Below are 56,738 nucleotides of genomic sequence, written 5' to 3'. Positions count from 1 at the left end.
ATGAGCGATCCTGCCGCAGCGCCAAACGAGGGACGAGCGCCCAAATCGGTCCTCTTCATGTGCGGCATGAACTCCATCCGTTCCCCCATGGCGGAAGTCATCGCCAAACGGCTGGTAGCGCCCGGCATTTACATCCAGTCGGCTGGCGTGCGGGCCGGAGAGCGCGACCCCTTCGTGGATGCAGTGCTGGAAGAGCAGGGATTTTCGCTCGGCAAACACAAACCGCGCACGCTGGACGAGATCGAGGATGATTTTTTCGATCTGATCATTACATTAACGCCGGAAGCCCATCACGCCGCACTTGAATTGACGCGCTCGAATTCGCTCGATGTGGTCTATTGGCCGACAATGGATCCGACGGTCATCACAGGCACACGCGAACAGATTCTCAACGCCTATCGCGAAGTGCGGGACCATCTGTCGAAACTTATTTCGGAACGCCTGCCGGGGCGGCAGCAGCCGGTGGCGGATACGCTTTCAAAAGAGTGAAAATGGCCGCTGCCTCATGAAAATCATTACTGATTTTCAAGCCGATGCTTTAGAGGTTCACAAATGTGCCGGGATTGTGTAGTTTCCGCGCAATTTTCCCGGACAGGACATGTCCGGCACTATCAACAGGAAGAAAACCCTTACATGACAAAAGAAGAAGTCCTTGAATTCCCGGGCATCGTAACCGAATTGCTGCCGAACGCAACATTCCGCGTGAAGCTTGAGAACGAACACGAAATCATCGCCCACACCGCGGGCCGCATGCGCAAGAACCGTATCCGCGTTCTGGCCGGCGACAAGGTACTGGTTGAAATGACGCCTTACGACCTGACCAAGGGCCGCATCACCTATCGCTTCAAGTAATCCGTTTTCGGCATCGGACGCCCGGGCAGCGCAATGACAAACTCAAAACAAAAGCTCGTTCTGGCATCCGGCTCACCGCGGCGTCTGGAACTGTTGCATCAGATCGGCATCGAGCCGGCACGCCTGATGCCGATGGATATCGACGAGACGCCTGCGAAGCTTGAGCATCCGCGCACGCTGTGTCGTCGTCTGTCGCTGCAGAAGGCCGAAGCGGCGCATGCCGCGCTCAAGAGCGAGCAGACGTGGAAAGACGCCTATGTTCTCGGCTCCGACACCGTCGTGGCCGTGGGCCGTCGCATCGTCGGCAAGGCGGAATATACCGAAGACGCCTCGGCAGCGCTGCATCTTCTCTCGGGACGCAGCCATTGGGTCTATACCGGCATCTGCCTTGTGATACCCGGCGGCAAAATCCGTCAGAAGGTGGTGGAAACCAAGGTGCGCTTCAAGCGCCTCTCGACGCGCGAAATCGACGCCTACATCGCCTCCGGGCAATGGCGCGGCAAAGCAGGTGCCTATGGCATTCAGGGCATTGCCGGCGCATTCGTGCAGAAACTGACCGGTTCCTACACCAACGTCGTCGGCCTGCCGCTTTACGAGACCATGTCGCTCTTGTCCGGTGAAGGATTTGAGGTGACATCGGGCTGGCTCGAGGGATAGACCATGGCAAAACCCTCCACTGAAGGCGCCGGTAACGTCACGCCGCTCCGTAAATCCCAGCCGTGCCCGGAATGCGGGCGGCCCTCGACACGCGACGATTATCCGTTCTGTTCGGATCGCTGCCGCTCGCTCGATCTTGCCCGCTGGCTGAATGGCTCCTACGCCATTCCGGTCGCAGACGATGAAAGCAGCGCCGGCGGGCAGAACACGGGTAAAAATACATCCGAATAACACCACACACCGCCGGAGATTCCGGCGGTGGATTGCATGATATATTTTTTGAGCTTCCACTTACATCCATATTCACAGGGCTGAAAACGGCCCGAAAATTCGTATCAAGAAAGGCTGCCGCCCTGCCTCGGTAGCCATAGGGTCCTGCGATGGACGCGAGCCTGCAAAAAAGAGTAAGCCATGGCGCGCTGCTGTTTGCGGTGCTGGCCGTTTGCCTCGCCATATTAGCGACGGTGCTGCTTGCCAACGATAAGAAGCACCTCAGGAGCCTGCTGACCTATTTCAATCTGGCGCCTGCCATCTATTCCGCCGATCCGCCGCCCAAGGTGAAGCCCGTCAAACGGCAAAAGCTAGCGGCCAGGAAGGTCTATCTGCCGCCTCATCTATTGAAATTCGAGAAAACCGGCGACAGGGCATCTTTCGCACGCGATTTCGTGCTTTCCGGCAAGGACCTCTGTGACCGTTTCGCCGCCGAGGGTTTTTCCAACCGACAAGGCTGGCACGCAAGCCCGGTGAATATCCGCAACTTCGAATGCATGGCCGACCTTGGCGAGGGGAATGCGGCAACGCCCGTCGAACGGGCATCGCTGTTCCTTGAGATCAGGGGAGAGCCGTCCGGCGAAATCAGGTCTATCCGAATGAAGGCCGTGGCGCCTGAGACGCCTGACGGTGCCGCCATTAAAGCAAAGCTTGACGATGCGCTGGCCCTGATTATCGGGCAAACCCGCTGGAGCGACCTTGCCGCCATGCTTGAACCGGCACGCGGGATGCAGCCCTATCAGGCACAGCATTTCGGCATTTCGGTCTCCGTCAAGCCGGAGCCGGCCGCGCCGCATCGCATGAACGTGATTTTGCTCGCGAATGAACAGTCGCCGGGACTGAAGCTGACGCGCCGTTTTTTCGACAGGGAGCGATGGCTTCCCGCCGCCAGCGTTTCGGATCGGCCGGTCGTCTATCCTTCCGTCAAGAACAACGCTACCCGCTGATGCGGAACCTGCTCAGCCTATCGCTGCCAGCTTGCGCCGGACCGGGGGAATTCTGTCGCTTTGCTGCGCCTGGCGCTTGGCTTCCCACTGAAGAGCGGTGCGAACGATGACCGCCAGATCGTTGAAACGCGGGCGCCAACCCAGCTCCGACTGAATACGGGTGGAATCCGCTACCATGGCCGCAATATCACCCGGCCGGCGTGGACAATGGATAACCGGGAAATCCTGCTCCGATTCCTGCCGCACCGCGTGCAGCACATCCAGCACCGAATAACCGACGCCATAACCACAATTCAAGGTTCGGGTGCCGCCACCGGCGCGCAAATGCGCCATGGCCAGCATATGCGCATCGATGAGATCGCTAACATGGATATAATCGCGAACGCCCGTGCCGTCAGCGGTCGGATAGTCCGTTCCATAGACCTCAACCCGAGCCCGACGGCCGGTTGCGGCCTCGCAGGCGACCTTGATGAGGTTTGGCACGCCCGTTGGAGAAGGACCAGCACGGCCCTGCGGGTCGGCTCCGGCGACATTGAAATAACGCAGCGCCACATAGTTGAAATCATGCGCCTGTACGACGTCGCGCAGCATGATTTCAGAGGCGAGTTTCGACAGGCCATAGGGATTTTCAGGGCTCAGGATCGCCGTTTCCGGCACCGGGCCATTAAAAGGCTGGTTCCCATAAACGGCGGCTGTCGACGAAAAGATGAAATTGCGAATGCCATGGGCGACGGCTGCAGCGACAAGGGCGCGGGTCGTACCGGTATTGTTTTCGTAATATTCGAGCGGCCGGCTGATCGATTCAGGAACGCTGAGGGAGCCGGCAAAGTGGAAAATAGTCTCGATCTGGTTTTCTTCGAAAATCTGGTCGAGCAAGGTGCGATCGGCCGCATCCCCCAGATAGAAACGCGCGGCCGGCGCGACAGCCCAGCGAGACCCCGTGGAAAGCCGGTCGACAACAACAACCTCTTCCCCGGCATCGAGCAGAGCCCACACCATGTGGCTTCCTATGTAACCTGCTCCACCCGTGACCAGAACAGCCATGACTTTACTTCCCTGTTTGCTTTTCTTGAGCCCATCAAAGCCAATAATTCTTCATCATTGATTACTTGCACAGCAAATACGCGATCCAGCCCTCAGCCCTCTGAAAAGGTGGCTTACGATTGGTTAGCGCAATGAAGTGCTTTTTATTTATTAGATGAAAATGTTCTCATAAAAGGAACAGAAAGCGCATAACACAGAAAAGCCCGCACGTCGATGGTTACGCCGTGGGGTTGTAGTTTTGGAGCTTCACTGTGATTTTTTGAGCAAATGCACCTGTCGCGGGGATGTACCAACGCGACAGGCAAACATTGCAGGGAAGACCGAGACCTACCTGCCGAGGATGTAAGACGCCAGCCGATCGGCTGCATCTTCTATCTGCCTGGGGTTGCGCAGGAAACAGGCGCGCAGAAACAGCTCTCCACCCGGGCCGAATGCCGTGCCGGGTGCAAGGCCTACGCCGGTTTTATCAACGATATCCAGCGCCGTGGCGCGGCTGTCCGTGACACCGTCTATCTTGAGGAAGGCGTAAAGAGCGCCATCCGGCTTCAGCGTTTCAACCCGGTTCGTTGCAATCAGCGCATCGCAGAGAATATCGCGGGACGCCAGGGCACGTTCGTAGTTTTCGCGGATGAAGCCGTCACCCTGATCGAGGGCTGCGACTGCGCCACGCTGCATGAACTGCGCGACGCCCGATGTGGAATATTGAATGAGGTTTTCGATGACCTGGCCGATGGCCGGCGGCGCTGCAAGCCAGCCGACACGCCAGCCGGTCATCGACCAGTTCTTCGAGAAGGAATTGGCGAAGACGATCTTGTCGTCCGGCTCCATGATGTCGAGGAACGAAGGCGCGCGGGTGCCGGCATAGTGATAGAGCGCGTAAATCTCGTCCGCGACGATCCAGAGATCGTGTTTGCGGGCAAGCGCCAGAACATCGCGAAGATTGTCGCGCGTCGCGGTCCAACCGGTCGGGTTGGAAGGCGTGTTGATGAAAAGCGCCCTGGTCTTGCCGGTGATGGCGCTTTCCAGCTTGCCGATATCGAGGTCCCAGCGACCGTCACGGAAATCGATACCGACCGGAACCGCCTTTGCGCCCGCCACGCCGATGGCGGCGACGATATTGGGCCAGGTGGGTGAAAGATACACCATCTCGTCGCCCGGCGAAGTCAGCGCCTGCACGGCAAGCACAATCGCCTGCATGCCGGAACCGGTGACGTAAAAATGCTCCGGCGGCAGCGATGCCGCAAAATGCCGTTCGTAATAGCGGCTGAGAGCCTGGCGCAGTTCGGGAATGCCGCGCTGCCAGGTGTAGAAGGTTTCGCCATTGTTCAGCCCATCAATCGCAGCCTGATTGATGAAGTCCGGGCTCGGCAGATCGCCTTCGCCGACCCAGAGCGGCAGGAGATTATCCCGTCCCCGGGCATAATTCACAACCTCGACGATGCCGCTCTCGGGAGCCGCCAGAGAGCGTGCACTCAGACTGTTCAAAATGGACATTAAAGACACTCCGTTTGGTGCCTTCTTATCGCATCGAACCGGCCATATGCATGATATTCCGTGAGGCGAACATGGATTTTCTTTATGGATCGATCCCCGGCGCAAGTGAGCTGTCCGTGCAGGTCAGCAAAACCAGGCCGGGGATAATGTCGGTCTCAGCGCGTCTTGAGCAGATCGCGGATTTCGGTGAGAAGTTTGACATCTTCCGGCGGCGGCGCCGCTTCCGTCTTTTCTTCGGCCTTCTTGGTTTCCACCGAGGCACGAAGCCTGTTGACGCCCTTGACCATCAGGAAAATGATCCAGGCGAGGATGAGGAAGTTGATGAGAACGGTCAGAAAGTTGCCATAAGCAAAGACGGCACCCTGATCACGGGCAGCGGCAAGCGAGGGGGCGGTGACGCCGGAACTCAGCGGCAGGAAGTAGTTCGAGAAATCGAAGCCGCCAAAAATTGCGCCGACGATCGGCATGATGAGATCGTTGACGACGGAATCGACGATCTTGCTGAAAGCCGCACCGATGATGACACCGACGGCCAGATCCATGACATTGCCGCGGGCAATGAAGGTTTTAAATTCGTTTAGCATCCAGATTGTCCCTCTCTCCTGCTTCGAAAGCTGAAGCTATGTGACTGTCCCTACACGCTCAACCATATAGGTTCCCCTTCGCATTTGGAATTCGTCAAGATTGCATTTGTTAGCTTTTTTGCACGCTCGTCTTGAACTTTATGATCAGACCGCGCTCATTCTCAACGGCATGGAATTCGCCTATGCTCATATCAGGGAATTCTTGCATGGGGAGGATGCGTGCTTCCTGGGTGGATCATATTCGGTTCGGCCTTCGCTTATGTCCTGCTGCTGTTTGCGGTTGCAAGCTTCGGGGATAGAAACAGCCGGGAAAGAAACGCCCCGAAGAAGGGGCGGCCGTTCGTTTATGCGCTGAGCCTGGCGATCTATTGCACTTCCTGGACCTATTTCGGCGGCGTCGGGCTTGCCGCGGACAAGGGGCTGGAGTTTCTCGGCATCTATACCGGGCCGATCCTTGCCTTCACCATCGGCATGCCGATCATTCGCCGAATCGTCGAGCTGGCCAAAACGGAAAAGCTGACATCGGTTGCGGATTTCATCGCCGCCCGTTACGGTAAGAACTCCACCGTGGCGATGATCGTCGCCGTCATCGCGCTTGTCGGCGCCATTCCCTATATTGCCCTGCAGTTGAAAGCCGTTTCCAATTCGGTGGCGACGATGGTCGATCCCGGTGACTACGGCATTGGCAGCGGCAATCTCTATTTCCTGGATCTGCCGCTGGTCGTCACCATCGTCATGGCCGGTTTCGCCGTCATGTTCGGCACCCGCCACACCGATGCGACAGAACATCAGGACGGGCTCATCCTGGCGATTTCGATGGAGTCGCTGGTCAAGCTGGTCGCCATGTGTACCGTCGGCTTTTACGTGCTGTTCGTCCTTTTCGACGGGCCTGTGCATCTGTGGCGGCTCGCCACGGAGAATGAACAGGCCATGCGGGCCATATCCTATCACACGCCCGTCAGCCGCTGGATCGTCATGACCCTGCTGTCCGGCTTCGCCATCATCCTTCTGCCGCGCCAGTTCCACGTCACGGTGGTGGAAAACCGCACGCCGGAAGAATTGCGCATGGCGGGTTTCCTGCTGCCGCTCTATCTCATCGCCATCAACATCTTCGTGCTGCCGATCGCGCTCGCCGGTATTCTGACGCTCGGCGCAAACGGCAGCGCCGATCTCTACGTCCTGCAACTGCCGCTTACGCATCAGATGCCGGTCGTATCCCTCATCACCTTCATCGGCGGGTTTTCGGCGGCGACCGCAATGGTTATCGTCGCCTCGGTGGCGCTGTCGATCATGATTTCCAACGACATCGTCATGCCGATCTTTCTGCGGCAGAAGCTGTTGAATCGCTCGCCGCACCGGGACAATTTCGCCAAAACACTGCTCAACATCCGCAGAACGGCGATCTTCGCGGTGATGCTGCTGGGTTACTTCTATTATCGCGCCGCCGACAGCGCGACAGGGCTTGCCTCCATCGGCTTCCTGGCATTCGCCGCCATCGCCCAGATGGCCCCTGCCCTTTTCGGCGGCCTGTTCTGGCGGCGGGCCAATGCGCGCGGCGCAATTGCCGGCCTCAGTTCAGGTTTTTTCGTCTGGGCCTATCTGCTGTTTCTGCCGAGCTTCGGCGGGCCTGACAATTCCGAAGTCGCCGCGAATATTCTCGGCTTCCTGTTTTCCGGCAGCACCGTCTTCAACGGACCGGAAGCCGATCCGTTCGTGAATGCCGTCATCCTCAGCCTGCTCGTCAACAGCATGGCCTTCGTGCTCGGCTCGTTGTCGCGCAACCCGCGGCCGGTGGAGCGCATCCAGTCCGGCATTTTCGTCAAGCGCCACTCGAAATCGCAATTCGCCACACGCGGCTGGAAAACCCGGGTCAGTGTCGGCGACCTCAAAAGCGCGATTGCCCGTTATCTCGGCGAAGAGCGCATGCTGCGTTCACTCGCGACCTATGAGAAGACGGCGGGCCGGAAGCTCAATGACGACCAGCCAGCGGATATGGCGCTGATCCATTTTTCCGAACAATTGCTGGGCAGCGCCATCGGCTCCTCCTCAGCCCGCCTTGTGCTTTCCATCATTCTCCAGAAGGCGGAAGATACCAGCGCAGACACGGCCTGGCTGCTCGATCAGGCGAGTGAAGCCCTGCAATATAATCAGGACATGCTGCAAACGGCGCTGGCGCAGATGGACCAGGGCATCGCTGTTTTCGACAGCTCGCAGCAGCTGACCATCTGGAACCGGCGCTTCCGCACCCTGCTGGATCTGCCGGAACAATTCGGCCAGGTGGGCGTGCCGCTGACGGATATCGTCTCGATGTTGCAGGAGCGTGGCGACATGCCGGCAGGCGATACGGACGAGCTGATCACCAGTTTTCTGACCATGGACCTGCCCTTCTCGCTGGTGCTGGCCGGCGGCGAGCGCATCATCGAAGTGCGCTCCAACACCATGCCGGACAAAGGCATCGTCGCCACCTTCACGGACATTACGCAGCGAGTGGCGAGCGATCAGGCGCTGAAACAGGCCAACGAGACGCTGGAGCAGCGGGTGGCGGAACGAACCGTCGAACTTACCCGCGTCAACCGCGAACTGGCGGAGGCACGGGCATCGGCCGACGAGGCGAATATCGGCAAGACGCGGTTCTTCGCCGCCGCCGGTCACGACATTCTCCAGCCGCTCAATGCCGCGCGCCTCTATTCCTCCTCGCTTGTCGAACGGCTTGGCGCATCAGGGGAAAGCGACCTCGTCCACAATATCGATTCAGCGCTGGAATCGGTCGAAACCATTCTCGGCGCTGTTCTCGACATTTCCCGTCTAGACACCGGCTCGATGAAAGCGCGCATGACATCCGTGCCGCTGAATGAACTGCTGAAACGCATCGAAACCGATTTCGCACCCATGGCGCAGGAAAAGAACCTCGACCTCGTAGTCATGCCCACTTCGCTCACGGTCCGTTCCGACCCCAATCTCCTGCGGCGGCTCGTGCAGAATCTGGTCTCGAACGCCATCAAATATACGCTGAAAGGCAAGGTCGTTGTCGGTGCCCGCCGCCGGGGCGGCGAAGTCGTCATTCAGGTGACGGATTCCGGCATCGGTATTCCCGCATCCAAATTCCGCACCGTCTTCAAGGAATTCGCCCGGCTGGACGAAGGCGCAAAAACGGCATCCGGGCTCGGGCTCGGGCTTTCCATTGTCGACCGGCTGTCGCGCATGCTGCACCATCCCGTGCAGCTGATATCGACGCCCGGCAAGGGTACGACCTTCCGCATTCATCTGCCGCGTGAATCAGACCGCGTTGCGCCGTCCAAATCGGGTGGCGCGGTCAGCAATGCGGCGGCGAGCGACCGCCTTCAGGGGGTGCGGGTCCTTTGCATCGACAATGAGCCGAAAATCCTCGAGGGCATGACACTGTTGCTGACGGGATGGGGCTGTGAGGTTCTGCCGGCAGGTTCGGTGGCGACGCTGGAGGAACCCTTCCTGAAACTGACGGCAGCGCCTGATGTCATCATCGCCGATTACCATCTCGATGATGGTGACGGCATCAGCGCCATCCGCCTCATCCGGACTTTCTACGGCAAGACGATCCCTGCCCTGCTGGTGACGGCGGATCGCAGCCCGGAGGTGCGCAGCGATGCCGAAAAATACGGGATTTCCGTTCAGCACAAGCCGGTCAAACCGGCGGCGCTACGCGCCTATATCAACCAGATATCCAGCACGGCACGGGCGGCGGCGGAATAAAAAAAACTCCCGGACCTTGCGATCCGGGAGTCTTTGATTTTGCAAATTGGGGATATCAGGCAGCCCGGTTCAATCGATCCCTGCCCGCCGCCGAACCCTGCTCCATCTGGAAACGCTGGACGAGATCGAGCAAGGCCTCCACCTCACCGGAGAGCACCCGGCTCGCCGCACTCGACTGTTCGGCAAGGGCTGCATTCTGCTGCGTCATCTGGTCCATCTGGTTGACGGAACCGTTGACGTTGTGAAGCGCGGAAGACTGGTCCTGCGTTGCCGTTGCGATGGTTTCGACGTGCTGGCTGACGGTGACGATCTGCTGGCTGATGGCGGAAAGAACCGTGCCCGCCTCTTGCACCAGCTTCGATCCGGTGCTGACTTCGTGCGTCGACTGGTTGATGAGCTGCTTGATTTCGCGGGCTGCATCGGCGGAACGTTGCGCCAGTTCACGCACTTCCTGCGCCACCACGGCAAAACCCTTGCCCGCCTCACCTGCACGCGCTGCCTCAATGCCGGCATTGAGCGCGAGAAGATTGGTCTGGAAGGCGATATCGTCGATGACCTCGATGATCTGCTCGATCTTGCGGGAAGCGCCTTCGATGCGGCCCATGGCATCAACGGCATTGCTGACGACCGAGCCGGAACTATCGGCGCTCTGCTTGGTAATGCGAACGGCCTCATTGGCCTCCCGTGCCCGCTCGGCCGACGATCTGACTGTCGCGGTAATTTCCTCAACGGCGGCGGCGGTCTCTTCCAGCGAGGCTGCCTGATTTTCGGTGCGCTTCGACAGGTCAACCGACGACTGCTCGATTTCAAAGCCGCTATGCTGGATGATCAGCGTGCGCTCACGGATCTGCCCGAGCGCATCGCGAAGGTTGAGCAGGGAACCGTTGAAATCCGTGCGCAGCCGGTCCAGACGGCCGGTGAAAGGTGTCTCGATCGTACGGCTGAGATCGCCACGCGAAAGCCTGCCGAGACCGGACGCGATCTCACTCACCGCAAATTCGATCTGGCTATCCAGCTCCTGCTTTTCAGCGTCGTTGCGATGGCGTTCGGATTCCGCCACGGAGCGTTCATCGGCGCTTCGTCCTTCGATGGCCAGTTTCTCAAGCGCATTCTCGCGGAAGATCACCAGCGCACGGGCGATGTTGCCGAATTCGTTAGTATTGGTGGCATAGGGGATTGGCGTGTCGAGATTACCGTCAGAAAGAGACTTCACCGCATCGGTCAGCTTGCCCAGCGGCTTCAGGGTGCGCCTGATGACGAAATAGGCGAGCAGCCCGACGCCAACCATGGCCAGCGCGCCGCAGATCAGCATCAGGTCGCGCAGGCCGAATATCTGGGCTTCGTAGACGGCCATGGGAACGCCGACAAAGAGAATACCGACGGTGGCGCCGGTCTTGTTGGTAACCGGCATGTAACCGGTCATGTAGTTGACACCAAAAAGCGTGGCAGGGCCGAAATAGGCTTCACCCTTGCTGACTTTTTCGAAAGCAGGATGATCGGTGGCAAGCTTCGTGCCCGCCGCGCGCTCGCCCTTTTCATTTTTCAGATTGGTGGTCATACGGACATATTCACCAGCCTTGGTTTCAAAAACCGTGGCGATGCCGCCGTTGCCGGCTGCCGTGCGGTCGACGAGGTCGTTGTCGCGCAATGTCCCGATGCTGGCGCGGCCGACACTCTTCAGCTCTCCATCCCCCATGTCGAGGGTGACGCCACCGACCTTCATCTCGTAAAGGATCGCCATGCTACGCATCGCGCTGTTGGTATCGCGCAGCGCTGTGGTGATGATATTGTCTTTCAGGCGCATGAAGGTGGAAAAACCAACTGCGGCCACACTGAGCATGATCAAGCCGATTGTCAGCGCGACGACCTTGCTCGCAACGGTCTTAAAGAGCCGGTTGTGCATGAAACAGTTCCCCAAAGCCAAACTTATAAAAGTTCTAGTTGGCAACTGTTAAAAAAGCGCGAAGTGCCGATGGCACCTTTTAGGGGTGCAATTGCAAGGGCTGAGCCAGCGTGGCTTGACGGGACGGGAAAGCCCCGTCCGCAATTAGTGGATATAGCCGAGCCGGATGGCCTTGGCGATCGCCTGAATACGGTTGACGGAATCAAGCTTGATCGTCGCAGAACCGAGATAGGCATTGACCGTGTGCACGGAAAGCCCGAGCTTGACAGCGATCTCTTCACTGATCCGACCGTCACCCGCCAGTTGCAGGCAGGCGATTTCCCTCTCGCTCAGTGCTTCCGAGGGAGCCGCCTTGCGCTCGTCGAGCGCCAGCATGTCCACCATGATCTCGCAGCATTTGATGTGCTGTTCGATGACGACCTCGTTGTCGAGAACAAGATTGGTGCCGCAGAAAACGATGTAGCCATTACCGATGGTGCCGAGCCGCACCGGCATGGCCAGCCCGGCATAGGGCAATGTGTCGTTTTCGATCCGGCGCAGCAACGCCGGAACATCGGGAAGATCGGCAAAGCCGCCAGCATTCTTGTTGCGCCAGATGACCGGCAACAGCGACGTCTCGATATGGTCGAGAAGAATATCGCCAACGGCACGGATGAACTGCGTGCTCTGTTCTGCGGCATTCATGCCCCAGTTTTCCAGCTCGCAGGTCAGTTTCTTCTTGTTGGGAAAACCGGAAGCAGCAGCCTTCGTCACCACGAAATTTCGTGCGCCGACCAGCTTCTGCATGGCGACGAGCTTCGGAAACAGATCCGACCGGCTCGTTGCGACAGGGCTGCGGTAAAACATGCCCGTCTGACCTGTACCCTCATTGTCTTTCGTCTGTACCATCCGTCCGACCATTATACGAGGTTGTTGCGCACGGCGTAGGCAATTGCCTCCGAGCGGGTTTTCGTCGCGGTTTTACGCATCACGCTTGTAATGTAATTATTGATCGTATTGCGCGAAATGCCAAGGATCATCGCAATTTCGTCGCTTGTCTTGCCCTCTGCAATCCAGAACAGGCATTCGAGCTCGCGCTCGGTAAGATCGATATCACGCACGGCCTTTGCTTCGCTGGCGATGCCGAAGCTGACGCAATAACCCGTCAACAGCGCGATTTCGCGCAGACGTTCCGGTGAAGGAACAGCATGTTCGGGAAACAGCAGAAGAAGGGAAAGGCGGATGCGGCCCACGCAGAAAGACAGTGCGGAATATTGCCGGTCGATACCGTAGGGAACAGAAACATCGTCGGGAAGAAACAATAATCGCGGCCGCAGAAGCGAAAGGCATTTCTCCATTTCGCTCGATCTGTTCTGGCTGTTCGTCAGCTCAATGCCGAGCCTGCGTACCAGATCGAAAGGCCAGTCGGATGTGACGATGAATTTCAGACCGGTTTCTTCGAGAAGATCATCCCGCGCCAGCAGATAATGCGAGGCGCCGGCGTAGGTTACGAGCAAATCCAGTGCGCCTGCAACGTTGCCGGCAGCGGCCGTGGCTGCGACGTTCTTGGCAAGCTGATCGCGCGGCAAGGGCTTACCCATGCCCTCCATAGGCTTGGCAGACAGCCTGCGGATATCAACATCGACTTTCAATCGCCTACGCCCTCTTGCTCCCAGCGGGAGATTATACATCGGGATGGAATCATTCCATTCAAGAAGCTTACCAAAATGGAATGGCACGCCCCCGGAGACCGAATCACTTCATTTTATGGAACCGACCGGAATTTGCCATTACCTGACAACAGCCTTTCCACGTATTTCCTCATTCGTCTATTGCTAAAAAAACATACTGAAAAGCTGGCCAATTCATAAACGGCATTCTCAGCCTATTCCCAGCAAACTGTATCGTTGATGAATTTTTTGTAAACACTGTCCTGAAACGAGAATGCCACGGCCCGACGACCAAGGATAGTAAAAAGCCCGAAAATGCGAAAAAGGCCGGGGTAAAACCGGCCTTTTCAAAATCACGCTGCCTTTTCCACTGCCCATTTGCGCAGGATCTTGGCTGCTCTTTCCTCGCTGATTTCCACCATGCGGGAGAGCCTGCGTTCCGGTCCTTCGCGAACCCGGCGGTTGAAGGTGCCTTCGCTGTCGCCACCCGCCAGAAGATCGTCGGTGCTGTCGAAGCCGAAATCCGCTCCGAAACCTTCCATGAGACCACCAGCACCTGCATCCATGCCGGGAGAGAAATCCGGCAGTTCGAGACCGGCGGTCTCCTGGCTGAGCTGACCCGCGGCCGCACCATTGCCGGCCACCGTGCGGACCAGGGGACGCACACCAAGCCAGATGACGAGGAAGGCGACAGCGACGAAGGCGAGCGAGTTGATGATGCCAGCCGAATTGCGGCTCAACACTTCCATGACTCCCGGACCGCTGGCGGCCTCGTCGAGCAATTGCGTTTCAAGGAAGTCCATTGCCGTCAGCGTGACGATATCACCGCGATCGGAAGAGATGCCCGCCGCCGACGTCACGATCTTCTGCATTTCGGCAAGATAGGCGTCGATCTTGGCCTGATCGACGGGTTCGCCGACCATCTTGGCAATGCGACCCTTGTTGACGACCACGGCGACCGAAATCTTCTCGACAGTGTAGCCGTTCTTGACGGTAGCGACCGTTTTCGAGTTGATCTCGTAATTGGTCTGCTCTTCCTTCTTGGCCGACTGGTCGGAGGACTGCGGGCCACCGCCGCCACCCTGCGGGGCTGCCTGCGGCACGTTCTGTTCCACGGTCGCTGCGGTATCCGGCTGCGTTTCCTGGGACTTCTGGTCTTCCTTTACCGTGCGGACAGAGCGCTCGACGCGCGATTCCGGATCATACACGGTCTCCTGGATCTGGCGGCTGTCGGTGTTCAGCTGTGCGGTCACGCTCGAGCGGAAATTGTCCATGCCGAGGAAAGGCGCCAGCGCCTTGTCGATATTGGTGGTGATTTCCTGCTGGACATTCTGCGCCAGTGTCAGCGAGCGGTTCATTGCGGCGTTGGTGACATCGTCGCCGGAGGCCAGAAGCTGGCCGGTGGAATCGAGCAGGGTCACGTCATCGACTTCGAGGCCGGGAACGGCCGAGGCGACGAGGTGACGGATGGAGGCGGACGCCTTGCGACCTGCGGTGGCGCTGGCGCGGATCATGACCGATGCGGTGGGTTTCTGTTCGCCACGGCGGAAATTGCCGACGTCAGGCATGACGATATGGACGCGTGCGGCCGCAATCCCGTCGATCTGCTGGATGGAGCGGCTGATCTCACCCTCGAGGGCGCGAACGCGCGTCACTTCCTGCATGAAGGAGGTCAGGCCGAGAGAACCGACATTGTCGAAAAGCTCGTAGCCGGCATTGGCGCTATCAGGCAGACCGCGCTCGGCCAGAAGCAACCTTGCCTTGCTGGTCAGTCCAACGGGAACCTGAAGGCTCGAACCGTCGGTTCCGACCTGAAAGTCCAGCCCCGATTCGGCAAGCGCAATGCTGATCTTGTTGAGGTCGCTTTTTTCAAGCCCTACATAAAGGGTCTCGTAAGCGGGACGGTTCACGTAGAGCGCTGCTGCAAGGATAACGGCCATGGACAAAACGCCCACGCCGCCCAGCATCAGCAGCCGTGTCTGACCCAGCGCCGCGATATTCTTCAGGACCTGAGGGATTTGATTTAACAGATTCATTCTGTTCCGCACCGTCATTCATAGAATCCGAGACCTTTTGGCCCCGTAATGACAATAGGGTGCGAAGCTTGCGCGAGCGTTGCCTTTCTCCGCATTCAGCGAGGAAAGGAACGTCGGCTGGAATATGGTCTAGAACAGGTCGAAGTCGCCGGAAGCCTTGTCCAGCGGCTGGGAATGGCCGTGGCGGAAGGCAGCGCCCAGCGCCTTCTGCATTTCGGCAAGCTTGACGAGGCTGAGCGCCGTTGAGACATCCACGATCCATTCACCGGGAATGGAACCGGTGATGGTGTCGATGAATTCGGCAAGACCGCGGGTCTTCTGAACGGCGAGATCGATGCCCTGCAGCAGCTTGATGCCATCGCCCGACAATTGACCGCTGGTCACTTCCAGCAACTGCGGCTCGATGCGCTCTATGAGATAGGCGACATCGTGCAACTCCGACACCACGCGCATGAGAACATCCGGCAGTGCTTCTTCGAACGGAGCGGTGCCGGCGTGGTCTGCAATCTGCATTGGAAACTCCGTGACTAGAAAAATTCGATGTCGTTGGCTACGGGCTTGGGTGCCGGCACCGGACGCGTTTCCATGGCGACCGTCTTCTGGGTTTCCGCGCCGCTGAGCGGATGCTGACGCGCGCGACCCGAGACCGGCCAGAACTCGATCTTGCGGCCGTGCTCTCCGCCCGTGGAGGAGCTTATGACCGGAATGCCTTCATCCTTCAGAAACTGCATGGCGAAGATGGCATTCTGCTCACCGACATTCGAGAAGCTGGCGATTGTCTTCGCGCCGCCGAAAACCTTGGCCTCCAGCCGGTCGCGGCGGGCGCCCTTCTTCAGAAGGCCGTTGATCAGAAGTTCCATGAGATGCACGCCGTAACGCGTTGCATCTCCGCCGGTCACATTGCCCGTTCCCGGCAGCAAGAAGTGGTTCATTCCTCCAATGCCGGCAACGGGATCTCTCAGACAGGCGGCCACGCACGAACCGAGTATCGTCGTCATGACCACGTCGGGATCGTTGACAACCTTATACTCGCCCTGAATGATATGTACGCGCTTGGCCGCAGCTTCAATCATTTCAGCGATCCGAAAACCGCCTCGATGGCTGCGCGCATCTTGTCGATGGTGAAAGGCTTGGCCAGCACGTTGTTCGCGCCGAGCTGCGCCGCCTTCTGCACCAGCGCGCGGTCGCCCTGCGCCGTGAGGATGATGAAGGCCGCTTTTTTAAGGGTCGGATTGGCCCGTACGGCGTGCAGGAAACCAAGACCGTCCATCTTCGGCATGTTGAAGTCGGAGATGACGAGATGATGGGGCTGCTGCTCCATGATCTTCAATCCCTGCTCGCCATCGCCGGCGGCAGTGATCTGCTTGAAGCCCAGCTGTGTCAGCGCATCGCTGAGGAGCAACCGGCTGGTCACCTGATCGTCAACGATCAGAACTTTGATCTTTTCTGCGAGAGACATTAGTCAGCACCTTCTTTGCGGGCAGTGGTTAGTTTCAGGATTTCTTCGCCGATGGAGGCCAGCGGCAATTGCTGTTCAACGGCACCGAGCTCATAGGCCACGCGGGGCATGCCGTAGACGACACATGTTTTTTCATTCTGGCCGACGGTGCGCGCACCGGCATGGCGCATTTTCAGCAGTCCGGCCGCGCCATCGCGGCCCATGCCGGTGAGAATGACGCCGACAGCATTGCGACCGGCAAGCTCGGCCACCGAATCAAACAGCACATCGACGGAGGGACGATGGCCGTTCACCGGATCGCGCTCGATGAGCCGGCAGCAGGGTGCTGCCCGGTTGGCGATCTGCAGATGGCGTTCACCGCCCGGCGCAAGATAGATCTTGCCGGTCTGCAGGCGTGCGCCATCTGTGGCTTCTTCCACGACGGGCGCGCAAATCCGGTTCAGCCGTTCGGCGAAGCTCCGGGTGAAGGTCGGCGGCATGTGCTGGGTGATGACAGTCGGCGGGCAATTGGCCGGAAATTTCTGCAGCACGGCGATCAGCGCCTCGACACCACCCGTGGACGAACCGATGGCCACGACTTTGCGGCCCGCGCGATAATCGCTGACCGGCGTAGGCTGCACAGCCGCGGCGCTTTCCGGACGAGCCGTGCGATAGGCGGCGTGTTGGGAGCGGGCAGCGGCCTTCACCTTGTCGGCAAGATCGCCAAAGGGACGCGCATCGCCCGGAGCCGGCTTGCCGACGCAATCGAAGGCACCGATTTCGAGTGCCGCAAGCGAAGCGTCCGCGCCGCGATGGGTCAGCGACGAGACCATGATCACCGGCATGGGCCGCAGGCGCATGATCTTTTCGAGAAATTCGAGGCCGTTCATTTCCGGCATCTCGATGTCGAGCGTCACGACATCGGGGTTGAGCTGCTTGATGGCGGCGCGTGCTTCCATGGCGTTGCCGGCCTGTCCGACCACCTCGACTTCCGGATCTGCCTTGAGGACAGCCGAAATCAGGCCGCGCATCGTTGGACTATCATCGACGACGAGTACCCGTGCGAGCGCGCTCATGCCTTCCTCCCGGATGCGTGTCCAATGTAGCGATAGGTGGTGATGCCGGTATTGTCGAACAGGTTCTTGGCATCACCGGAGACGCGTTCGGAATGGCCGATATAGAGATGACCACCTTCCGGCAGCAGGCCGGCGAAACGCGACCAGATGCGCGTCTGTGTCGGCTCGTCGAAATAAATGACGACGTTACGGCAGAAGATCACGTCGAAATTGCCCTTGAAGGGCCATTGCGTCATCAGGTTCAATTCGTTGAAGGTGATGAGGCGCTTGACCTTGTCGTCGATGCGGAATTTGCGGCGACCGCCGGCATCGACCTCCGTGAACCATTGCTTGCGCATGGCGGGAGAGACGGTTTCGAGCGCGTTGTCGTCATAGACGCCGGCGCGGGCCTGCGCCAAAATCTTGGGATCGATGTCCGTCGCCAGAATCTTGAAATCGTAATCCGCCGCATTCGGGAACATGGCGAGCACGGTAAGCGCGATCGAATAGGGCTCCTGCCCGTCGGAACAGGCCGCCGACCAGATGCGGACACGCCCGCCGCTCTTGGCCCTTGCGATAAGGCCCGGCAGGACCTCGTCGCGCAGATGTTCGAAATGGTGGTTCTCGCGGAAGAAGCGCGTGAAATTCGTCGTCAGATGCGACAGCATTTCGCGCCGCGCCGGCGCGCCCTCGGTTGAGGAGACCAGCGTGCAATATTCGCGGAAACCGGAAAGGCCGAGATTGCGGATATGCTTCGACAGACGGGAATAGACCAGCGACGCCTTGGTGTCGTTGAGATAGATGCCTGCATCCGCATAGATCATCGCAGCGATCTCCGACAGATCGCGTCTTGTCAGCGGATATTCACCGCTGGCAAGTACGTCGTCCGGAGACTGGCGCTGGTCGCTGAGATTAAGTGCTGCCATGAACGATCCGCTTTCAACCTGTCGCCGCAAGCGACATTTCCTGCTTCAGGGGCTGTCCGCGCGAAGCGCTGACGATGGCATCGACATCCAGAATGAGCGCAACGCGCCCGTCACCGAGAATGGTGGCGGCGGCAATGCCCGGAACATGGGTATAGTTGGCTTCCAACGACTTGATGACGACCTGACGCTGGCCCTGGATCGCATCGACCATCAGGGCGCGCTGGCCACCGCCTTCCGATTCCACCAGAAGCGCCACGCCTTCGACCGGATCGGCCTGGGTCGGGCGGAAGTTCAGAACACGTCCGACATCGACCAGCGGGCAGAAGGAATTGCGGATGGAGATCAGCCGCTGGTTGGAACCGAAGGAGTGGATATTCTTCGCTTCCGGCTGCAGGGTTTCGACGATTGCGGTCAAGGGCACGACGAGCGTCTGACCGGCCACCGTCACCACCATGCCGTCGAGGACGGCGAGCGTCAGCGGCAGGCTCATCGTGAAGGTCGAACCATGACCGGGGCGCGAGGAGATGCTGATGCGGCCACCAAGCGCCTGAATGGAACGCTTGACCACATCCATGCCGACACCGCGGCCGGAAATGTCGGAAATCTTGTCGGCGGTCGAAAAGCCCGGCGCGAAGATCAGATTGTCGATCTCTTCGTCGGTCAGGTTCGCATCGGCGGCAATGAGATCATTATCGATCGCTTTCTGTCGAACGCGCTCGCGGTTGATGCCGGCGCCATCGTCCTGCAGTTCGATGAGGATACGGCCCGAGCGATGCTTTGCCGAAAGCTTGATGGTGCCTTCCGGGTTCTTGCCGGCCGCTTCGCGTTTTTCCGGCGTTTCGATGCCGTGGTCGACGGCATTGCGGATCATGTGGGTCAGAGGCTCGGCCAGCTTGTCGATAACCGTCTTGTCGACTTCGGTGTTTTCACCTTCGGTGACGAGACGGATCTGCTTGCCGATCATGTCTGCGACTTCGCGGACGATACGCGACATGCGCTGGAAGACCGGCTTTACCGGCTGCGCACGGATGGCCATCACGCTGTCCTGGATTTCGCGCGTCAGCTGCTGCAGCTCGTCCAGACCCATATTGACGGCAGAGGTGCCGCTCGCATCGTTCTCGATGACGCTCTGCGACAGCATCGCCTGATTGATGACGAGTTCGCCAACGAGGTTGATGAGGCGATCGACGCGATCGAGATCGACGCGGATGGTCTGGCCAGCACTCGCATTGGCGGCCGCATTGGCATTCGCCTGCGCTGCGGCGGGCGCTGCCGCCGCCTCACGCTTTTCGATGGCGGCATTGACGCTCTGGGCGATCTGCGTCGTGGCGACGGCAGCTTCAACGGCTGCGGCAACAAAAGGCTCTTCCACCATAGCTGCTTCGACGGCAGTGTCCGCTTCCGGTCCGCCATCAAGCGCCGAGAGATCGAACGGAACCGGGATCATCGGAAGTTCTTCCTCTTCCGCAGCGGCATCCGAAATAACCGGCGTGATTTCGAGATCGCAATCCCATTCGGCGAATTCGAAGACGCTGCGGATACCCTCTTCACCCTTGTCGGTGGTGATCGAAACCGTCCAGGAGAGATAAGATGCTTCAGGATCGAGCTTGTCGAGCGTGGGCAGTTCCGACAGGTCGCAATTGATGCTCATCTCGCCGATACGCGAGAGATCGCGCAGGAGAAGCGCTGCCTCATTGCCCTTTGAATAAAGCGATGCATGCGGCTTGAAGGTGATCTGGAAGGTCGGCGCTTCCATCAGCGGTGTCGTGTCGTCGGCAAAGTCCGAGAAGGAGAACAGCACCGGCTGGAAACCGCTCTCATCCGTCGGCTTGGGCGCAGCGGCTGCCGGCGCCTTGATGGCTGCTGGCGCTGCCGCCGGCGCAGAGGCCTGTACGGTTTCGCCGTTTGCCAGCGCTTCCAGTTCCTTGACGAGGCCACGAGTGCGGCTTTCATCGACGCTGCCGCCGTCTCTCGCCGCATTGGTCAGGTCCGCCAGCACGTCGGCGGAGCGCAACATGACTTTCAGAACATCCTGTGTGGGCTCCAGCTTGTTGGAGCGAACGCAGTCGAGGGTCGTTTCAAAAACGTGGGCGAAGGCCACGAGATCATCGAGACCGAAGGCACCCGCCCCGCCCTTGATGGAATGAACGGCACGGAAAACAGCGTTGACGGTTTCCGGATCACGGTCACCGTCATTCAATTTAAGAAGCCCCGATTCCAGTTCAGCGAGCTGCTCCTCGCATTCCTGGAAAAAGATTTCCTTGATTTCGTTCATATCCATCGTGAAATGTCCCGTATCAGGCGGTTACGCGTTCAATGGCATCGATGAGTTTTGCAGGGTCGAACGGCTTGACGATCCAGCCGGTCGCACCGGCCTGGCGGGCGCGGTTCTTCTTTTCTGCATCGCTTTCGGTCGTCAGAACGAGGATCGGGATAGCCCGGTATTTCTCGTTGCGGCGCACGCCCTCGATAAAGCCGAAACCATCAAGACGGGGCATGTTGATGTCAGTCACGATGACATCAGGGTTGCTCTGTTCCAGCACCTCGAGGCCTTCAACGCCATCTTCGGCCTGAATGGTCTCGAAACCGGCATTGTTGAGCGTGACCAGGAGCATGTTCCTGATCGTCCGGGAATCATCCACGGTGAGAACTTTTTTCTTCACTTTTGCATCTCCTTGGGGAGCAAATGGTCAATATCGACGCCTATCAGTTTCATGGTCTTGTCGAATGCATCGGACACCCTGGCAAAACCGAAGGGCTTGCCGTCCTCCTCCCAGGATTTCGCGCCGGCCATCAGGACCTGGACACAAAGCGCGCCAATGCGCTCCACCTCGGACGCATCGACCGACAAAGGTGCTCCTCTCAGCGTCATCAGCTTGCCGTGCAGCGCCGATGCTTCGTTGAGATCCAGCACCGGTGACAGTTTCAGCGTCGCCTCAGCTGCTTTTCTGGCTGCCATTACATGACTCCCTGGCGTCTGAATTGTTGGTAATCCTGGCCGTAATCCGTGCGGTTATCCGCACGGGCCATAAATGATGTGTCCTGGCGGTCCGCCACGGCCATTGCCGCCGCCTGGCCCTGACGGGCAATGCGGAACTCGCGAATGGTGCGACCGAGTTGCAGAATGACAGTGTGTAGCGCGTCAGCCTCGGAAGAGCCTTCGCCGATCTCGTTTGCGATCCGGCCGGCCTGCCGCTGCTGTTCGCTGATATCGGCGGCAACCGTTTTCAGGTCATCAGCCTGTGCAGACGTATGCCGGGAGACTTCGGCGATCATGTCGTTGATACCGGCCACCTGCCGGACGACGCCGCCGATTGCTTCCTGCGTGCGGTTCACCATGCGAACACCGCCCTCGACCTGCGTCTTGGTGGTGCCGACAAGGCTCTTGATTTCCCTTGCGGCGTCGGCGGAACGCTGGGCGAGCGCCCGCACTTCCTGTGCGACGACGGCGAAACCGCGGCCGCTTTCACCCGCGCGCGCCGCCTCGATGCCGGCATTGAGGGCGAGAAGGTTGGTCTGGAAAGCAATCTCGTCGATTGTACCAATGATCCTGCCGATGTGCTCGGCGGACTGCTCAATGTCAGACATGGCGTCGATCGCCTCGCCAATGGCCTTGCCGCTTTCGACAGCCGCGTCGCGGGCGCGGGAAACCGCCGTTTCCGTCGCCGATATGCGGGCGCCGTTTTCCGCCAGGTTCCCGATCATCGCCTGAAGCGCACGGGAGGTCTCGGCAAGGGCTTCGGCCTGCTGGCCGGAACGTTCTGCGATGGAGCGACCGATATCGGCGAAACGGGCGCTGAGTGTCTCGGCGTCACCGATACCCTGCTGCGCGGATGTCAGCGATGCGCCGATCGTTTCAAGTGCCGCGTTAAACGAGGCGGCAACATCGCGATAGGCTTCCGGCAGATCGCCGCCGATCCGCGCCTTAAGATCGCCGGCGGCAAAGGCCGTCAGGGCCGCACCCAGCAGTGTCGCTGCTTGCGAACGGTCATTGTCGCGCTGTTCCGCCAGTTCACGGCCGTGGCGCAGGCGCAATTCGTTGAAACGCAGCGAGACGGCAATCTCGGTATCGACCATCACCAGACGGACGATGTTCTTCACGGCCTCGGCCAGTTCACGGTTCTTCTTGCGGCTGCCGGGCAGGATGGAGCGCGGCGCGTGTTCGGCCACCAGCCCACCAAGCAGATGCTCCAGAACGATGGCATGGCTGGCGATCTGCCAGCGGGGATCGAGCCCCATGCGGCCGGCATTGTCGGAAAGAACCTTCACCCGCTCGGCATAAAGCGCATCGAAACGCGCATCCGTCAGCACACTCCAGTGCGAGGATTGCAGGTCGTGCAGGCGATCAAGCTGGTTTTCGCTTTCGAAGGACGGTGAACAGTCGGGCATCGACTGGAAACGGTTCATCACGTCGCGCAGGCCGGCCTTGACGTAAGGCTCGAGCATACCGCGATAATTGCGCAGGAAATCGGATTGCGTCTCGTCGAGGCCGGCAAAGCGAAGCCGTCCCGCCAGGCTTGCACCTGCCGATCTGCGCGCTTGATCTGATGGCAAGTCCTGCCCCAACCGACGTCCCCAACAACATGACGGCCGGTAAAACCCGGCCAATTGGCCAAGGTTCAGAACGCCAGTACCCTAAAGGGGATTTTTGAACGAACATACCCATCGCGGACGATGCGGCATCGACGCCTGCCTGACCTTCTTGAACCAAGAAACGAAATACCGGATCGGCACCGGTACGGCAGTGCGGCGTCATGCCTGGAAGGGGAGAGAACCCCATTCCGCCGTGGAAATACCATCAATCTTTATGGTTAATTCCTTGCTTGAAAGTTAAGAAACATCAGCTCGAGCGTCAAACGGTAAAATTTGTAAAAGCTTTTAGCCATTGCCGCCCTCACTTTGCCGCAAACGGGCAAAAACGAAAAGGAATCGGCCATCGCGGGCGGTTTTTCCGGCCTGTGCGCTGGACAAGCGCGTGCAGCTTCCCCTAAAACAAATCAACGGGATATTCGCTGAGCGGTGATGCTTTAAAGAGACCTTTACGATCAAGGAGATGCCAACTTGTTATGGATGGAGAAATGCCGCCGTTCAAGGCGCCATCCGCAAGTGTTGATCGGCATCATGGTCGCAAGCCTGCTCGTCATGATCGGCTTTCAGGCACCATCCGGCATCAAGACCCTTTCCAAGACCAGCCGCCTGGAGAGATTGCAGACCGTCGATCTCAGCCGTTCCCTCACTCTTCGCGACAGGGATTGCGATAGCGGCTGCAAGGCCGGGGATGCCAGCTCGGGTCTTCGCCCCGGCAACTTCCCCACTCCCGCTTTGCGGATCAGCGTTGATGCCGGGCCGGCCGTTGCATCTGTTGCCATCGCGCCACAAGCTTTCCGAGACTTTGCGAGCGTGGTTCCAAGAGCGCCCCCGCATATTATCTATTAGTCATTCCGGCGGTCCTCATCATTCGGTTCTCGTGAGCCTTGAGGGATCGGAGTCGTCGGAAACCCGCCGTAGACTCCAATTCCAGAGAAAAACCGCCGCTGCATATGACATTTGCAACCCTTCTTCCATTTATCGTCGCATTGCCCTTCGTCGGCGCCATTCTAACGGCTTTCATGCCGCGTGATGGCGCAGCCGCCGGCCCCGCCTCCGTTGCGGGCGGTGTCGCCCTTTTCGGTCTCGTCAGCAGCATCTTTCTTTATTCCACCGTCAGCGGCGGCGGTGTGCTGAAATATGATGTGGAATGGCTGCCGCAGCTCGGGCTGAATTTCACCCTGCGGCTGGACGGGTTTGCATGGATCTTCGCGATCCTCATTACCGGCATCGGCCTGCTCGTGGTGCTGTACGCCCGTTATTACATGTCGGCCAAGGATCCGATCCCGCGGTTTTTTGCCTTCTTCCTCGCCTTCATGGGCTCGATGCTCGGCGTGGTGCTGTCCGGCAACGTCATACTGCTGTCGATCTTCTGGGAAATGACCAGCATCTTCTCATTCCTGCTGATCGGCTACTGGCACCAGAACGCTGGTGCGCGTGATGGTGCGCGCATGGCGCTGACCGTGACCGGCATTGGCGGCTTCAGCCTGCTGGCCGGACTTCTGATCCTCGGCCACATGGCGGGAAGCTACGATCTCGACAAGATCATCGAGGCCGGTGCGGCGATCCGCGCCCATTCCCTCTATCTGCCGGCGCTTATTCTCATTCTTGGCGGCGCGCTGACCAAGAGCGCGCAGTTTCCGTTTCACTTCTGGCTGCCCAACGCCATGGCGGCGCCTACACCGGTCTCCGCCTATCTGCATTCGGCGACCATGGTGAAGGCGGGGGTTTTCCTGCTGGCGCGGTTCTGGCCGGTGCTGGCGGGCACGCCGGAATGGTTCTGGCTGGTGGGCGTGGCCGGCATCATCACCCTGCTGCTCGGCGCTTATTTCGCCATGTTCCAGCAGGACCTGAAGGGCCTGCTCGCCTATTCCACCATCAGCCATCTCGGGCTCATCACCACGCTGCTCAGCCTCGGCAGCCCGCTTGCGGCGGTTGCGGCCATCTTCCACATGGTCAACCACGCCACCTTCAAGGCCTCGCTGTTCATGGCGGCCGGTATCATCGACCATGAAACCGGCACACGCGACATGCGGCGCTTGAGCGGGCTCTACACCTATCTGCCGGCGACAGCGACGCTTGCCATGGCGGCCAGTGCGGCAATGGCCGGCGTGCCGTTGTTCAACGGCTTCCTCTCCAAGGAAATGTTCTTTGCCGAGGCCGTCGAGACCCATGCCGATTCACTGCTGGACCGGGCGCTGCCCTATGTCGCGACGCTTTCAGGCGCATTTGCCGTCGCCTATTCGCTGCGCTTCATCCACACCGTCTTCTTCGGCCCCAAGCCCGTCGATCTGCCGAACCCACATCCGCACGAGCCGCCGCGCTGGATGCGTTTCCCGATCGAGTTCCTGGTTTTCGCCTGCCTGATCGTCGGCATCGTTCCGAGCCTGTCGATCGGCCCGTTCCTGCATTCGGCCGTGCTGTCCGTACTCGGCGACCAGACGCCCGTCTACAGCCTGTCGATCTGGCACGGTTTCAACCTGCCGCTGATCATGAGCATCGCGGCACTGATCGGCGGCGTGACGATCTATGCGCTGCTTGGTGGCTATTTCTCACGCTGCGATGACGGCCCACCCGTCTTCCGGCATTTGCGGGGCCAGCGCATCTTCGAGCGCATTCTCGTCACCGTGTCCTGGAAATGGGCGCGGTGGCTGGAAAGCACGCTCGGCACGCGGCGTCTGCAGCCGCAGCTGAGACTTCTCATCCTCGTGGCGCTTCTCGCCGGTTTCTCACCACTGTTCCTTTCGGAATTCTCCCTGTCACTACCGCGTGTGACGACCTTCGATCCGATCTTCGCCATCCTTTGGCTGATCGGCATGATTGCCGCGCTGGGTGCCGCCTGGCAGGCAAAATATCATCGGCTTGCCGCCCTCGTCATGCTTGGTGTTTCCGGGCTCGTCACCTGCCTCACCTTCATCTGGCTGTCCGCGCCGGATCTGGCCATCACCCAGCTGCTGGTCGAGATCGTGACCACGGTTCTCATCCTGCTTGGTCTCCGGTGGCTGCCGAAACGTTTCGAAAAGGTTGATAGCAGTGACGAGCTACCGGCGCAGCTTCGCCGTGCCCGCGACTTTCTGCTGGCGGCAGCCAGTGGCATCGGCATGTCCGTCATCGCCTATGCCGTGATGACCCTGCCGGTGCCGAACGCGATTGCCACCTATTTCCTCGAGCGCGCCTATACGGAAGGCGGCGGCACCAATGTCGTCAACGTCATCCTCGTTGATTTCCGCGGTTTCGACACCTTTGGTGAAATCGCGGTACTGGCCATCGTGGCGCTCACCGTCTTCGCCCTGCTTCGCCGTTTCCGCCCGGCGCATGAAAGCATCGGGCTGCCGGAACAGCAGCAGATGCAGAATGCCTTCGATGCCGAGCGTCCGGACCGCAGCAAGGGCGATACCGTCCGCGACTACCTCTATGTGCCATCGATCGTGATGCAGTGGATGTTCCCGGTCATCATCACCTTCTCGATCTTCCTGTTCATGCGCGGCCACGATCTGCCCGGTGGCGGCTTTGCGGCCGGCATCACCATGGCTATCGCCTTCCTGCTGCAATATCTCGCCGGCGGCGCGCGCTGGGCGGAGGACCGCATCCGCATCCTGCCGCTGCGCTGGATGGGTTTTGGCCTGTTGATGGCGACAGCGACGGGCATCGGCTCCTGGTATTTCGGCTACCCGTTCCTGACCTCGTATTTCCAGTATACGGAGATACCCTATATCGGCAAAATGCCCACGGCATCCGCCCTGCTGTTCGACCTCGGCGTCTTTGCGACGGTCGTCGGCTCCACCGTTCTTATTCTCATAGCACTGGCACACCAATCGTTGCGTAACTACCGCGTTCGCACGCCTGAAGCCGCAAAAGCGGAGGACGTGTAATGGAACTCATTCTTGCAATCGGCATCGGCATCATGACCGGCTCCGGCGTCTGGCTCGTCCTGCGCCCACGCACCTATCAGGTCATCGTCGGACTTTCGCTTTTGTCTTACGCCGTCAACCTGTTCATCTTCGGCGTCGGCGGCATCAAGACCAATGCGCCGCCGGTGCTGGTGAACGGTGTGGACAGCTCTTCGCTGGCCGACCCCGTGCCGCAGGCGCTGGTATTGACAGCGATTGTCATCGGCTTTGCCACCACGGCGCTGTTCCTCGTGGTGCTGCTTGCCGCCCGCGGCCTTACCGGCACTGACCATGTGGACGGGAGGGAGACGAAATGATGTCATTCCCCTTCCACATCGTCATCGCGCCGATCCTGCTGCCGCTCATCACCGCCGCCCTGCTGTTGTTCTTCGACGAGCGCCAGCGTGTTGCAAAGGCCGCCATCAGCTTCACCTCCACCGTGCTGTTGCTGGTGGTTGCGATCCTGCTGTTCCGCGAGGTGAACTCGACCGTTAATACCGAGATCGCCGCCGTGGTCTCAAGCGGTGTCTATCTGCTCGGCAACTGGCCCGCACCTTTTGGCATCGTGCTGGTGGCCGACCGTCTTTCCGGCCTGATGGTGCTGCTGACGGCGCTGCTTGCCATACCCTCGCTGATCTATTCCATGGCGAAATGGCACAAGGCCGGGGCGCATTTCCATTCGCTGTTCCAGATGATGCTGATGGGCGTCAATGGCGCGTTCCTGACCGGCGACCTGTTCAATCTCTTCGTGTTCTTCGAGGTGATGCTGGCTGCCTCCTACGGTCTGTTGCTGCACGGTTCCGGCCAGCAGCGCGTCAAGGCGGGTCTGCATTACATCGCCATCAACCTCGTCGCGGCGCTGTTTTTCCTGATCGGTGTCAGCCTCATCTATGGCGTCACTGGCACGCTGAACATGGGCGACCTCGCACACCGCATCGAGGGGCTGAACCCGGACCAGCGCATGCTCTTGGAAACCGGCGCTGCGGTGCTTGGCATTGCGTTCCTGGTCAAGGCCGGCATGTGGCCGCTGAATTTTTGGCTGCCTTCCGCCTATGGCTCGGCCTCTGCTCCGGTGGGCGGCCTGTTTGCCATCATGAGCAAGGTCGGCATTTATGTCATTGCCCGCCTGTCCTTCCTGCTCTTTGGGCAGACGGCCGGTGAATCCGCCGGTTTCGGCCATGATGCCCTGCTCGTCGGCGGCATCGCCACCATCATCTTCGGGGCCATCGGGGTTCTGGCGTCTCAGGCGCTCGGGCGGCTTGCCGGCTTTTCGGTTCTGGTATCGTCGGGGACGCTTCTCGCCGCCATGGGCACCGGCAACCCCACGGTGGCGGCCGGGGCGCTTTATTATCTCGTCAGCTCCACCCTCACCATCAGCGCCTTTTTCATGCTGATCGAACTCGTTGAACGCGGGCAGGATGCGGGCGCGAACGTTCTGGCCGTCACCATGGAAGCTTATGGCGAGGGTGACGAGGAGGAAGAAGAGGAGGAAGTCGGCGTTACCATGCCCGCCACCATGGCGGTGCTCGGCGCCTGTTTTGCCGCCTGCGGCATTCTTCTGGCCGGCCTGCCGCCGCTTTCGGGCTTCATCGCCAAATTCTCGATGCTGACCGCCATTCTCAACCCTTCCGGACTGGGCGCTAATGACAGCATTTCCACGCTTTCCTGGTGGCTGGTTTTCCTGATCGTCTTTGCCGGTTTCGCATCGCTGATCTCGATGACGCGTGCCGGTATCCGCACCTTCTGGGCCTCCATCGAAGGAACGGTGCCACGTGTTCTCGTCATCGAAATCGCACCAGTGATGCTGCTGCTCGGCCTGACACTTGCCATGACCGTGCAGGCGGGTCCGGTGATGCGCTACATGCAGGAAACGGCGCGTATCCTCGATCTGCCCGCGAGCTATATTCAGGGCGTTATTTCCGCACCGCGAGCGGGCAGCAACCCGGAGGCCGAGCCATGATGAGCCGTCTCCTCCCCTATCCGCTGCTGACCGTTTCGTTGATCTTCTTCTGGATGACGATCAACAGCTTTTCGCCCGGGCATCTGCTGCTCGGCACTGGCGTCGCACTCATCGCCTCCTGGGCGATGGCGTCGCTCAGGCCAGCCAAGCCGCGCATCCGCAACTGGCACCGGCTCGCGCAACTGATCCTGATCGTGCTTTACGATATCATCCGGTCCAATATCTCGGTCGTGAAGATCATTCTCTTCAAGCGCGAAAGGGACCGTAAATCCGGTTTCCTGGCCGTGCCGCTCGATATTCGCGATCCCATGGCGCTCGCCATTCTGGCGACGATCCTGACCTCGACGCCGGGCAGCGCCTGGCTTGAATATAATTCCAGCCAGGGCACGCTCCTCCTCCACGTTCTCGACGATGTGGATGAGGCGGCCTGGATAAGCCTCATCAAGAACCGATATGAAAAACTGCTGATGGAGATATTCGAATGAGTTCGATTATCCTTTTCTGGTCCTTTTCGCTGGCGCAGCTGATGCTGGCCATTGCCATGACGATATCAGTCTATCGCATCGCCATCGGCCCGCGCGCCCAGGACCGGGTGCTGGGCATGGATACGCTTTATGTCAACGCCATGCTGCTTCTCCTCACCTTCGGCCTGCGCACCGGCAACGACATCTATTTCGAGGCCTCGCTGCTGATCGCCATCCTCGGCTTCGTCTCCACCGTTGCCCTTTCAAAATTCATGATGCGCGGCGAGGTGATCGAATGAACAACGCTGCAGAATTTCCGCTCTGGGCCGCCATCCTCGTGGCTTTCTTCGTGCTGCTGGGCGCTTCGCTGACGCTGATCGGCACCATCGGCTTTGCCAAGCTGAACAGCTTTTATGAACGCCTGCACGCGCCCACACTCGGCACCAGCTGGGGCACCGGCGGCATCGTCATGGCCTCGATCATCTATTTCTCCGTCTCCGGCGACCGCTTCGCCTTCCACGAAATTTTCATCGGCATTTTCATGACAGTGACGACGCCGGTTTCCCTGATGCTGCTGGGGCGCGCGGCGCTTTATCGGGACCGGGCGGAGCAGAATACGGATAATCGGGAGCATCTTTAGAGCGCCGGGCTACTTTGCCCGGCTGTTCGCCACTGCCTCAATTGCAATGGCCATAACTTCCAGATCGCTTTCCGGCAATGCATTTGCTGCCGAAGCGATCTTTGATTTCAGCAGATCATGGCCAGTCAGCGCGGCTGTTTTCTTCTCAAAGTCAAGCAATGCGTTCGGAGTGCTATCCAGAACGGTGGCTATCCGAACGAGTGTCGCCAGATCAGGTTCCCTTCGGCCCATGATGTAATTACCGTAACGACGCTCCGTAAGCCCCGCTCGGCGGGCAACTTCCGCATTGGAGAGACCAAGCTCCTTCGCGCGCTTTTTCAGATTTGCTGCAAATGATTCCATAGGAACAGATTGTTCCTGACAGAAACCACGGGTCTATGTACATTATGGCGTCAACGATCACGTCACTTTGTATGGTATCTATGTCAATCAACGCTGACTATCTCTATCTTGCCGCAGGTTGCGGCTTCGTCCTTGCGGGGTATCTCTGGCTCGAATGGCAGACCCGCCTCCGACCGATGTTCATACCGAGTTCCGAGATTGAACGCTTGGCTTGTAGCTTGATTGAACAACATGGTGAGCGTGCGGAGGAATTCGCCGCTATGGAGGAGGACCGGGCATGGCGCTATTCACGAAGCTTCGAACAGGGAAAATGGCGGCGTGTGCGTAGAGAACTGAGCGCCACTAAGGCTGAATCTGCGATGCGATCCCGCAGGCTAATTTAGTCAAGCAATAGGGTAGAGTGTAACGAAAACGCAAAACACAATTTTTCACCTCCCGCGAGCGAGGAAAATCATCGAATTTTTCCCAACATTAGCGGTTCGAGGAGTATTTGTCGCGAATATACAAATTGAAATAAGTGCCTGCGGAAGCCGCTTTAAAAATGTCGAGATAAACCCTTTCAGGCACTCCGTAGTAGTCGTAAGGCCCACCACTCTCAACGAACCATATGCTCATTGTCGAGTTCGCTTCGTTGTACTCTACTCTCGATATTGCAGTTGATCTCAAGTACGGCACTCGGTCATCCTTCTGGTGAGCTGCCCCTAATGGGTCAGATTACGAGCCTGACTTTCTAGAAGTTGAACGAGAGCTGTCTAGGCATAGAGCGAACGTGAGCGCAGACGGTCTCCTGACGTCCAAATCGCTTACGAACATATGCTTTCACCTTCACGAGCCTTGCTCTGACATTTTTCATACCTGCTTCCTTCTTCTTAGCGGTTGGAGAGTCCGCTCTCTCAGCCAACACAACGTTGGCCGTGCCCCGTATGAGTAGCCTTTCGGCCTTAGAAGAATTTGTCAGGGGCAGCCCATATTTAGAATGCGCCCGAACGCGATTCGCGTCCACAGCACCACCATAGCGCGCACCATTGATCCACAAAGAAAATCTAAAATGACGGAACACATACTCGGGCGGAAGACTGAGGCGAAGGCAAAGCACTATTTTCGGCGCGCGCGTATATCTGGAAAGATACTCGAAACAGCTGGTGATATTGAGATTTAAACTAAAAGAAGGTCATCGGCATATAGAACCGGTGAAGTCAGTGTCCAGACGTGACGAACAAAGGACTATAGGAGATCTGAAAACTACAAGAAAAACCAAAAGATTAGAAATGGTGCCCGGAGGCGGATTTGAACCACCGACACGCGGATTTTCAATCCGCTGCTCTACCAACTGAGCTATCCGGGCACTTCAGGTCCTTGAAGAACCTCCGCTTTTGGCGGGCGGGGCTGTTTGGCGCCCCGAAAGTGAGCGGGGTTATAACATCTTGTTCGGACATGGCAAGCGCCATCGCGAAGTTTTTTGACAGTTTTTTCACGAGGGCTGTGGATGGCTGGAATGTCTGCCCGGCGCAGGCCGGATTGCGGCGGAAAACCCGTTATCGGGCATCTGCCGCGCCTTGCGGCATCGGACCGCTACCCGGGTTCGGCAGCAGCCAATCCTGCCCGGCATAACGGCATGGAAAGCGGCAGCTAGGCCGTTTCGTCGCGGCGGGCGGCAAGGCCAAGCGCGAAGGGCACCACGGCCACCAGCGCCGCCATGACGGGCGAGGAAGCGAAGATGCGGCTGGCAAGCGAGGTAACGGCAACCGAGCGCACCACCGTCATCAGGCGGGAATTCTCGCGGTCTCTTTCATGATGCGTCTGTGCAGGCCTGTGGCGGGAATGCCGGGCCGCCTCCAGCCGTTTGACATCGCGGCGGATCTTGTCGACCTCTCTGCGAAGTTCTTCCAGTTCGGCCCGCAGTGACGGATCAACGGTATTTGCAGCACGCGTCCTCTTCGTCGTGGTTTTTTCCGTCTTTGCTTCCGCGGCTGTCGCCTCAGCCTCTTCGTCCAGCTCTGCCAGATGGTCGTCAAGGTCCGTGGGCTTGTCAAAACCGTGGGATCGCAGTGGTGCTTTCATCGCTGTCTCCTGAGGCGTGCTGAAATGCGGCGGCGGGCGTCTTTGCCCGGTCTCGCCTTTTCAACGCCCCAGCCAGGCAAAGGATGCACATAAAGCGATCAGCGCTGTATATTCGGCTCAAAAAAACAGGCCCCGAAGGGCCTGTTTATTGTTCTGCCTTGAAGCTTCAGGCCGCCTTGGCGGCGCTGGCATAGGGATCGAAGCGACCGTAGAAGGTTTCGCCCTTGGCGGCCATGTCCTTCAGGAGCGACGTCGGCTTGAAGCGTGGGCCGTAGGTCTCGCTGAGCTTCTCGGCGAGTGCCACGAAGTTCTTCACACCCATGCCGTCAATGTAAGACAGCGCACCGCCGGTATAGGGCGCGAAACCGAAACCGAGGATGGAGCCGACATCGGCCTCACGCGGGTCGGTGACGATGCCTTCTTCCACCGTGCGGGCGGCTTCCAGCGCCACGGTGACGAGGAAGCGCTGTTTCAGCACCTCCATATCCACGTCTTCAGGCTTCTGCTGCGGATAGAGGTCCTTCAGGCCGGGCCAGAGGGACTTCTTGGCGGGCTTTTCCGGATAATCGTAAAAGCCCTTGGCGTTCTTGCGGCCAAAACGGCCCTCGCCTTCCACCAGCTTTTTCACCAGTTCCATATGGCGTGGATCGACGGCCTTTTCGCCGAGATCGGCGACGGTGGCCTTCAGTATCTTGTAGGAAAGATCGATCGCCACTTCATCATTCAGCGCCAGCGGGCCGACCGGCATGCCGGCGAATTTCGCGGCATTTTCGATCATCGCGGCGGGCACGCCTTCGATCAGCATGTCGTAGCTTTCCGCCATGTAACGCAGCACGCAGCGATTGACGAAGAAGCCGCGCGTATCGTTCACCACAATCGGGGTCTTCTTGATCTTCGCGACATAATCCAGCGCGACGGCGAGCGCCTTGTCGCCGGTTTCCTTGCCGAGGATGACTTCCGTCAGCATCATCTTCTCGACCGGTGAGAAGAAATGGATGCCGATGAAATCGGTCGGGCGCTTCGAGTTCTTCGCAAGGCCTGTGATTGGCAAGGTGGAGGTGTTGGAGGCGAAGATCGCACCTTCCGGCAACACCGCTTCCACGGCCTCGATGACGGCTTTCTTCACATCGCGGTCTTCGAAGACGGCCTCGATGACGAGATTGGCATCCGCGAGTGCGGCGTAATCGGATGTCGGGGTGACGAGGTCGAGCAGGGCCTTGCCCTCATCCTGCGTCAGCCTGCCCTTGCCGATGGCGGCCTTGACGCTTTCCTCGCAATGACCCTTGCCCTTGTCGGCGGCTTCCTGGTCACGATCAACCAGCGTGACCGGAATGCCGGCTGCGGCGGTGACGTAAGCCACGGCGGCACCCATGAAGCCCGCGCCGACGACGCCGACCTTCTTGAACTCCGTCTTCGGCTGGCCGGCCGGGCGGCGCGCGCCCTTGCCCAGTTCCTGCATGGAAATAAACAGCGAGCGGATCATGCCGAAGGCTTCCTTCGAACGAAGGATTTCGGTGAAATAACGCTGCTCCACCTTCAACGCGGTATCGAAGGGCAATTGCAGGCCCTCATAAACGCATTTGAGGATGGCGAGGGCGGCCGGATAGTTGCCGGCGCTTTCGCGGCGCAGGATGGCCGGTGCGGCGGGCCAGAGCTGGGCAGCGGCCGGCGTCCAGATGCCGCCACCGGGGGCCTTGAAGCCCTTTTCATCCCAGGGTGCGACGGGCTTCAGGCCGTCCTTGATCATCTGCTTTGCGGTTGCGACCAGCTGATCCGGCTCCACCACCTGATGCACCAGCCCCATGGCCTTGGCGCGCGCGCCGGTCAGCGACTGGCCCGTCGTCATCATCTGCAGTGCGGATTGCGCGTCCGTCAGGCGCGGCACGCGCTGGGTGCCGCCGGCACCGGGGAAGATGCCGACCTTGACTTCCGGCAGGGCGATCTTGAGGCTCTTGGCATTGGATGCCACACGGCCGTGGCAGGCGAGCGACAGCTCGAATGCGCCACCCATGCAGGTGCCGTTGATGGCCGAGACCCATGGCTTGCCGTTGGTTTCCAGCTTGCGGAACAGGCCGGTCATGCGGCCCACGAGTTCGAACAGCTTTGCCGCCGCTTCATCCGGGTTCTTCGCCTTCTCGTCATTGTAGAAGGAGAACATCGACTTGATCATCGAAAGATCGGCGCCGCCGGAAAAGGTGCTCTTGCCTGACGTGAAGACGACGCCCTTGACGGCGCCATCGGCGACAGTCGCGTCAAGAATGGCGTTCAGCTCGTCCATCACCTCAGAGGTGAAGACGTTCATGGATTTTTCCGGCATGTCCCAGGTGACGAGGGCGATGCCGTCTGCGTCCGTCTCGATGGTGAAATTGGTGTAAGTGCTCATTTGGGATTCCTCTTCCCTGAATTTCGCGACGCGGCTAACTCTGCCTTTCCGTCATGGTCGGGCTTGACCCGACCATCCAGCACCTCTGGCATGGATCCTCGGGTCAAGCCCGAGGATGACGGAAGCGCGTGTTGCCTCTGCCTTAAACGCGCTCGATAACCGTCGCCGTGCCCATGCCCGCGCCAATGCAAAGCGTCACGAGCGCGGTGTTCAGATCGCGCCGCTCCAGCTCATCCAGCACCGTGCCGAGGATCATCGCGCCGGTTGCGCCCAGCGGATGACCCATCGCGATGGCGCCGCCATTGACGTTCATCCGGTCATGATCGATGTCGAAGGCCTGCATGTAACGCAGCACCACGGCGGCGAAGGCCTCGTTGAGTTCGAAAAGATCGATATCGGCAAGCGACATTCCGGTCTTTTTCAGCAGCTTTTCGGTCACATCCACCGGGCCGGTCAGCATCAGCGCTGGGTCGGAGCCGATATTGGCGAAAGCCTTGATGCGGGCACGCGGTTTCACGCCCATCGCCTCACCGCCCGCCTTCGAGCCAACCAGCACGGCGGCGGCACCATCGACGATGCCGGAGGAGTTGCCGGCGTGGTGCACGTAGTTGATGCGCTCCACTTCCGGGTGGGCCATGATGCCGACGGCTTCGAAGCCGCCCATTTCGCCGGGCATCTGGAAGGACGGATTGAGCGAGGCAAGCGCCTGCATGTCCGTACCGGGGCGCATATGCTCGTCACGGTCGAGGATCGTCAGGCCGTTTGAGTCCTTCACCGGAATGACCGACTTGTTGAAATAACCCTTTTCCCAGGCATGCGCCGCGCGTTTCTGGCTTTCAACGGCATAGGCATCGACATCGTCACGGGAGAAGCCGTATTTGGTGGCGATGAGATCGGCCGAGACGCCCTGCGGCATGAAGAAGGCCGGGAAGTTGACCGAAGGGTCCATGTACCAGGCGCCGCCCGACATGCCCATGCCGACACGCGACATGCTTTCGACACCACCGGCGATGACGATATCGTCCGAACCAGCCTTGACCTTGCCGGCTGCGAAGTTGATGGCATCGAGACCCGAGGCGCAGAAGCGCGAGATCTGCATGCCCGGGGCCTTGTTGGAGTAACCCGCCTCGAAGGCAGCGGCCTTCGGGATCACCGCGCCGGCATCCATGACAGGATCGACGCAGCCCATGATGATGTCATCGACAGCGGACGTGTCGAGCCCATTGCGGTCGCGGATGGCTTCGAGCGTCTTGGCGGCCAGGCGAACGGAAGGCACCTCATGCAGGCTGCCATCCTTCTTGCCGCGTCCGCGCGGGGTGCGGACATGGTCGTAAATGTAAACGTCGGTCATAAACTCTCTCCCTGCGGCGTGTTTACCGCCAACCTTCTCAGAATGCTTCCGCAGCCAGTTCCATCATGGTGTCCGCACCGGTTTCGATGCGGGCCTTGCGCAGCGCCGTTTCCGGCATGATGCGCTCCATATAAAACTTCGCCGTGACAAGCTTGGTCTTGAGATAATCCTCGTCCGAAGCGCTGCCTGCCGCAAGCGCTTCGCTGGCGGCTTTCGCCATGCGCGCCTGCATGTAGCCCAGCACCACGATACCGAAGAGATGCATGTAGTCGGTCGAACCGGCACCGGCATTGTCGGGCTTGGCCATGGCGTTCTGCATAAACCACATGGTTGCGGCCTGCAGGTCGTTCAAGCCCTTCTTCAGGCCCTTGGTGTAAAGGGCGAGCTTTTCATCGGCGCGGTTTTCCTCGCAGAAATCGCCGATTTCCTTGAACAGCGCCATCACGGCGCGGCCGCCATTCATACCGAGCTTGCGGCCGACGAGATCAAGCGCCTGAATGCCGTTGGCACCTTCGTAGATCATGGTGATACGCGCATCGCGGACATATTGGCTCATGCCATGTTCTTCGATGTAGCCATGGCCGCCGAAGACCTGCTGCGCCATCACGGCATGGTCGAAGCCCTTGTCGGTCAGCACGCCTTTCAGGATCGGGGTCACGAGGCCGAGCAGATCGTCCGCCACTTGGCGCTGCTTTTCGTCGGCGGCGCGGTGGGCGATATCGGATTGCAGCGCGGTCCACAGAAGGAAGGCACGGCCTGCCTCATTATAGGCCTTGATGGTCATCAGCGTGCGGCGGATATCGGGATGCACGATGATCGGATCGGCCTTCTTGTCCGGGAACTTGGCGCCCGAAAGCGAACGGCCCTGAATGCGCTCACGGGCATATTCGACAGCGTTCTGATAGGCGATCTCGCCGACCGAAAGCCCCTGCAGGCCGACACCCAAACGGGCCTCGTTCATCATCACGAACATGGCCGAAAGGCCCTTGTTCTCCGCGCCGAGGAGATAACCCGTCGCCTCGTCATAGTTCATGACGCAGGTGGCATTGCCGTGAATGCCCATCTTGTGCTCGATGGCACCACAGGTGACGCCATTGCGCTCGCCCAGCGTGCCGTCTTCCTTCACCAGGAACTTCGGCACGATGAACAGCGAAATGCCCTTGGTGCCTTCCGGCGCGCCTTCGATACGGGCAATCACCAGATGAACGATATTGTCAGTCATGGAATGTTCGCCGGCGGAGATGAAGATCTTCTGGCCGGAAATCTTGTAAGTGCCGTCGCCCTGCGGCACCGCCTTGGTGCGCAGCAGGCCGAGATCGGTACCGCAATGGGGTTCGGTGAGGTTCATGGTGCCGGACCATGTGCCTTCCACCATCTTCGGCAGATAGGCTTCTTTCTGCTCCTGCGTACCATGCACGAGGACTGCGGCAATCGCACCCTGCGTCAGGCCGGGATACATCATCAGCGACAGGTTGGCAGACGACATATATTCGCCGATCGCCGCATGCAGCGTGTAGGGCAGGCCCTGCCCGCCAAATTCCTGGGGAACGGCAAGACCGATCCAGCCGCCTTCGCAATAGGCGTCATAAGCTGCCTTGAAACCGTCAGGCACGGAAACCGAACCGTCGTCCGCGCGCTTGCAGCCCTGTTGATCGCCGGAAAGGTTGAGCGGGAAAAGTCGCTCTTCGGCCAGCTTCGCCGCCTCGCCGGTAATGGCTTCGATCATGTCAGGGGTTGCATCTTCAAAGCCGGGCAGGTTGTTATACCGCTCGAGGCCGAGAACGTCGTTCAGGATAAAAAGCGTGTCTTTGACTGGGGCCTTGTAAACAGGCATTACCGATGTTCCTCCGCATCGTGGTGCCGGAGACATCCGGCGGATATGGGATGACAATATTTGACGTGCGCGTAAACGTCAAATAAATTTCAGCGGAATGTCGCTGATCCTTTCTCCCAAATGGCTGCTAAGCCCGGTGCAGTCTGCCCCCGCGCCACAAAAGTTAAAAAATTCCAACCATAGTTAACCACTTCTTTACCACGTTTCGTGAATTCTCCGACAAGAGGTAACTGCTTCGTTCATCGGCGCATTTTCCTCCAAGGGGGCGAATACCGGCTCTGGAATTGCTGCATGTTGCAGCGACGGCATGCACAGGCAGGCAACGTCGCGACAACAACCGGGCATAGCGGGCGGAAGCGAAGCGAGCGAGAAGATGAACGGATTGCGATCGAATAACCAACAGCCAAGCGACAGGTCGTCTCTTGATGCTCTCAATCGCACCATTGAAGGTCTTGAAGCCCGTATCGAGGGGCTGATGAGCCAGAAGTTTCCGCGCGAGCCGCGCCCGAGCCCCGCGCCCGAGCCGAAAGGCGAGGCTTACGCCGCGCCGCGCGAGCCACGCGCCACGGTTACCCCGCCGCAACTTGACCCCGTCAACGAAATCCGCCAACGCCAGCGCCTTCTCGAGGCGAGCTTCCAGCGCCCGCAGGAACCCGTTGCGCGCCCGGAACGGACAATTACCCGCCCGCTTGCACCGGAATATCGGCCGAACGTTCAGAACACGGCGGCCTACCCCGCTCCGCGCGCACGTTCCATTCCGCCCTATCAGGAACCGCAGCGCAATGACGCCGCCCTGCAGGAAATCGCGCAGGCGCTCGTCAATCTTCGCCATGAGCTGAAGCACGATATTTCCGAGGGCGTGGCCCGCGAAGCGCAGGGCCTGCGCGCAGAAATCCGCAATATACGTGCGGTGGCGGAAGACCAGCAGTTCATCGGCGACCTGCGCGATGACATCGCAAGGCTTGCCGGCAGCATCGACCAGCTCGGCAACCTCGCATCTCCTGACGCCTACGGGCTGCGCAACGAGTTCGAAGACCTGCGCCTCACCATTGACCAGCTTGCGCGCGAAGACAGCGTGCACCGGATCGAAAGCCGCTGGAACAATGTGGAGGACACGTTGCGCGGCTTCGATACGAACTCATTGCAGGATGAGATTGTGGCGCTCGCCTATCGTCTTGATGACATCAAGACCCAGCTTGGCGGCATGAGCAACAATCCGGCCGTGCGCGTGCTCGAGGAAAAGCTGATTGCGATTGCCAGCGCCGTGGAGCAGCTCGGCAAGCATATGCAGCCCAATGAGGCCGCCTTTACCGAACAGTTTTCCGGTCTCGACCAGCGGCTGGACGAAATCAGCCGCGCCATTGCCGCGACCAATACCCGCTCCAACACGCAGGCGACAGATAATGCGCTGGCGCAGCGGCTGGAAACCCGCCTGAACGGCCTTGCCGAACAGCTCGGCGATATCAACCGCCTTGCCGCCGCAAAGCCCGAGCCGGCGATGGACCTGACTGCCCGCCTTGAAGCGCTGTCCGGCAAGATCGACGAACTCAGCACCGCCCGCGACGCCGCGCAGCTGCATGATCGGCTGGACCAGCTTTCGCTGCTTCTGGAGCGGTCGCAGCGCCCCTCGCAGCAGGCGGAACTGACATCCTTCCTCAGCGATATCTCCCGCAAGATCGATGCGCTGGATCATGGCGCCGTCAATGACGGTCTGGCAGAACGGCTCGATACGCTGTCGCGCCGCATTGAAGACCTGGATTATCGCTACAGCCAGCCGCAGCCGGCATCGGGCCTCAGCGAAAGCGCCTTTTCGCGCCTGGAAGAGCGGCTCGGCAATATCGCGGCGCGTCTCGACGAGACCGCCCATGCCGCCCCTGCCGATAGCGGCGCGCTCACGAGCCTCGAAAACCAGATCGCCCATCTTTCGACGCTGATCAGCCAGCCGGTGCAGATGCAGGCAGCAGGCATGTCGCCGGAACTCGATGCCCGCATGGCGGCGATCGAGGATTATATGGCGTCCAACGACGAGTATATCATCGAAGCTGCACGGCAGGCCGCCGAAGCGGTTCTGGACGCCTATACCCGCAACAATCTCTCGGCCGGCGCAAACCTTGCCGACATGACGATGCTGACCGATCTCGCAACCGATCTGCGCAGCCTCGAAGCCTTGAGCCGCAATACCGAAGAGCGCACGCACCGCACGTTTGAGGCGCTGCATGAAACGCTGGTGCAGATTGCCGGCCGTCTCGACAGCCTGGACAACGCTCCCGCCTACCGCGAAGAGGCCGCGCCCCGCAAGGTTGCGCAGCATATGGTCACGCCCGCCCGCGAAGACGTGGCGATGCCAGCCGCCATCTTCCCGGAAGAAGGTTATATCGCTGAAGAACAGGCCATTCTCGACGCCGACGAAAACGAAGCGGATGCGCTGGCCGTTGTGCCGCCTGCCGCTGCAAAACCCGCCAAGGCGGAAAAGAAGAGCCTGCTTGCCGGCCTGACGAAACGGTTCAAGACCAGCACCGCAAAGACCGTCAAAGCTGCTGAAGAGCCGGTCCCGGCCTCTTCTACCCGCACGCAGGTGGAACCCGCCCCGTCGCTCGACCCGATCGACGTGCTGCCGGCAGGCCAGGAGAACGAACTTCTGGAGCCGGGTTCGGGCGCACCTGACATCAAGAAGATACTGGAACGCGTACGCGCCAGCCAGGTGGCTGCCAGTGGCAAGGCCGTAGATGCCGAAGGACGCACGGATTTCATTGCCGCCGCCCGCCGCGCAGCACAGGCTGCGGCCATGGAAACATCGCCGGAAAAGCTCGAAACCGGCAAGAAGAGCCGCAAGGCCGACACGTCGGCGCTGTCGCGCTATCGTCGCCCGCTACTGCTTGGTATCGGCGCCATTCTTCTCGCCATGATGGCCATGCCACTCGTCAAGACGCTGATCGGCGGCGCGGAAGCCCCGGCACCTGTTATCGAGCAGAAGATGGACAATGCACCGGTCTCGGCACTTCCCGAAACCGGCGACAAGGCCGTGACCATTCCCTCCGATCTCGCCATCGATCCCGAGCAGGCGGCATCGGCCGACAGCATCGAGAATAATGCGCCGGCGCAGAACAGCATTGATGCCCGCACCATTGGCGGCGCACCGCTCGCAGACGAGCCGCCGGTTGCGGATGCGCCGGTCGTAGACCCGGCAACGCCAGACACGGTCGCAAAGAGCGAACCGCAGGCTCCGACGCAAACTGTCACCACCGTTGTTCCACCGCAGGACGCCATCGCGGTTCCCGCCGGCATCGAACCTGCATCTCTGGCCGAAGCGGCCGCCAAGGGCGAAACGCAGGCGCTGTTTGAGATCGCCGCACGCTACACCGAAGGTCGTGGCGTTGCCGCCGATCGTGCGGAAGCGGCGAAATGGTACAAGCTCGCGGCGGATCGTGGCCTGGCGCCTGCGCAATACCGTCTCGCCAATCTTTACGAGAAGGCGAACGGTGTGGAGCGCAACCTTTCCGAGGCCAAGCGCTATTACACACTGGCCGCTGAACAGGGCAATGCCGGCGCGATGCACAATCTCGCGGTCCTGCTCGCATCCGACGCCGCCGGCCAGCCGGATTTCACCGCTGCAGCGCAATGGTTCATCAAGGCTTCGGAACTTGGCGTGCGCGACAGCCAGTTCAACCTCGCCATTCTCTATGCCCGCGGCAGCGGCGTGAAGCAGGATATCGAGGAATCCTACAAGTGGTTCGCGATTGCCGCCAAGGATGGCGATGCGGACGCCGCCCAGAAGCGTGACGAAGTTGCCGGCGCCATGAACCCACAGCAGCTTCAGAGCGCCAAGGCCAAGGTGGACGCATGGAAGGTCAAACCGCTTTCGGAAGACACCAACAGCGTCAACCCGCCTGAAGAATGGGCTGGCAAGGAAGGTGTGAAGACCGCCTCCGTGGACATGGAAAAGGCGATCCGCAACATTCAGGCGATCCTGAACAAGAACGGCTTCGATGCCGGCCAGCCGGATGGCAAGCTCGGCAAGAACACTGTTACCGCCATCAAGGATTTCCAGAAATCCGTCGGTCAGTCCCCCGACGGGCGCATCACCAACGAACTGGTGACTGCGCTGCTTGCCCGCAACAAGTAATCCCTCCCGAACCGGTGAAGCGGCCGCCTTGGCCGCTTTCGCACCACTCGGCGCAGGAATGTGGCTGCCCATCGACACACAGCCGCTATCTTTCCAAATTATCAACGTATTTACCGTTGAATGTTGACAGGTCAGGCCCTCGCGGGCATGACGGATGAAGGCTGGGCATGCCCGGTCTTTTCAGACAGAAAGTGTAAATCGCGGCGCGGCCCCCTCACCCGGACAAGCCCTGCCGCCCGGAACCATTTGCCCGAGGTCCGAGCCGTGACTGTCTATCTGCCGATCGCAGAACTGTCGGTGAACATTTTCATCATTCTCGGCATGGGCGCGGCCGTCGGTTTTCTTTCCGGAATGTTCGGCGTGGGCGGTGGCTTTTTGATCACCCCGCTGTTGATTTTCTACAATATCCCGCCAGTGGTGGCCGTGGCGACGGGTGCCAACCAGGTGGTTGCCTCTTCGGTTTCCGGCTCGATCACGCATTTCCGGCGCGGCACGCTGGATATCAAGCTCGGCAGTGTACTGCTTGTCGGCGGCCTGGTCGGGGCGACGGTCGGCGTGTGGATATTCTCCTTCCTGCGCAGCATCGGCCAGCTCGATCTCATCGTTTCGCTGCTCTATGTCATCCTGCTAGGCACCGTTGGCGGGCTGATGCTGAAGGAGAGCATTTCGGCGCTGCGCCGCGCCGCCCGCAACGAAACCGTAACGTTGCGCCGGCCAGGCCATCACAACTGGGTGCACCGCCTGCCGCTAAAGATGCGGTTCAAGAAATCGAAGATCTATCTCAGCATCATTCCGATCGTCACCCTTGGTTTCGGAATCGGCATCCTCACCTCGATCATGGGTGTCGGCGGCGGTTTCATCATGGTGCCGGCGATGATCTATCTTCTGCGCATCCCGACCAATGTCGTCGTCGGCACATCGCTGTTCCAGATCATTTTCGTGACCGCCTATACGACCATCGTTCAGGCAGCAACCAACTATTCCGTCGATGTGGTGCTGGCCTTCATCCTGATGGTGGCGGGCGTCATCGGCGCGCAATATGGCGTGCGCGTTGGGCAGAAATTGCGCGGCGAACAGTTGCGCGCGCTTCTTGCCCTGCTTGTCCTCGCGGTTGCCCTTCGTCTTGCAGTCTCGCTGGTAGTGCGCCCGGAAGACCTGTTTTCGGTTGCCGTGGGAGGGCTGGGCTATTGACCTCTCGCCTGCTCATCGCCGCCCTTCTGCTCTTGCCGTGCCTTGCCTTTGGCAGCATGGCCTCCGCCCAGACACCGCCGCTTGCCCTGCCTCCCGGCACGCAGCAGCGGTCATTGCTGGAAAATATCGAAATCGGCGCATCAACGACGGAAATTCCCATCGCCTCCGATTTTCGCGGTGCGGATTTCACTCTCTTCGGCGCACTGAACAATACCGACCAGCTGCTGCTGGCGATCGGCCAATATGACATTGTCGTCACGCTCGAAGGGCCGACCGACTATATGACCGTGCGCAAGAAGGAGCGCGTGGCGGGCATCTGGATCAACACCAGTGCGATCACCTTCACACCGCTGCCGGAATCCTATTCCATGGCCAGCACGCGTGACATCACGGATATCGCCTCGCCCGGCACCTTGCGGGCGATGGGACTGGGCGTCGATCATCTGTCGCTCAAAAGCGCGGTGTTTTCCGGCGTACCGGACAATGTGTTCGATTTTCAGGAGGCATACCGGCGCCTGAAGCTTTCCAGCGGCATCTACCGCAATGACACGACCGGGGTGAGACTTGAGCGCACCGGCCTGTTCTGGGCGACGCTTCGCCTGCCCGCCAACGTGCCGAACGGTGTGCACACAGCGCGCGCCTATCTGTTCAAGAGTGGCAAATTCATCGCCCAGCGCGAGCTGAAACTGCGTGTCGTCAAGACGGGCATGGAACAGGCCATCACCGATGCGGCGCATCAGACGCCGCTTGCCTATGGCGCGCTCTGCGTTCTGCTGGCCGTCGTGACCGGCTGGGGCGCCAGTATCATCTTCCGCAAGGACTGACCGCTTTTTCATCGCGAAAAAGAGAGCGTTTGCCGCCCGCAGCGGCAAAGATAGCATTCGCTTCCTTTAACGGTTTGCGGTAAAATTCAAGACGTTACAACCACGCACCCAGATAGTGGCGGCCAGCGCGGTTGTGACCGGGATGAAAAGGAGAAATGTCATGTTCAAGCACATTCTCATTCCCACCGATGGCTCGCCGCTGGCGCAGATCGCAATCGACCAAGGGTTCGCTCTCGCCAGGGAGGCCGGCGCAAAGGTGACCGTCGTGACGGTATCGGAACCCTTTCACGTGATCGCGAGCGACGTCGAAGACATTGCCGCCATTGCCGAAGAGGAATTCCACCGATGCGAGGAGGCGGAGCATCTGCTGCGCTATACGCAGGCGCATGCCGCCGCCATGGGACTGGATTGCGAAGCGCTGCTGGCGCGAGCGGGACGGCCGGACGAGGCGATCATCGAAATCGCCGACCGGACCGGCTGCGACCTCATCGCCATGGCTTCGCACCGGCGCAGGAGCTTTATCGAGATGCTGCTCGGCAGCGTCACGGCAAAGGTGCTGAAGAATTCGAAGATACCGGTGCTGGTTTACCGGCAATAGAGCATTTCCGTCAAAAGCGCGTAGCGGTTTTACGTCCGGACGATGCATAAAAGCGAAGACATAACGGCGATGATACGCTCAGCCGAGCAGATTTGAGAACCGCACCGAATAGATGCGGTCCCGTCCCATCAGATGCGCGACGAGCGCCGCATGATCGAACAGGCCACGCATGGCCTTGTGGCGCAAATCCAGCCCGCCGCTCATCACCCCGAATGCCGGCATCAGCAGACGCGACCCATCCGTGGCGAAACAGGGCCGCCGCACCGTCTTCTCGCGGCGGCGAACCGTGGCGGAGGGATGCAGGTGCCCGGCGATTTCCCCGGTGGCATCGCGCAGCTTCGGTTCATGGCGGAAGGTGAGATTGCCGTAAAACATCTCGTCCACCGAAGAACCCGGCAGATCGACGGTACCGTCAGGATCGTGATTGCCGTTGATCCATATCCATTCGCGGCCACGCGCCATCTCGCGGATGAGTTCGCGCAGCATCAGCGGCAGGTGCTGCGAACCAACGCGATCGTGGAAATTGTCGCCGAGGCTGACGACGATCTTCGGATCATAGCGGCTGACAAGGGATGACAGGATCTTGAGCGTCGCAATGGTATCGTAGGGCGGCAGCATGCGACCGCGCCGGGCGAAGGCCGCGCCCTTTTCCAGATGCAGGTCGGAGACGACGAGCAGCGACAGGTCCGGCAGGTAAAGTCCGCCGAGCGGATCGCACCAGGCGGCGACGCCATTGATGGCGGTTTCGCTGCCAAGACATTCGAAGCCGTTCGAAAATCGGTCGCTCAGTGTCAGCCGGCTCAGCACTTTTACATTCGTTCCTTTATTTTCAAGACATCGCCTCGGCGATCAGCTCGTCGGCGGCTTCGGCCAGTACCTGATCCATCGCCTCACCCGCTACCGTCTCGCGGCCAATTTCCAGCATGACCGGAACGGCAAGCGGCGAAACATGTTCCAGCGCGCGGTGGGTGGTGTGGCCCTTGATTCGCTTCAGCATATCGCCAAGACGGCCAATGTCCAAAAGCCCCGCCGCCGCATCGCGCCGCGTCGCCTCCAGCAGAATATGATCCGGCTCATGGCTGCGAAGAACGTCATAAATAAGATCGGCGGAGACCGTGACCTGCCGACCGGTCTTTTCTTTGCCCGGATGGCGGCGCTCGATGAGGCCGGAAATCACGGCGCAGTTGCGGAAGGTGCGCTTCAGCATAAAGGATTCGTCCAGCCATGCCTCCAGATCGTCGCCCAGCATGTCCTCGTCCAATAGCTCGGCAAGCGACAGGCGGCGGGATTTCAGCCGCCTGCCGATATCCTCCATGGCCCAGATGGCGAGCGAATAATCGGTGGCGACGAAACCCATGGGTTTTGCTCCAGCCCGTTCCAGCCGCCGCGTCAGAAGCATGCCCAGCGTCTGGTGCGCCAGCCGCCCCTCGAAGGGATACATGACCATGAAGAAGCGCTTGCGGAAGGGGAAGGTCTCAACCAGCAACTCGTCGCGCTTCGGAATGATCGATTTTTCCTTCTGGATCGCCAGCCAGTCGCGCACCTGATCCGGCAGCGCGTGCCAGCGGGCGGGATCGGCGAGCATGGAGCGCACCTGATCCGCGAGGTAGGTGGAAAGCGGAAACTTGCCGCCGGCATAGGAGGGGATTTTTGGATCCATGGAGAAGGCCTGCGACACCAGGCATTCATTCTCCCTGATGCCTTCGAACCGCAGCACCTTGCCGGCGAAGAGGAACGTATCTCCCTGTACCAGCTGCTCGAGGAAATGTTCTTCCACCTTGCCAAGCGACATGCCGCCGCGGCCGACCGTGCCTTTGGCGTTACGCTTGACCATGCGGACATTGAGTTCGGCCGCCTCGACGATGGTGCCGAGGTTCAGGCGATATTGCTGCGCGACCGCCGGATTGGAGACACGCCAGCGGCCGTCCTTCATCTGGCGGATGCGGGCGTAGCGTTCATAGGTCCGCAGCGCATAACCACCGGTGGCGGTAAAATCCACCACCCGGTCGAAGGTGGCGCGCGGCAGGTCGGCATAGGGTGAAGCGCTTGTTACTTCACGATAGAGCTCGTCGGCATCGAAAGGTTCAGCGCAGGCCATGCCGAGCACATGCTGGGCGAGAACATCGAGCGCGCCTTCAGCAATCGGCGGCGTATCCTGCGCACCGATGTAATTGGCATCGAGCGCCGCCCGGCACTCCATCACCTCGAAACGGTTGGCGGGAACGAGGATCGCTTTTGACGGCTCGTCCATGCGGTGATTGGCACGGCCGATGCGCTGGGCAAGGCGGCTTGCGCCCTTCGGCGCGCCGACATGCACAACGAGATCGACATCGCCCCAGTCTATCCCGAGATCGAGCGTGGATGTGGCAACGACGGCGCGCAATTTGTTCTCCGCCATGGCCGCTTCCACCCTGCGGCGCTGGCCGGCATCCAGCGAGCCGTGATGCAGCGCGATGGGCAGATTGTCGTCATTGATGGTCCAGAGTTCCTGGAAAATCCTCTCCGCCTGCGAGCGGGTGTTGACGAAGATCAGCGTTGTCTGGTGCTCTTTCAGCGCCGGATACAAATCCTTCATGGCATAGCTTGCCGAATGGCCCGACCATGGGATGCGTTCTTCCGTCTGCAGAATGGCGATATCCGGTTTTGCGCCGCCTTCGACCATGATGAGACCGGCCGGCGGTTCGCTTTGTCCCTGCGGTGCGAGGTAACGGCGCAGATCCATTGGCTCCGCCACGGTGGCGGAAAGACCGATGAAGCGCACATCTGGCGCATGTCGGCGCACCCGGGCGAGTGCCAGCGACAGCAAATGACCGCGCTTGGAGGTGACGAGCGAATGCAGCTCGTCCAGCACCACATATTTCAGGTCACGGAAAAACCGTTCAGCCTCCTTGTTGGCAAGCAGCAGCGACACCTGCTCGGGCGTGGTCAGCAGAATATCGGGCGGTTTGACCTTCTGGCGCTGGCGTTTGGCCTGCGGCGTGTCACCCGTGCGCGTTTCGATGGAAATCGGCAGGCCCATTTCGAAGACGGGCTTCGTGAGGTTGCGCTCGATATCCACGGCAAGCGCCTTCAGCGGCGAAATATAAAGCGTGTGTACACCGACGAAACCGGCGCCCGCCGGCACCTTGCCACGTTCCGCCAGATCCGTGAGCGAGGCCATGAAGCCGCCAAGCGTCTTGCCGGCACCTGTCGGCGCGATCAGCAGCATGTTTTCACCACCCCGCGCCCGCGCCATCAGCTCCAATTGATGCGCGCGCGGAGACCACCCTTTTTCTGCAAACCATTTCTGGAATGGAAGGGGCAAGGTGCCGACATGCGTGCCGGAAGTGGGAGACTCGGTGTGTTTCACACCTTCAAGGTAGTGAAAAAGCAGCAAAAAAGAAGGGCGGAACATAGCCGCTTGACAGGAAACCATAATCATGGATAAATAATATCCACGATATTGAGGCAACGGGACACGGGAAAGACCGATGAAGCTTGGGGACGGCGTGGAACAAGCCATTCATAGCGTGGGCATGCTGGCGGGCCTTTCCGAAGGCGGCGTGCTGTCCGCAGCGGCGCTGGCGGAATTCCACGGCGTTTCCACGAGCTACCTCCTGAAGCACCTGCAATCACTGTCGAGCGCGGGAATTGTCGCCACCGTGCCGGGGCCGAAGGGCGGTTATCGTCTGGCCCGGGCAACCGACAAGATCACGCTGCTCGATATCGTGCTGGCGGTCGAGGGGCCGCAGCCAGCCTTCCGCTGCGCCGAACTCCGCCAGCGCGGGCCGAACCCCTTGCCGGGACGATATTTTACCAAGCCTTGCGGCATCAATGCCGCGATGCTGAAAGCGGAGAAGGTCTACCGGGCGGAACTTGCCAAGACTAGCATCGCCGACATTCTGGGTGATCTTGCCGCCAATGACGATGGCGGGATTGCCGCGCGCGGCTGCGCCTTTCTGGAGTTGAACGAGCGCAAGACGATGACGCGCTGAAACCCGAAAAGACAGAACCACCGACAAACCTGCCAAGCCAATACCGGTGAGCCTGACAGCTTTCCGGACCGATATTGCATACCCTCAAATAGACGCCAACCACTGGAGAAACCGATGAAAACCCGCATCAACTATGCCAAAGCATCCCCCGAAGCTTTCAAGGCCGTGATGGCATTGGAAAACTACGTCCAGAGCAGCGGCCTTGAGCGCCGCTTCGTTCACCTCATCAAGCTGCGTGCCTCGATCATCAACGGCTGCGCCTTCTGTGTGGACATGCATGTCAAGGAAAGCCGCCATGACGGTCTTGCCGAACAATGGATCAACCTGATGAGCGTCTGGCGGGAATCCACCGTTTATACCGAACAGGAGCGGGCACTGCTCGGCTGGGTGGATGCGGTGACCAAGATTGCCGAAACCGGCGCGCCGGATGATGCCTTCGAAACCCTCAAGGCGCATTTCTCGGACGAAGATATCGTAAAGATTACGGTTGCCATCGGCGCCATCAATACATGGAACCGCATCGCAGTGGGCTTCCGCTCGCAGCACCCGGTGGATGCGGCTGCGAAAGCAGCCTGACCCTTCGATCTAAAAAGAACGACCGCTACATGGCGATGTAGCGGTCGTTTCTGTGATTGACGGCAAGGGTAAGGTTCATGACCAGCGCGCCGAGGATGGAACAGAGGATGACGAAAGGCGTCGCGACGAAGAAGGAGCAGGCCAGCACCATGCCATCAAAGGCGAGCTGCACGAGGCCGGCACGCCAGCCGAAACGATCCTGCAGATAAAGTGCCAATATGCCGAAACCGCCGAGGCTGGTGCGGTGGCGAAACAGAGCCAGCATGCCGGCGGCAACCGTCAATCCGCCGAAGAGTGCAGCTGCAATCGGATTGATGCTCTCAAAAGCGAAAAAGCCCGGCATGTATTCGGACAGCAGCGCCGTCATCGCGATGGCGCAGAAGGTCTTGATGGTAAAGGCGAGGCCGAGGCGGCGAAAGGCGAGATAATAAAACGGCAGATTGGCGAGAAAAAACAGCGCGCCGAAGCTGAAGCCGCTGGCGTAATGCGCCAGAAATGCGAGACCCACCACACCGCCGGTGAGGAGACCCGCAGCGGAAAACAGCGTGACGCCGAGTGAAATCAGCATGCTGCCCGCTAGGATGGCCTGCGCATCTTCCAGCAGCGAATGGCGATCGGGCGCCGACGTCCAAAGGTTCAATCGCCTGCGCGCGCTGGTATCGTCCATGCATTTTCCCCTGACTTGCCAGATATGGCCAGATCTGGCCCCACCTTGCCCAGCTATTGCGCCGAAGCCCGACGAATTTCAAGCGTTCTGCTTAACGCACGACGATGTATCTGTCCGAGCGGTGGTTGATGGCGAGGAATATGTTGAGAACGAAAGCACCGACGATCGAATAGACCACGGTGGCCGAATCGATGACGAGGAAAGCGCAGAGCATGACAAAGGCGTCGAATGCCAGCTGGATAAGGCCGGCGCGGATGCCGAAGCGGTCCTGAATATAGATGGCGAGAATGCCGATGCCGCCGAGGCTGGCGCGATGGCGATAAAGCGCCAGTAGCCCATAGCCCAGAAGCAGACCGCCAAGCAGCGCCGCCCAGAGCGGATTGATGCTGTCGATGACCATCCAGCGCGCCTCCACCTCCGTCAGCACAGAAACAAGGCCGATGGCGATGAAAGTCTTGAACGAAAAAGCGAGACCGAGACGGCGGAAGGACAGGTAATAAAAGGGCAGATTGACGAGGAAGAACAGTAGGCCAAAACTGACGCCGAAGGCATAATGAATGAGAAAGGCGACGCCAGCGGTGCCGCCGGTCAGAAGGCCGACCTTGTTCAAAAGATAAAAGCCGAGCGCCGAGATGATGGCACCGGTGACGATGCCCTGCACGTCTTCCACCGGCGCATGTCTGGCCGGATCGGAACTCCACATGCTGTAAACGCTTCTCGTTCTGCTCACGCTTTTCCCTCAGGTTTCCGGCATATTTTGCACTGCAAAAAACCCCGGATCAAGGTGGATATGTAAGCAAGGCTGACCTATCGTGAAAAAGGCAACAAACGGAATGTTCAGGCTCTGGCGCGGGCAAGAAAGAGAATGCCGGAAAGGGGTTTTCCGGCATCCTTGCGAATGGTGGTTTTGCGGATTTCGATGAGGGAAAAGCCCGCCCGCTCCAGAAGGTCGGTCACGTAGCTTTTGGAATGGGCGTAACGAAGGGATTCCCGTAGGATGAACCCTTCTTCATCTCCCGCATCCTCCACCGAGAAGGCGAAAAAGCCCGATGGCTTGAGCAGGGCGGAAACGAGCGGCATGACGGTTTCGAGGCTGCCAAGATACATCATGACGTCGGCGGCGGCGACGAGATCGGCGCGGTGGCGCGCAAGTGCCGGGGTGAACAGTCCGGAGGTCTCTTCATCCAATGAAAGATCGGCCTGGTCGAGATGATCGTAGAGATCCTTTTCCTCGGCCTTGGCCAGCATGTTCTGCGAAATATCGAACCCCTCCAGCCGTTTTGCGAGGGAGCGGATTTCGACGCCGAGAAGACCGGTACCGCAGCCGATATCGACAATGGTGTCGAAGACGCCGCCTTTCGCCGCCTTGCCGATCAGTTCCGCCAGTTTTTGCGGCACGCTGTAGTCCAGCTTCTCAACCAGCGAGGTTTCGAAGCGGTCGGCATAATCGTCAAACAGCCCTTCCACGTAACGGCTCGGCGGCTGCTCGGGTGTTTCCGCGGCGCCGAGAACCGCAAGTTTCAGTTCGGCTGCAAACAGCCCTTCCCTATCCAGCTCGGCGACTTTCTCGTAAGCCGCCACCGCTTTTGCGGTGTCGCCCGCCTTTTCGTGATATTCCCCGAAGCGAAACCATCCCGCCGTCCACCGTGGCGCCAGTTCAAGCGCCTGTTCCATAAGTTCGGCGGCGGCGGGATAATCACCGCCTTCCGCCAACATGCGGGCATAGTCGGCCCGGCGGTCGGCAATGACGTCACCGGAAGAAAACTGGTTTGGGGCCATCAATGATTCCTGAGAAGATGCCGGCTGTCATTTATCAAGCCATAAAAAAACTCAAGTCCTATTTCATGGCACCCGCGTGGAATTGACTGATATGGCGCGATATAATGCGCGAAAACTTGCATCGAAGCGGTCCGTTTCATATGTCAGGACAAAACAGGAGACTTGCTGATGGCCGGTGAGGTCAACAAAATGCTGGGTGATACGGTGGCCCGCACCGTGGTGAAGCTGCTGGTGGTTTCGCTGCTCGTCGGTTTTCTGATGGCGATCTTCGGATTGACGCCGTGGAACATCATCTATAGCGCGCGCGATTTCGTCGTCGACCTGTGGCGCAGCGGTTTCCATGCGCTGGGCGCAATCGGCGACTATCTGATCCTCGGGGCCACGATCGTCATTCCCGTTTTCATCATCCTGCGCCTGCTGAGCTATCGCCGCTGACATGACCAATACATCATCACTTCAGACGCTTTCCCGGCGCGGCTTCGTGCTGATTTCCGCCGGCTCCGTTCTTTCCGCCTGCGTTTCCATGCCCACCAACAAGGGAATGCCATCAGGCACCCGCGATGAGACGGCGGCGGCGCTGCCGATGGTCAATGACCTGCGCCGCTCTAAGGGGCTTTCGCCGCTTTCCATCAACGGCGCGGCAAGCGGTGCTGCCGCCTATCAGGCCGGCCGCATGGTCAAGGCGCAGAAGATGGCGCATCTGATTGGCCTCACCGACAGTTTCCTTATCCGCATGAAGGACGGCAAGGTGCCGCTTCCGGCAGCGGAAAACGTGGCCGCCGGACAGGACAGCGTCGAGCGGGTGGTCAAGGCCTGGATCGGCTCGCAGCACCATCTTGAAAACATGCTTGGGCCTTATAATGGCCTTGGCGTCGCGGTTGCCTATGATGCCGCCAGCCGCAACCGGCCCTATTGGGCGATGGTGCTCTGCGCCTGATCAGATGACGGAAGCGGGGTTCACGGGCAAGCCAAGTCGCCGCGCCCCTACCCCGCTCCGGAATCAGCCGAGCTTGCGGTCGGCCCAGCGGTCTACGGTGCTGTCGCGCAGGTCACGAATGGACTGCACACCCTCACGGGCGACCAGCTTCGACAGGCCTTTGACGATGGTGGATGGCAGGCCCGGGCCTTCATAGACCATGCAGGAATAGAGCTGCACCAGATCGGCCCCTGCCCTCACCTTTTCCAGCGCGGTTTCCGCAGATGAGACGCCGCCGACACCGATGATCGGCAGATTGTCGCCGACGCGACGGCGCATCTTGGCGAGAACCGTGGTCGAGAGCTCGAACAACGGTTTGCCGGACAAGCCGCCGGTCTCGCCTTTGTGCGGACCGGGCCGCAGGCCTTCGCGGGAGAGCGTGGTATTGGAGACGATCAAGCCATCGAGATCATGGGCGAGTGCTTCTTCGGCGACGTCATCCATTCCCTCTTCGGTCAGATCGGGCGCGATCTTGAGAAAGACCGGGATGCGTTTACCAAAGCGCTCAGCCTGCGCCTTGCGACGTTCCAGCACCGCAACGAGAAGTGCGGCAAGGCTTTCGCGCGCCTGCAGGTCGCGCAGGCCGGGCGTGTTGGGCGAGGAAATATTGACAGTGAAATAGGATGCGACCGAATAAAACGCCTCGATGCCCTGCACGTAATCGGCAATACGGTCTTCGCTATCCTTGTTGGCGCCGATATTGACGCCGACGATGCCCCGCAGGCTCGCCTGCTTCAGGCGCTCCAGCGCTGCGGCATGGCCTTCATTGTTGAAACCGAGGCGATTGATGACGCCTTCATCCTCAACCAGACGGAAGATGCGGGGTTTCGGATTGCCGGATTGCGCTTTTGGCGTGACGGTACCGATTTCCGTGAAGCCGAAACCGAGCCGCAGAAGCGGTCCCGGCACTTCGGCGTTCTTGTCATAACCTGCCGCCATGCCGAGCGGATTGGGAAAGACGAGACCGGCAACGGTCTGTTGCAGGCGCGGATCATGCGGCACCATGCACGTGGGCAGAAAGCCGCTTTTCAGCGCGGCGATGGACAGTCCATGCGCCTTTTCCGGATCGACCAGAAACAGGCCCTTGCGGCCGACAGAGGAAAATAATCCGCTCATCATAAAATCTCCGGAAACTGGTGCTGGCCATCATGATCGAGTGAGAGCGGCGTTTCCCAAAGCACGGCGCTCAAGGGAAGCGGGGCATAGAGGTGAGGGAAAAGATCGCCGCCTCTGGAGGGCTCATAGACCAGCCTGTCGCCCAGCGCTGCGCCGTCGACTGCGATCAGAAGCAGATCGACCTGGCCGGAAAAATGCCGCGCGGCGGTCTCGGCCACCTGTTTCGCCGTCGAAAAATGAATAAAGCCGTCGGTCAGGTCGATAGCCGCACCTTCGAACACGCCTTTTGCCCTGGCTGCACTCCACAACGTCTCCGGCACGATTTTATAGATGATCGCGGGCGTTTCCTGCATAGGGCTCTCCAAGGCTTTCCACTCAGCGGGATTTGCCGCAAAGCTCGAAGATTGTCCACAGTTTCCACGGCATTTTTATTGCGGAGGGCTTCAAAGGCCACCTCCCCACAAGCTTTTTCTTGTAATGCGCAAGCGATTGGCGCAACCTTGAGCGGAGGAGCCGGGCGCGTTTCGACCGCCGGCAAGGGAGTGCACCAGTACCCGCGAAAGAACCGCATAACGCCCTTGGGAGGGGGCCAGAATGTCGGAACTTGTCATTATTATTGCAGATGATCACCCGCTTTTTCGCGGTGCCCTCAAACAGGCCGTATCCGGTCTTGATGGGCAGCAGACCATTGTGGAAGCGGGAGATTTCGAAGCCGCCCGAAGTGCGGCAACGGCGCGCCACGACGCCGATCTGATGCTTCTCGATCTCGCCATGCCGGGGGTTAGCGGATTTTCCGGCCTGATGGCGCTCAGGGCGGAATTTTCCAGCCTGCCGATCGTCATCGTTTCGGCAACGGACGACGCAACCACCATCCGTCGATCCATCGAGCTCGGCGCTTCCGGTTTCATTTCCAAATCTTCCGGTATCGATGATATCCGCGATGGCATCCGCGCGGTGCTGGAAGGCGATGTCTGGATACCGGCGGGTCATCAAGGTGAAAAGGAACAGGATTCGGACGTCGCCGATCTCATCGCCCGGCTCAGAACGCTGACGCCGCAGCAGAGCCGGGTTCTCGGCATGCTGGCTGAAGGGTTACTGAACAAGCAGATCGCCTATGAGCTGAATGTTTCGGAAGCCACCATCAAGGCGCATGTCTCGGCGATCCTCCTGAAGCTCAAGGTCGACAGCCGCACGCAGGCCGTCATCCAGCTCGCCAAGATAAATACATCGGCCATGGTGGCGTGAACCAAGGATTTTATTCCTTTCCTTTCTTTACTCCAGGTTGGATATAGTCTAGATTCCGGTGGGTAAACGACAGGAGCTTTTCCGCCACCGGCTCCATCTGCGGGCTTTCTATCATGCTTTCACACGAGACGATCTGGAGCGCCATCGATACGCTAGCCAAGCGTCATGAGCTGACGCCATCAGCACTGGCAAAACGTGCCGGTCTCGATCCCACCTCGTTCAACAAGTCGAAGCGTTTCGGCCCGGACGGACGCAAGCGCTGGCCCTCGACGGAATCCGTATCAAAGGTGTTGGAGGCAACGGGGGCAAGTGTCGATCAGTTTTTCGGCTACGCTTTCGGCAAGGCGCAGACCATGCAGCCTTCCGGTGCCGACAATGCCATTCCGCTTCTCGGCTTTGCGCAGGCCGGTTCCGGCGGTTTTTTCGACGATGGCGGTTTTCCAGCGGGTCAAGGTTGGGATGTGGTGGAATTCCCCTCGTCCCCCGAACGCAAACAGGGCGTCTATGCACTGGAAGTGCAAGGCGAAAGCATGATGCCGCTTTACCGCGACGGCGATATCCTCATTGTGGAACCGGGCGCGCAGGTGCGGCGCGGTGACCGTGTGGTGCTGAAAAGTCGCGACGGTGAGGTGATGGCCAAGGTGCTGGCGCGGCAAAGCCCCAAGAACATCGAGCTTCTGTCGCTCAACCCCGAACACCCGAACCGCAGCTTCGACATGGCCGATGTGGAATGGATCGCCCGCATCATCTGGGCCAGCCAGTAAGCGCGCGGGCAACGAACCGCTGGCGCTATACCGAGCACAATACCTATTCAGAGACCGAGCGCATTTGCGGCGGCATCCATCGTCATGACTTTCGCCCCTCCGGACATCGCCCGGCGCACAAGACTTCGAAGCCTCTCTTCCGGGCAACCGTAAAAACTCGGCGTGGTCGAAACATCATGGGTGAAAATGATGAGCCAGCCGCCATTTTGCAAAACATCCTCCAGCCAGCGGTCAGCGGCATCGAGATAATTTTGATCCGACCGCAATTCGACGGCGGCAAGATTATGCGGATCGACGCTGCCACGGTTGATGCCGGGCATGATGCCGCGGGCGGTTCTGAACCGGCGCCGCAACAGGGGCTGCATGATTGGCGAGGCCATGCCGAAAGGAACGGAGAAATTCTGCCTGTGCCGTTTTTTGTCGTACGATCCTAGCACGCGGTCATTGCGGTCGAAATCTTCTTCAAGCCCGCGCCGTGAAAAGCTCGATAGTTTGCGGTGGGAATAGGTGTGGCAGGCAAGCTCATGGCCGGCGGCTGCAAGCTCGGAACAGCCCTTTGCGGAAATCATCTCCTGCTGTTCATAATGCCCGTCGATAAAAACGCCCGCGATGTAAAATGTCCCGCGAACACCCTCATCCTCCAGAATGCGGGCGCCGCTCGTCCAGGCACTCGCCGGAACATCGTCAAATGTGAAGGAGACGATCGGCTGCGATGTTTCGATCCGCACCGCCGGTCGCGAAAAATACCGCACGAGCCGGTTATTGACCCGGTCTGCAATCGTTCCGATTTTTTGCGTCATACCCAGCCC

The 56,738-nt window shown here is 59.7% G+C and carries 54 protein-coding genes and 1 tRNA gene; 24 read left to right on the top strand and 31 right to left on the bottom strand.

Features of this window, described 5'->3' with window-relative positions; translation table 11 throughout:
- The 5 genes from EXN68_RS12635 (at position 1) to EXN68_RS12615 (ending at position 2,726) form a co-directional block, all read left to right on the top strand.
- Positions 1 to 489 (top strand): arsenate-mycothiol transferase ArsC, encoded by a 489-nt coding sequence (locus tag EXN68_RS12635; RefSeq protein ID WP_142841101.1) that lies wholly within the window; start codon positions 1 to 3, stop codon positions 487 to 489.
- A gap of 144 nt (positions 490 to 633) precedes the next feature.
- Positions 634 to 852: a translation initiation factor IF-1 gene (infA, locus tag EXN68_RS12630; protein WP_004432473.1), complete on the top strand. Its 219-nt coding sequence runs from the start codon at positions 634 to 636 to the stop codon at positions 850 to 852.
- Between the two features lie 33 nt (positions 853 to 885).
- Positions 886 to 1,509, top strand: a complete 624-nt coding sequence (locus tag EXN68_RS12625) for a Maf-like protein (RefSeq protein WP_142841099.1) — start codon at positions 886 to 888, stop codon at positions 1,507 to 1,509.
- A gap of 3 nt (positions 1,510 to 1,512) precedes the next feature.
- The gene (gene yacG, locus EXN68_RS12620) at positions 1,513 to 1,740 is read left to right on the top strand and encodes a DNA gyrase inhibitor YacG (RefSeq protein WP_142841097.1); all 228 of its coding nucleotides are present in this window, start codon (positions 1,513 to 1,515) and stop codon (positions 1,738 to 1,740) included.
- A 149-nt stretch (positions 1,741 to 1,889) separates the two neighbouring features.
- Positions 1,890 to 2,726, top strand: coding sequence for a DUF6030 family protein (locus EXN68_RS12615; protein WP_142841094.1), 837 nt, complete (start codon positions 1,890 to 1,892; stop codon positions 2,724 to 2,726).
- Positions 2,727 to 2,738: 12 nt separating this feature from the next.
- Here EXN68_RS12615 and galE read toward each other — a convergent pair whose 3' ends face one another.
- The 3 genes from galE to mscL form a co-directional block, all read right to left on the bottom strand.
- The gene (galE, locus tag EXN68_RS12610) at positions 2,739 to 3,770 is read right to left on the bottom strand and encodes a UDP-glucose 4-epimerase GalE (protein ID WP_142841092.1); all 1,032 of its coding nucleotides are present in this window, start codon (positions 3,768 to 3,770) and stop codon (positions 2,739 to 2,741) included.
- Between the two features lie 327 nt (positions 3,771 to 4,097).
- Positions 4,098 to 5,264 carry a pyridoxal phosphate-dependent aminotransferase gene (locus tag EXN68_RS12605; protein ID WP_142841091.1) on the bottom strand — a complete coding sequence of 389 codons (1,167 nt, stop codon included), beginning with the start codon at positions 5,262 to 5,264 and terminating at the stop codon, positions 4,098 to 4,100.
- A 155-nt stretch (positions 5,265 to 5,419) separates the two neighbouring features.
- Positions 5,420 to 5,848 carry a large conductance mechanosensitive channel protein MscL gene (mscL, locus tag EXN68_RS12600; RefSeq protein WP_142841089.1) on the bottom strand — a complete coding sequence of 143 codons (429 nt, stop codon included), beginning with the start codon at positions 5,846 to 5,848 and terminating at the stop codon, positions 5,420 to 5,422.
- A gap of 219 nt (positions 5,849 to 6,067) precedes the next feature.
- Here mscL and EXN68_RS12595 point away from each other — a divergent pair, with 219 nt between their 5' ends.
- Positions 6,068 to 9,577 carry a PAS domain-containing hybrid sensor histidine kinase/response regulator gene (locus EXN68_RS12595; protein ID WP_142841087.1) on the top strand — a complete coding sequence of 1,170 codons (3,510 nt, stop codon included), beginning with the start codon at positions 6,068 to 6,070 and terminating at the stop codon, positions 9,575 to 9,577.
- A gap of 55 nt (positions 9,578 to 9,632) precedes the next feature.
- Here EXN68_RS12595 and EXN68_RS12590 read toward each other — a convergent pair whose 3' ends face one another.
- From EXN68_RS12590 to EXN68_RS12530, 13 genes are all read right to left on the bottom strand, one after another.
- Positions 9,633 to 11,480: a methyl-accepting chemotaxis protein gene (locus EXN68_RS12590; protein WP_142841085.1), complete on the bottom strand. Its 1,848-nt coding sequence runs from the start codon at positions 11,478 to 11,480 to the stop codon at positions 9,633 to 9,635.
- A 144-nt stretch (positions 11,481 to 11,624) separates the two neighbouring features.
- Positions 11,625 to 12,326 carry a transcriptional regulator VisR gene (gene visR / locus EXN68_RS12585; RefSeq protein ID WP_046800731.1) on the bottom strand — a complete coding sequence of 234 codons (702 nt, stop codon included), beginning with the start codon at positions 12,324 to 12,326 and terminating at the stop codon, positions 11,625 to 11,627.
- A 53-nt stretch (positions 12,327 to 12,379) separates the two neighbouring features.
- Positions 12,380 to 13,111: a transcriptional regulator VisN gene (visN, locus tag EXN68_RS12580; RefSeq protein ID WP_052760248.1), complete on the bottom strand. Its 732-nt coding sequence runs from the start codon at positions 13,109 to 13,111 to the stop codon at positions 12,380 to 12,382.
- 371 nt (positions 13,112 to 13,482) lie between these two features.
- On the bottom strand, positions 13,483 to 15,165 hold the full coding sequence (gene fliF / locus EXN68_RS12575) for a flagellar basal-body MS-ring/collar protein FliF (protein WP_161991319.1): 1,683 nt from the start codon (positions 15,163 to 15,165) through the stop codon (positions 13,483 to 13,485).
- 129 nt (positions 15,166 to 15,294) lie between these two features.
- Positions 15,295 to 15,678, bottom strand: coding sequence for a chemotaxis protein CheT (gene cheT, locus EXN68_RS12570; protein ID WP_052816944.1), 384 nt, complete (start codon positions 15,676 to 15,678; stop codon positions 15,295 to 15,297).
- A 14-nt stretch (positions 15,679 to 15,692) separates the two neighbouring features.
- Complete coding sequence (cheD, locus tag EXN68_RS12565; protein ID WP_003493784.1) at positions 15,693 to 16,238, bottom strand: chemoreceptor glutamine deamidase CheD; 546 nt, start codon at positions 16,236 to 16,238, stop codon at positions 15,693 to 15,695.
- Positions 16,235 to 16,624: a chemotaxis response regulator CheY2 gene (gene cheY2, locus EXN68_RS12560; protein WP_003515008.1), complete on the bottom strand. Its 390-nt coding sequence runs from the start codon at positions 16,622 to 16,624 to the stop codon at positions 16,235 to 16,237. Before cheY2 ends, cheD begins: the two co-directional genes overlap by 4 nt.
- Positions 16,624 to 17,679 carry a protein-glutamate O-methylesterase CheB gene (cheB, locus tag EXN68_RS12555; protein WP_142841081.1) on the bottom strand — a complete coding sequence of 352 codons (1,056 nt, stop codon included), beginning with the start codon at positions 17,677 to 17,679 and terminating at the stop codon, positions 16,624 to 16,626. The genes cheY2 and cheB overlap by 1 nt, the downstream gene beginning before the upstream one ends.
- Positions 17,676 to 18,584 carry a protein-glutamate O-methyltransferase CheR gene (gene cheR, locus EXN68_RS12550; RefSeq protein ID WP_142841080.1) on the bottom strand — a complete coding sequence of 303 codons (909 nt, stop codon included), beginning with the start codon at positions 18,582 to 18,584 and terminating at the stop codon, positions 17,676 to 17,678. The genes cheB and cheR overlap by 4 nt, the downstream gene beginning before the upstream one ends.
- 13 nt (positions 18,585 to 18,597) lie before the next feature.
- Complete coding sequence (locus EXN68_RS12545) at positions 18,598 to 20,865, bottom strand: chemotaxis protein CheA (RefSeq protein ID WP_142841078.1); 2,268 nt, start codon at positions 20,863 to 20,865, stop codon at positions 18,598 to 18,600.
- A gap of 16 nt (positions 20,866 to 20,881) precedes the next feature.
- The gene (gene cheY1 / locus EXN68_RS12540) at positions 20,882 to 21,247 is read right to left on the bottom strand and encodes a chemotaxis response regulator CheY1 (protein ID WP_004439870.1); all 366 of its coding nucleotides are present in this window, start codon (positions 21,245 to 21,247) and stop codon (positions 20,882 to 20,884) included.
- Positions 21,244 to 21,543: an STAS domain-containing protein gene (locus EXN68_RS12535; RefSeq protein WP_077985403.1), complete on the bottom strand. Its 300-nt coding sequence runs from the start codon at positions 21,541 to 21,543 to the stop codon at positions 21,244 to 21,246. Before EXN68_RS12535 ends, cheY1 begins: the two co-directional genes overlap by 4 nt.
- A complete protein-coding gene (locus EXN68_RS12530) occupies positions 21,543 to 23,138 on the bottom strand; it encodes a globin-coupled sensor protein (protein ID WP_237681399.1) in 1,596 nt (531 codons plus the stop codon). Before EXN68_RS12530 ends, EXN68_RS12535 begins: the two co-directional genes overlap by 1 nt.
- Before the next feature lie 516 nt (positions 23,139 to 23,654).
- Here EXN68_RS12530 and EXN68_RS12525 point away from each other — a divergent pair.
- From EXN68_RS12525 to mnhG, 7 genes are all read left to right on the top strand, one after another.
- Positions 23,655 to 24,020 carry a hypothetical protein gene (locus tag EXN68_RS12525; protein WP_142841318.1) on the top strand — a complete coding sequence of 122 codons (366 nt, stop codon included), beginning with the start codon at positions 23,655 to 23,657 and terminating at the stop codon, positions 24,018 to 24,020.
- Between the two features lie 104 nt (positions 24,021 to 24,124).
- Complete coding sequence (locus tag EXN68_RS12520; protein WP_142841074.1) at positions 24,125 to 27,043, top strand: monovalent cation/H+ antiporter subunit A; 2,919 nt, start codon at positions 24,125 to 24,127, stop codon at positions 27,041 to 27,043.
- Positions 27,043 to 27,378 (top strand): Na+/H+ antiporter subunit C, encoded by a 336-nt coding sequence (locus tag EXN68_RS12515; protein ID WP_065114810.1) that lies wholly within the window; start codon positions 27,043 to 27,045, stop codon positions 27,376 to 27,378. Before EXN68_RS12520 ends, EXN68_RS12515 begins: the two co-directional genes overlap by 1 nt.
- Entirely contained in the window at positions 27,375 to 29,021 is a 1,647-nt protein-coding gene (locus tag EXN68_RS12510) for a monovalent cation/H+ antiporter subunit D (RefSeq protein ID WP_161991318.1), read from the top strand. Before EXN68_RS12515 ends, EXN68_RS12510 begins: the two co-directional genes overlap by 4 nt.
- Positions 29,018 to 29,506, top strand: a complete 489-nt coding sequence (locus EXN68_RS12505; RefSeq protein WP_161991317.1) for a Na+/H+ antiporter subunit E — start codon at positions 29,018 to 29,020, stop codon at positions 29,504 to 29,506. The genes EXN68_RS12510 and EXN68_RS12505 overlap by 4 nt, the downstream gene beginning before the upstream one ends.
- Positions 29,503 to 29,784 carry a K+/H+ antiporter subunit F gene (locus EXN68_RS12500; RefSeq protein ID WP_006313274.1) on the top strand — a complete coding sequence of 94 codons (282 nt, stop codon included), beginning with the start codon at positions 29,503 to 29,505 and terminating at the stop codon, positions 29,782 to 29,784. Before EXN68_RS12505 ends, EXN68_RS12500 begins: the two co-directional genes overlap by 4 nt.
- Positions 29,781 to 30,125: a monovalent cation/H(+) antiporter subunit G gene (gene mnhG / locus EXN68_RS12495; protein WP_110755544.1), complete on the top strand. Its 345-nt coding sequence runs from the start codon at positions 29,781 to 29,783 to the stop codon at positions 30,123 to 30,125. The genes EXN68_RS12500 and mnhG overlap by 4 nt, the downstream gene beginning before the upstream one ends.
- Positions 30,126 to 30,134: 9 nt before the next feature.
- Here the strand turns inward: mnhG and EXN68_RS12490 are convergent, their stop codons facing one another.
- From EXN68_RS12490 to EXN68_RS12480, 3 genes are all read right to left on the bottom strand, one after another.
- The gene (locus EXN68_RS12490) at positions 30,135 to 30,467 is read right to left on the bottom strand and encodes a helix-turn-helix domain-containing protein (RefSeq protein WP_142841073.1); all 333 of its coding nucleotides are present in this window, start codon (positions 30,465 to 30,467) and stop codon (positions 30,135 to 30,137) included.
- 471 nt (positions 30,468 to 30,938) lie between these two features.
- Positions 30,939 to 31,142, bottom strand: a complete 204-nt coding sequence (locus tag EXN68_RS28170; RefSeq protein WP_404944522.1) for a KTSC domain-containing protein — start codon at positions 31,140 to 31,142, stop codon at positions 30,939 to 30,941.
- A 594-nt stretch (positions 31,143 to 31,736) separates the two neighbouring features.
- A tRNA-Phe gene (locus EXN68_RS12480) sits at positions 31,737 to 31,812 on the bottom strand.
- 150 nt (positions 31,813 to 31,962) lie between these two features.
- Here EXN68_RS12480 and EXN68_RS27425 point away from each other — a divergent pair.
- Positions 31,963 to 32,100, top strand: a complete 138-nt coding sequence (locus EXN68_RS27425) for a hypothetical protein (RefSeq protein WP_161991315.1) — start codon at positions 31,963 to 31,965, stop codon at positions 32,098 to 32,100.
- Here EXN68_RS27425 and EXN68_RS12470 read toward each other — a convergent pair.
- The 4 genes from EXN68_RS12470 to EXN68_RS12455 form a co-directional block, all read right to left on the bottom strand.
- A complete protein-coding gene (locus EXN68_RS12470) occupies positions 32,097 to 32,528 on the bottom strand; it encodes a hypothetical protein (RefSeq protein ID WP_142841069.1) in 432 nt (143 codons plus the stop codon). The two genes, EXN68_RS27425 and EXN68_RS12470, sit on opposite strands and share 4 nt — an antisense overlap.
- 166 nt (positions 32,529 to 32,694) lie before the next feature.
- Positions 32,695 to 34,911, bottom strand: coding sequence for a 3-hydroxyacyl-CoA dehydrogenase NAD-binding domain-containing protein (locus tag EXN68_RS12465; protein ID WP_142841067.1), 2,217 nt, complete (start codon positions 34,909 to 34,911; stop codon positions 32,695 to 32,697).
- A gap of 142 nt (positions 34,912 to 35,053) precedes the next feature.
- Positions 35,054 to 36,262: an acetyl-CoA C-acetyltransferase gene (locus EXN68_RS12460; protein ID WP_142841065.1), complete on the bottom strand. Its 1,209-nt coding sequence runs from the start codon at positions 36,260 to 36,262 to the stop codon at positions 35,054 to 35,056.
- A 37-nt stretch (positions 36,263 to 36,299) separates the two neighbouring features.
- Positions 36,300 to 38,096: an acyl-CoA dehydrogenase C-terminal domain-containing protein gene (locus EXN68_RS12455; protein WP_142841063.1), complete on the bottom strand. Its 1,797-nt coding sequence runs from the start codon at positions 38,094 to 38,096 to the stop codon at positions 36,300 to 36,302.
- Positions 38,097 to 38,469: 373 nt separating this feature from the next.
- On the opposite strand from EXN68_RS12455, the gene podJ reads away from it, so the two are divergent.
- From podJ to EXN68_RS12430, 4 genes are all read left to right on the top strand, one after another.
- The gene (gene podJ, locus EXN68_RS12445) at positions 38,470 to 42,219 is read left to right on the top strand and encodes a cell division protein PodJ (protein ID WP_142841062.1); all 3,750 of its coding nucleotides are present in this window, start codon (positions 38,470 to 38,472) and stop codon (positions 42,217 to 42,219) included.
- Positions 42,220 to 42,483: 264 nt separating this feature from the next.
- Complete coding sequence (locus EXN68_RS12440) at positions 42,484 to 43,410, top strand: sulfite exporter TauE/SafE family protein (protein ID WP_046800536.1); 927 nt, start codon at positions 42,484 to 42,486, stop codon at positions 43,408 to 43,410.
- Complete coding sequence (locus EXN68_RS12435; protein ID WP_142841060.1) at positions 43,407 to 44,234, top strand: TIGR02186 family protein; 828 nt, start codon at positions 43,407 to 43,409, stop codon at positions 44,232 to 44,234. The genes EXN68_RS12440 and EXN68_RS12435 overlap by 4 nt, the downstream gene beginning before the upstream one ends.
- 160 nt (positions 44,235 to 44,394) lie before the next feature.
- The gene (locus EXN68_RS12430) at positions 44,395 to 44,832 is read left to right on the top strand and encodes a universal stress protein (RefSeq protein WP_142841058.1); all 438 of its coding nucleotides are present in this window, start codon (positions 44,395 to 44,397) and stop codon (positions 44,830 to 44,832) included.
- A gap of 78 nt (positions 44,833 to 44,910) precedes the next feature.
- Here EXN68_RS12430 and pdeM read toward each other — a convergent pair whose 3' ends face one another.
- Together pdeM and EXN68_RS12420 are read right to left on the bottom strand one after the other, a co-directional pair.
- A complete protein-coding gene (gene pdeM / locus EXN68_RS12425) occupies positions 44,911 to 45,639 on the bottom strand; it encodes a ligase-associated DNA damage response endonuclease PdeM (protein WP_142841056.1) in 729 nt (242 codons plus the stop codon).
- Between the two features lie 22 nt (positions 45,640 to 45,661).
- Complete coding sequence (locus tag EXN68_RS12420) at positions 45,662 to 48,253, bottom strand: ligase-associated DNA damage response DEXH box helicase (RefSeq protein WP_237681398.1); 2,592 nt, start codon at positions 48,251 to 48,253, stop codon at positions 45,662 to 45,664.
- Between the two features lie 49 nt (positions 48,254 to 48,302).
- Between EXN68_RS12420 and EXN68_RS12415 the strand changes: the two genes are divergently transcribed.
- Both EXN68_RS12415 and EXN68_RS12410 read left to right on the top strand, forming a co-directional pair.
- Positions 48,303 to 48,806 (top strand): RrF2 family transcriptional regulator, encoded by a 504-nt coding sequence (locus EXN68_RS12415; protein ID WP_142841053.1) that lies wholly within the window; start codon positions 48,303 to 48,305, stop codon positions 48,804 to 48,806.
- A gap of 114 nt (positions 48,807 to 48,920) precedes the next feature.
- Positions 48,921 to 49,382 (top strand): carboxymuconolactone decarboxylase family protein, encoded by a 462-nt coding sequence (locus EXN68_RS12410; RefSeq protein ID WP_142841052.1) that lies wholly within the window; start codon positions 48,921 to 48,923, stop codon positions 49,380 to 49,382.
- Between the two features lie 25 nt (positions 49,383 to 49,407).
- Here the strand turns inward: EXN68_RS12410 and EXN68_RS12405 are convergent, their stop codons facing one another.
- The 3 genes from EXN68_RS12405 to EXN68_RS12395 form a co-directional block, all read right to left on the bottom strand.
- Entirely contained in the window at positions 49,408 to 50,049 is a 642-nt protein-coding gene (locus tag EXN68_RS12405; protein WP_046800530.1) for a YitT family protein, read from the bottom strand.
- Between the two features lie 91 nt (positions 50,050 to 50,140).
- Positions 50,141 to 50,779, bottom strand: a complete 639-nt coding sequence (locus EXN68_RS12400; protein WP_404944521.1) for a YitT family protein — start codon at positions 50,777 to 50,779, stop codon at positions 50,141 to 50,143.
- Between the two features lie 107 nt (positions 50,780 to 50,886).
- Positions 50,887 to 51,828 (bottom strand): class I SAM-dependent methyltransferase, encoded by a 942-nt coding sequence (locus EXN68_RS12395; RefSeq protein WP_161991314.1) that lies wholly within the window; start codon positions 51,826 to 51,828, stop codon positions 50,887 to 50,889.
- A gap of 168 nt (positions 51,829 to 51,996) precedes the next feature.
- On the opposite strand from EXN68_RS12395, the gene EXN68_RS12390 reads away from it, so the two are divergent.
- Positions 51,997 to 52,263: a DUF6460 domain-containing protein gene (locus tag EXN68_RS12390; protein WP_046800527.1), complete on the top strand. Its 267-nt coding sequence runs from the start codon at positions 51,997 to 51,999 to the stop codon at positions 52,261 to 52,263.
- Between the two features lies 1 nt (position 52,264).
- Positions 52,265 to 52,765, top strand: coding sequence for a CAP domain-containing protein (locus EXN68_RS12385; protein ID WP_142841051.1), 501 nt, complete (start codon positions 52,265 to 52,267; stop codon positions 52,763 to 52,765).
- Positions 52,766 to 52,828: 63 nt separating this feature from the next.
- Here the strand turns inward: EXN68_RS12385 and EXN68_RS12380 are convergent, their stop codons facing one another.
- Entirely contained in the window at positions 52,829 to 53,920 is a 1,092-nt protein-coding gene (locus EXN68_RS12380; protein WP_142841050.1) for a quinone-dependent dihydroorotate dehydrogenase, read from the bottom strand.
- Entirely contained in the window at positions 53,920 to 54,273 is a 354-nt protein-coding gene (locus EXN68_RS12375; RefSeq protein ID WP_142841049.1) for a DUF952 domain-containing protein, read from the bottom strand. The genes EXN68_RS12380 and EXN68_RS12375 overlap by 1 nt, the downstream gene beginning before the upstream one ends.
- A gap of 241 nt (positions 54,274 to 54,514) precedes the next feature.
- On the opposite strand from EXN68_RS12375, the gene EXN68_RS12370 reads away from it, so the two are divergent.
- The gene (locus EXN68_RS12370; protein ID WP_142841048.1) at positions 54,515 to 55,165 is read left to right on the top strand and encodes a response regulator; all 651 of its coding nucleotides are present in this window, start codon (positions 54,515 to 54,517) and stop codon (positions 55,163 to 55,165) included.
- Positions 55,166 to 55,278: 113 nt separating this feature from the next.
- Positions 55,279 to 55,929, top strand: a complete 651-nt coding sequence (locus EXN68_RS12365; protein ID WP_046800522.1) for a S24 family peptidase — start codon at positions 55,279 to 55,281, stop codon at positions 55,927 to 55,929.
- A gap of 47 nt (positions 55,930 to 55,976) precedes the next feature.
- Here EXN68_RS12365 and EXN68_RS12360 read toward each other — a convergent pair whose 3' ends face one another.
- Positions 55,977 to 56,729, bottom strand: coding sequence for a polysaccharide deacetylase family protein (locus EXN68_RS12360; protein WP_142841047.1), 753 nt, complete (start codon positions 56,727 to 56,729; stop codon positions 55,977 to 55,979).
- Positions 56,730 to 56,738 lie beyond the last annotated feature (9 nt).

This window comes from Martinezella rhizogenes, from assembly GCF_007002745.1.
GTDB lineage: Bacteria > Pseudomonadota > Alphaproteobacteria > Rhizobiales > Rhizobiaceae > Agrobacterium > Agrobacterium cucumeris.
This window is presented reverse-complemented; position numbering and strand designations above follow the sequence as displayed.

Bases quoted from the DNA above. Each gene is read 5' to 3' on its own strand.
- mscL (WP_142841089.1), bottom strand. From the start codon at position 5,848: ATGCTAAACGAATTTAAAACCTTCATTGCCCGCGGCAATGTCATGGAT.
- EXN68_RS12615 (WP_142841094.1), top strand. From the start codon at position 1,890: ATGGACGCGAGCCTGCAAAAAAGAGTAAGCCATGGCGCGCTGCTGTTT.
- EXN68_RS12405 (WP_046800530.1), bottom strand. From the start codon at position 50,049: ATGGACGATACCAGCGCGCGCAGGCGATTGAACCTTTGGACGTCGGCG.
- infA (WP_004432473.1), top strand. From the start codon at position 634: ATGACAAAAGAAGAAGTCCTTGAATTCCCGGGCATCGTAACCGAATTG.
- EXN68_RS12415 (WP_142841053.1), top strand. From the start codon at position 48,303: ATGAAGCTTGGGGACGGCGTGGAACAAGCCATTCATAGCGTGGGCATG.
- mnhG (WP_110755544.1), top strand. From the start codon at position 29,781: ATGAACAACGCTGCAGAATTTCCGCTCTGGGCCGCCATCCTCGTGGCT.
- EXN68_RS12505 (WP_161991317.1), top strand. From the start codon at position 29,018: ATGATGAGCCGTCTCCTCCCCTATCCGCTGCTGACCGTTTCGTTGATC.
- EXN68_RS12470 (WP_142841069.1), bottom strand. From the start codon at position 32,528: ATGAAAGCACCACTGCGATCCCACGGTTTTGACAAGCCCACGGACCTT.
- EXN68_RS27425 (WP_161991315.1), top strand. From the start codon at position 31,963: ATGTCTGCCCGGCGCAGGCCGGATTGCGGCGGAAAACCCGTTATCGGG.
- galE (WP_142841092.1), bottom strand. From the start codon at position 3,770: ATGGCTGTTCTGGTCACGGGTGGAGCAGGTTACATAGGAAGCCACATG.
- EXN68_RS12510 (WP_161991318.1), top strand. From the start codon at position 27,375: ATGATGTCATTCCCCTTCCACATCGTCATCGCGCCGATCCTGCTGCCG.
- visR (WP_046800731.1), bottom strand. From the start codon at position 12,326: ATGTTTTACCGCAGCCCTGTCGCAACGAGCCGGTCGGATCTGTTTCCG.
- EXN68_RS12525 (WP_142841318.1), top strand. From the start codon at position 23,655: ATGGAGAAATGCCGCCGTTCAAGGCGCCATCCGCAAGTGTTGATCGGC.
- EXN68_RS12625 (WP_142841099.1), top strand. From the start codon at position 886: ATGACAAACTCAAAACAAAAGCTCGTTCTGGCATCCGGCTCACCGCGG.
- EXN68_RS12515 (WP_065114810.1), top strand. From the start codon at position 27,043: ATGGAACTCATTCTTGCAATCGGCATCGGCATCATGACCGGCTCCGGC.
- EXN68_RS12370 (WP_142841048.1), top strand. From the start codon at position 54,515: ATGTCGGAACTTGTCATTATTATTGCAGATGATCACCCGCTTTTTCGC.
- EXN68_RS12365 (WP_046800522.1), top strand. From the start codon at position 55,279: ATGCTTTCACACGAGACGATCTGGAGCGCCATCGATACGCTAGCCAAG.
- EXN68_RS12465 (WP_142841067.1), bottom strand. From the start codon at position 34,911: ATGAGCACTTACACCAATTTCACCATCGAGACGGACGCAGACGGCATC.
- cheR (WP_142841080.1), bottom strand. From the start codon at position 18,584: ATGGCAGCACTTAATCTCAGCGACCAGCGCCAGTCTCCGGACGACGTA.
- EXN68_RS12490 (WP_142841073.1), bottom strand. From the start codon at position 30,467: ATGGAATCATTTGCAGCAAATCTGAAAAAGCGCGCGAAGGAGCTTGGT.
- EXN68_RS12535 (WP_077985403.1), bottom strand. From the start codon at position 21,543: ATGGCAGCCAGAAAAGCAGCTGAGGCGACGCTGAAACTGTCACCGGTG.
- EXN68_RS12605 (WP_142841091.1), bottom strand. From the start codon at position 5,264: ATGTCCATTTTGAACAGTCTGAGTGCACGCTCTCTGGCGGCTCCCGAG.
- podJ (WP_142841062.1), top strand. From the start codon at position 38,470: ATGAACGGATTGCGATCGAATAACCAACAGCCAAGCGACAGGTCGTCT.
- EXN68_RS12545 (WP_142841078.1), bottom strand. From the start codon at position 20,865: ATGGATATGAACGAAATCAAGGAAATCTTTTTCCAGGAATGCGAGGAG.
- EXN68_RS12390 (WP_046800527.1), top strand. From the start codon at position 51,997: ATGGCCGGTGAGGTCAACAAAATGCTGGGTGATACGGTGGCCCGCACC.
- EXN68_RS12500 (WP_006313274.1), top strand. From the start codon at position 29,503: ATGAGTTCGATTATCCTTTTCTGGTCCTTTTCGCTGGCGCAGCTGATG.
- EXN68_RS12375 (WP_142841049.1), bottom strand. From the start codon at position 54,273: ATGCAGGAAACGCCCGCGATCATCTATAAAATCGTGCCGGAGACGTTG.
- cheB (WP_142841081.1), bottom strand. From the start codon at position 17,679: ATGAGCGCGCTCGCACGGGTACTCGTCGTCGATGATAGTCCAACGATG.
- EXN68_RS12380 (WP_142841050.1), bottom strand. From the start codon at position 53,920: ATGAGCGGATTATTTTCCTCTGTCGGCCGCAAGGGCCTGTTTCTGGTC.
- EXN68_RS12360 (WP_142841047.1), bottom strand. From the start codon at position 56,729: ATGACGCAAAAAATCGGAACGATTGCAGACCGGGTCAATAACCGGCTC.
- EXN68_RS12420 (WP_237681398.1), bottom strand. From the start codon at position 48,253: ATGATTATGGTTTCCTGTCAAGCGGCTATGTTCCGCCCTTCTTTTTTG.
- yacG (WP_142841097.1), top strand. From the start codon at position 1,513: ATGGCAAAACCCTCCACTGAAGGCGCCGGTAACGTCACGCCGCTCCGT.
- fliF (WP_161991319.1), bottom strand. From the start codon at position 15,165: ATGAATCTGTTAAATCAAATCCCTCAGGTCCTGAAGAATATCGCGGCG.
- EXN68_RS12635 (WP_142841101.1), top strand. From the start codon at position 1: ATGAGCGATCCTGCCGCAGCGCCAAACGAGGGACGAGCGCCCAAATCG.
- EXN68_RS12520 (WP_142841074.1), top strand. From the start codon at position 24,125: ATGACATTTGCAACCCTTCTTCCATTTATCGTCGCATTGCCCTTCGTC.
- EXN68_RS12385 (WP_142841051.1), top strand. From the start codon at position 52,265: ATGACCAATACATCATCACTTCAGACGCTTTCCCGGCGCGGCTTCGTG.
- EXN68_RS12455 (WP_142841063.1), bottom strand. From the start codon at position 38,096: ATGCCTGTTTACAAGGCCCCAGTCAAAGACACGCTTTTTATCCTGAAC.
- cheD (WP_003493784.1), bottom strand. From the start codon at position 16,238: ATGATTGAAGCTGCGGCCAAGCGCGTACATATCATTCAGGGCGAGTAT.
- EXN68_RS12460 (WP_142841065.1), bottom strand. From the start codon at position 36,262: ATGACCGACGTTTACATTTACGACCATGTCCGCACCCCGCGCGGACGC.
- EXN68_RS12410 (WP_142841052.1), top strand. From the start codon at position 48,921: ATGAAAACCCGCATCAACTATGCCAAAGCATCCCCCGAAGCTTTCAAG.
- cheY2 (WP_003515008.1), bottom strand. From the start codon at position 16,624: ATGTCTCTCGCAGAAAAGATCAAAGTTCTGATCGTTGACGATCAGGTG.
- EXN68_RS12430 (WP_142841058.1), top strand. From the start codon at position 44,395: ATGTTCAAGCACATTCTCATTCCCACCGATGGCTCGCCGCTGGCGCAG.
- EXN68_RS12590 (WP_142841085.1), bottom strand. From the start codon at position 11,480: ATGCACAACCGGCTCTTTAAGACCGTTGCGAGCAAGGTCGTCGCGCTG.
- cheT (WP_052816944.1), bottom strand. From the start codon at position 15,678: ATGCAGATTGCAGACCACGCCGGCACCGCTCCGTTCGAAGAAGCACTG.
- EXN68_RS12395 (WP_161991314.1), bottom strand. From the start codon at position 51,828: ATGGCCCCAAACCAGTTTTCTTCCGGTGACGTCATTGCCGACCGCCGG.